The organism is Amycolatopsis sp. NBRC 101858, from assembly GCF_030269325.1.
GTDB lineage: Bacteria > Actinomycetota > Actinomycetes > Mycobacteriales > Pseudonocardiaceae > Amycolatopsis > Amycolatopsis ponsaeliensis.
On record NZ_BSTD01000003.1, the window covers coordinates 914,087 to 970,678 of the forward strand.

Annotated in this window: 54 protein-coding genes (2 of these 54 only partly in view); 25 read left to right on the top strand and 29 right to left on the bottom strand. The window is 71.3% G+C overall.

Features of this window, described 5'->3' with window-relative positions:
• The 5 genes from QSK39_RS27460 to QSK39_RS27480 form a co-directional block, all read right to left on the bottom strand.
• Window positions 1–1,288, bottom strand: partial view of a phosphodiester glycosidase family protein gene (locus QSK39_RS27460; protein ID WP_285480697.1) — the 5' portion only. The gene continues 2,012 nt to the left of window position 1, outside the view; 1,288 of the gene's 3,300 nt are visible here — the first part of the coding sequence; its start codon is at window positions 1,286–1,288; the stop codon falls past the left edge of the window.
• Window positions 1,289–1,401: 113 nt separating this feature from the next.
• On the bottom strand, window positions 1,402–2,121 hold the full coding sequence (locus tag QSK39_RS27465; RefSeq protein WP_285480698.1) for a maleylpyruvate isomerase family mycothiol-dependent enzyme: 720 nt from the start codon (window positions 2,119–2,121) through the stop codon (window positions 1,402–1,404).
• A gap of 52 nt (window positions 2,122–2,173) precedes the next feature.
• Entirely contained in the window at window positions 2,174–2,584 is a 411-nt protein-coding gene (gene ndk / locus QSK39_RS27470; protein ID WP_004561228.1) for a nucleoside-diphosphate kinase, read from the bottom strand.
• Window positions 2,585–2,676: 92 nt separating this feature from the next.
• A complete protein-coding gene (locus tag QSK39_RS27475; protein WP_285480699.1) occupies window positions 2,677–3,432 on the bottom strand; it encodes a hypothetical protein in 756 nt (251 codons plus the stop codon).
• Between the two features lie 108 nt (window positions 3,433–3,540).
• Window positions 3,541–5,088 carry an alkaline phosphatase D family protein gene (locus tag QSK39_RS27480; protein WP_285480700.1) on the bottom strand — a complete coding sequence of 516 codons (1,548 nt, stop codon included), beginning with the start codon at window positions 5,086–5,088 and terminating at the stop codon, window positions 3,541–3,543.
• Between the two features lie 123 nt (window positions 5,089–5,211).
• Between QSK39_RS27480 and QSK39_RS27485 the strand changes: the two genes are divergently transcribed.
• On the top strand, window positions 5,212–7,569 hold the full coding sequence (locus QSK39_RS27485) for a penicillin acylase family protein (RefSeq protein ID WP_285480701.1): 2,358 nt from the start codon (window positions 5,212–5,214) through the stop codon (window positions 7,567–7,569).
• Window positions 7,570–7,811: 242 nt separating this feature from the next.
• On the opposite strand, the gene QSK39_RS27490 is transcribed toward QSK39_RS27485, so the two are convergent.
• Entirely contained in the window at window positions 7,812–8,171 is a 360-nt protein-coding gene (locus tag QSK39_RS27490; RefSeq protein ID WP_285480919.1) for a DUF4233 domain-containing protein, read from the bottom strand.
• Window positions 8,172–8,203: 32 nt separating this feature from the next.
• On the bottom strand, window positions 8,204–9,859 hold the full coding sequence (folC, locus tag QSK39_RS27495; RefSeq protein WP_285480702.1) for a bifunctional tetrahydrofolate synthase/dihydrofolate synthase: 1,656 nt from the start codon (window positions 9,857–9,859) through the stop codon (window positions 8,204–8,206).
• Window positions 9,860–9,932: 73 nt separating this feature from the next.
• On the opposite strand from folC, the gene QSK39_RS27500 reads away from it, so the two are divergent.
• Both QSK39_RS27500 and QSK39_RS27505 read left to right on the top strand, forming a co-directional pair.
• Window positions 9,933–10,568, top strand: a complete 636-nt coding sequence (locus QSK39_RS27500; RefSeq protein ID WP_285480703.1) for a class I SAM-dependent methyltransferase — start codon at window positions 9,933–9,935, stop codon at window positions 10,566–10,568.
• Window positions 10,569–10,640: 72 nt separating this feature from the next.
• Window positions 10,641–11,501: an SGNH/GDSL hydrolase family protein gene (locus QSK39_RS27505; RefSeq protein ID WP_285480704.1), complete on the top strand. Its 861-nt coding sequence runs from the start codon at window positions 10,641–10,643 to the stop codon at window positions 11,499–11,501.
• Here QSK39_RS27505 and QSK39_RS27510 read toward each other — a convergent pair.
• Both QSK39_RS27510 and QSK39_RS27515 read right to left on the bottom strand, forming a co-directional pair.
• Window positions 11,485–12,261 carry an alpha/beta fold hydrolase gene (locus QSK39_RS27510; protein WP_285480705.1) on the bottom strand — a complete coding sequence of 259 codons (777 nt, stop codon included), beginning with the start codon at window positions 12,259–12,261 and terminating at the stop codon, window positions 11,485–11,487. The two genes, QSK39_RS27505 and QSK39_RS27510, sit on opposite strands and share 17 nt — an antisense overlap.
• A gap of 12 nt (window positions 12,262–12,273) precedes the next feature.
• Window positions 12,274–13,026, bottom strand: coding sequence for an alpha/beta fold hydrolase (locus QSK39_RS27515; protein ID WP_285480706.1), 753 nt, complete (start codon window positions 13,024–13,026; stop codon window positions 12,274–12,276).
• Window positions 13,027–13,120: 94 nt separating this feature from the next.
• Between QSK39_RS27515 and QSK39_RS27520 the strand changes: the two genes are divergently transcribed.
• Window positions 13,121–14,008, top strand: coding sequence for a LysR family transcriptional regulator (locus tag QSK39_RS27520; protein ID WP_285480707.1), 888 nt, complete (start codon window positions 13,121–13,123; stop codon window positions 14,006–14,008).
• Window positions 14,009–14,055: 47 nt separating this feature from the next.
• On the opposite strand, the gene QSK39_RS27525 is transcribed toward QSK39_RS27520, so the two are convergent.
• Window positions 14,056–16,677, bottom strand: a complete 2,622-nt coding sequence (locus tag QSK39_RS27525) for a valine--tRNA ligase (protein WP_285480708.1) — start codon at window positions 16,675–16,677, stop codon at window positions 14,056–14,058.
• A 57-nt stretch (window positions 16,678–16,734) separates the two neighbouring features.
• Here QSK39_RS27525 and QSK39_RS27530 point away from each other — a divergent pair, with 57 nt between their 5' ends.
• From QSK39_RS27530 to QSK39_RS27550, 5 genes are all read left to right on the top strand, one after another.
• Complete coding sequence (locus QSK39_RS27530) at window positions 16,735–17,034, top strand: hypothetical protein (RefSeq protein WP_285480709.1); 300 nt, start codon at window positions 16,735–16,737, stop codon at window positions 17,032–17,034.
• Window positions 17,035–17,086: 52 nt separating this feature from the next.
• Entirely contained in the window at window positions 17,087–18,091 is a 1,005-nt protein-coding gene (locus QSK39_RS27535) for a hypothetical protein (protein ID WP_285480710.1), read from the top strand.
• Window positions 18,092–18,164: 73 nt separating this feature from the next.
• Window positions 18,165–18,602: a MarR family winged helix-turn-helix transcriptional regulator gene (locus QSK39_RS27540; RefSeq protein WP_285480711.1), complete on the top strand. Its 438-nt coding sequence runs from the start codon at window positions 18,165–18,167 to the stop codon at window positions 18,600–18,602.
• Window positions 18,603–18,677: 75 nt separating this feature from the next.
• Window positions 18,678–19,979 carry an MFS transporter gene (locus QSK39_RS27545; protein ID WP_285480712.1) on the top strand — a complete coding sequence of 434 codons (1,302 nt, stop codon included), beginning with the start codon at window positions 18,678–18,680 and terminating at the stop codon, window positions 19,977–19,979.
• Between the two features lie 42 nt (window positions 19,980–20,021).
• Window positions 20,022–22,328 carry an FdhF/YdeP family oxidoreductase gene (locus QSK39_RS27550; protein ID WP_285480713.1) on the top strand — a complete coding sequence of 769 codons (2,307 nt, stop codon included), beginning with the start codon at window positions 20,022–20,024 and terminating at the stop codon, window positions 22,326–22,328.
• Window positions 22,329–22,333: 5 nt separating this feature from the next.
• Here QSK39_RS27550 and QSK39_RS27555 read toward each other — a convergent pair whose 3' ends face one another.
• From QSK39_RS27555 to QSK39_RS27570, 4 genes are all read right to left on the bottom strand, one after another.
• Window positions 22,334–22,909, bottom strand: coding sequence for a hypothetical protein (locus QSK39_RS27555; RefSeq protein ID WP_285480714.1), 576 nt, complete (start codon window positions 22,907–22,909; stop codon window positions 22,334–22,336).
• Between the two features lie 299 nt (window positions 22,910–23,208).
• Window positions 23,209–24,615 (bottom strand): LCP family protein, encoded by a 1,407-nt coding sequence (locus QSK39_RS27560; RefSeq protein WP_285480715.1) that lies wholly within the window; start codon window positions 24,613–24,615, stop codon window positions 23,209–23,211.
• Window positions 24,616–24,672: 57 nt separating this feature from the next.
• On the bottom strand, window positions 24,673–24,798 hold the full coding sequence (locus QSK39_RS27565; protein WP_285480716.1) for an MFS transporter small subunit: 126 nt from the start codon (window positions 24,796–24,798) through the stop codon (window positions 24,673–24,675).
• Complete coding sequence (locus tag QSK39_RS27570; RefSeq protein ID WP_285480717.1) at window positions 24,798–26,153, bottom strand: L-lactate MFS transporter; 1,356 nt, start codon at window positions 26,151–26,153, stop codon at window positions 24,798–24,800. Before QSK39_RS27570 ends, QSK39_RS27565 begins: the two co-directional genes overlap by 1 nt.
• A gap of 103 nt (window positions 26,154–26,256) precedes the next feature.
• On the opposite strand from QSK39_RS27570, the gene fdhD reads away from it, so the two are divergent.
• A complete protein-coding gene (fdhD, locus tag QSK39_RS27575) occupies window positions 26,257–27,081 on the top strand; it encodes a formate dehydrogenase accessory sulfurtransferase FdhD (RefSeq protein WP_285480718.1) in 825 nt (274 codons plus the stop codon).
• A gap of 176 nt (window positions 27,082–27,257) precedes the next feature.
• On the opposite strand, the gene QSK39_RS27580 is transcribed toward fdhD, so the two are convergent.
• On the bottom strand, window positions 27,258–28,697 hold the full coding sequence (locus tag QSK39_RS27580; RefSeq protein WP_285480719.1) for a carotenoid oxygenase family protein: 1,440 nt from the start codon (window positions 28,695–28,697) through the stop codon (window positions 27,258–27,260).
• A 73-nt stretch (window positions 28,698–28,770) separates the two neighbouring features.
• Here QSK39_RS27580 and QSK39_RS27585 point away from each other — a divergent pair, with 73 nt between their 5' ends.
• Both QSK39_RS27585 and QSK39_RS27590 read left to right on the top strand, forming a co-directional pair.
• Entirely contained in the window at window positions 28,771–29,478 is a 708-nt protein-coding gene (locus tag QSK39_RS27585; protein ID WP_285480720.1) for a TetR/AcrR family transcriptional regulator, read from the top strand.
• A 78-nt stretch (window positions 29,479–29,556) separates the two neighbouring features.
• Complete coding sequence (locus QSK39_RS27590; RefSeq protein WP_285480721.1) at window positions 29,557–30,522, top strand: alpha/beta hydrolase; 966 nt, start codon at window positions 29,557–29,559, stop codon at window positions 30,520–30,522.
• A gap of 127 nt (window positions 30,523–30,649) precedes the next feature.
• On the opposite strand, the gene QSK39_RS27595 is transcribed toward QSK39_RS27590, so the two are convergent.
• From QSK39_RS27595 to QSK39_RS27625, 7 genes are all read right to left on the bottom strand, one after another.
• Window positions 30,650–31,570, bottom strand: a complete 921-nt coding sequence (locus QSK39_RS27595) for an anti-sigma factor RsbA family regulatory protein (protein ID WP_285480722.1) — start codon at window positions 31,568–31,570, stop codon at window positions 30,650–30,652.
• Between the two features lie 53 nt (window positions 31,571–31,623).
• Window positions 31,624–32,031 carry a hypothetical protein gene (locus tag QSK39_RS27600; RefSeq protein WP_285480723.1) on the bottom strand — a complete coding sequence of 136 codons (408 nt, stop codon included), beginning with the start codon at window positions 32,029–32,031 and terminating at the stop codon, window positions 31,624–31,626.
• Between the two features lie 50 nt (window positions 32,032–32,081).
• Window positions 32,082–33,377 carry an ATP-dependent Clp protease ATP-binding subunit ClpX gene (gene clpX / locus QSK39_RS27605; RefSeq protein WP_155545639.1) on the bottom strand — a complete coding sequence of 432 codons (1,296 nt, stop codon included), beginning with the start codon at window positions 33,375–33,377 and terminating at the stop codon, window positions 32,082–32,084.
• Between the two features lie 230 nt (window positions 33,378–33,607).
• Window positions 33,608–34,261: an ATP-dependent Clp protease proteolytic subunit gene (locus QSK39_RS27610; protein WP_285480724.1), complete on the bottom strand. Its 654-nt coding sequence runs from the start codon at window positions 34,259–34,261 to the stop codon at window positions 33,608–33,610.
• Between the two features lie 23 nt (window positions 34,262–34,284).
• Complete coding sequence (locus QSK39_RS27615; RefSeq protein WP_284742091.1) at window positions 34,285–34,890, bottom strand: ClpP family protease; 606 nt, start codon at window positions 34,888–34,890, stop codon at window positions 34,285–34,287.
• 138 nt (window positions 34,891–35,028) lie between these two features.
• Window positions 35,029–36,420: a trigger factor gene (gene tig / locus QSK39_RS27620; protein WP_285480725.1), complete on the bottom strand. Its 1,392-nt coding sequence runs from the start codon at window positions 36,418–36,420 to the stop codon at window positions 35,029–35,031.
• 185 nt (window positions 36,421–36,605) lie between these two features.
• Window positions 36,606–37,196, bottom strand: coding sequence for a TetR/AcrR family transcriptional regulator (locus QSK39_RS27625; protein WP_285480726.1), 591 nt, complete (start codon window positions 37,194–37,196; stop codon window positions 36,606–36,608).
• 138 nt (window positions 37,197–37,334) lie between these two features.
• Here QSK39_RS27625 and QSK39_RS27630 point away from each other — a divergent pair, with 138 nt between their 5' ends.
• A complete protein-coding gene (locus QSK39_RS27630) occupies window positions 37,335–39,434 on the top strand; it encodes a fatty acid desaturase (RefSeq protein WP_285480727.1) in 2,100 nt (699 codons plus the stop codon).
• A gap of 19 nt (window positions 39,435–39,453) precedes the next feature.
• On the opposite strand, the gene QSK39_RS27635 is transcribed toward QSK39_RS27630, so the two are convergent.
• Complete coding sequence (locus tag QSK39_RS27635) at window positions 39,454–40,035, bottom strand: hypothetical protein (protein WP_285480728.1); 582 nt, start codon at window positions 40,033–40,035, stop codon at window positions 39,454–39,456.
• 188 nt (window positions 40,036–40,223) lie between these two features.
• Between QSK39_RS27635 and QSK39_RS27640 the strand changes: the two genes are divergently transcribed.
• The 3 genes from QSK39_RS27640 (at window position 40,224) to QSK39_RS27650 (ending at window position 44,362) form a co-directional block, all read left to right on the top strand.
• Window positions 40,224–41,762, top strand: a complete 1,539-nt coding sequence (locus QSK39_RS27640) for a sensor histidine kinase (protein WP_285480729.1) — start codon at window positions 40,224–40,226, stop codon at window positions 41,760–41,762.
• A 97-nt stretch (window positions 41,763–41,859) separates the two neighbouring features.
• Complete coding sequence (locus tag QSK39_RS27645; protein ID WP_285480920.1) at window positions 41,860–43,710, top strand: ArnT family glycosyltransferase; 1,851 nt, start codon at window positions 41,860–41,862, stop codon at window positions 43,708–43,710.
• 94 nt (window positions 43,711–43,804) lie between these two features.
• Window positions 43,805–44,362, top strand: coding sequence for a GNAT family N-acetyltransferase (locus QSK39_RS27650; protein WP_285480730.1), 558 nt, complete (start codon window positions 43,805–43,807; stop codon window positions 44,360–44,362).
• On the opposite strand, the gene QSK39_RS27655 is transcribed toward QSK39_RS27650, so the two are convergent.
• Window positions 44,348–45,466, bottom strand: a complete 1,119-nt coding sequence (locus QSK39_RS27655; protein WP_285480731.1) for a hypothetical protein — start codon at window positions 45,464–45,466, stop codon at window positions 44,348–44,350. The genes QSK39_RS27650 and QSK39_RS27655 overlap by 15 nt on opposite strands.
• A complete protein-coding gene (locus QSK39_RS27660; RefSeq protein WP_285480732.1) occupies window positions 45,463–46,452 on the bottom strand; it encodes an XRE family transcriptional regulator in 990 nt (329 codons plus the stop codon). The genes QSK39_RS27655 and QSK39_RS27660 overlap by 4 nt, the downstream gene beginning before the upstream one ends.
• Window positions 46,453–46,761: 309 nt before the next feature.
• Between QSK39_RS27660 and QSK39_RS27665 the strand changes: the two genes are divergently transcribed.
• From QSK39_RS27665 to QSK39_RS27690, 6 genes are all read left to right on the top strand, one after another.
• On the top strand, window positions 46,762–47,382 hold the full coding sequence (locus tag QSK39_RS27665) for a hypothetical protein (protein ID WP_285480733.1): 621 nt from the start codon (window positions 46,762–46,764) through the stop codon (window positions 47,380–47,382).
• A gap of 21 nt (window positions 47,383–47,403) precedes the next feature.
• Window positions 47,404–48,066, top strand: coding sequence for a Crp/Fnr family transcriptional regulator (locus tag QSK39_RS27670; RefSeq protein ID WP_285480734.1), 663 nt, complete (start codon window positions 47,404–47,406; stop codon window positions 48,064–48,066).
• Window positions 48,067–48,146: 80 nt separating this feature from the next.
• The gene (locus tag QSK39_RS27675) at window positions 48,147–48,419 is read left to right on the top strand and encodes a hypothetical protein (RefSeq protein ID WP_285480735.1); all 273 of its coding nucleotides are present in this window, start codon (window positions 48,147–48,149) and stop codon (window positions 48,417–48,419) included.
• Complete coding sequence (locus QSK39_RS27680; RefSeq protein ID WP_285480736.1) at window positions 48,416–49,033, top strand: hypothetical protein; 618 nt, start codon at window positions 48,416–48,418, stop codon at window positions 49,031–49,033. Before QSK39_RS27675 ends, QSK39_RS27680 begins: the two co-directional genes overlap by 4 nt.
• 103 nt (window positions 49,034–49,136) lie before the next feature.
• Complete coding sequence (locus tag QSK39_RS27685) at window positions 49,137–50,393, top strand: bifunctional glycosyltransferase family 2/GtrA family protein (protein ID WP_285480737.1); 1,257 nt, start codon at window positions 49,137–49,139, stop codon at window positions 50,391–50,393.
• The gene (locus QSK39_RS27690) at window positions 50,393–52,249 is read left to right on the top strand and encodes a glycosyltransferase family 39 protein (protein ID WP_285480738.1); all 1,857 of its coding nucleotides are present in this window, start codon (window positions 50,393–50,395) and stop codon (window positions 52,247–52,249) included. The genes QSK39_RS27685 and QSK39_RS27690 overlap by 1 nt, the downstream gene beginning before the upstream one ends.
• 39 nt (window positions 52,250–52,288) lie before the next feature.
• On the opposite strand, the gene QSK39_RS27695 is transcribed toward QSK39_RS27690, so the two are convergent.
• Together QSK39_RS27695 and QSK39_RS27700 are read right to left on the bottom strand one after the other, a co-directional pair.
• Window positions 52,289–52,852, bottom strand: a complete 564-nt coding sequence (locus QSK39_RS27695; protein ID WP_285480739.1) for a hypothetical protein — start codon at window positions 52,850–52,852, stop codon at window positions 52,289–52,291.
• A gap of 51 nt (window positions 52,853–52,903) precedes the next feature.
• Window positions 52,904–53,326, bottom strand: coding sequence for a nuclear transport factor 2 family protein (locus QSK39_RS27700; RefSeq protein WP_285480740.1), 423 nt, complete (start codon window positions 53,324–53,326; stop codon window positions 52,904–52,906).
• An 85-nt stretch (window positions 53,327–53,411) separates the two neighbouring features.
• Here QSK39_RS27700 and QSK39_RS27705 point away from each other — a divergent pair, with 85 nt between their 5' ends.
• Window positions 53,412–54,170, top strand: a complete 759-nt coding sequence (locus QSK39_RS27705) for a hypothetical protein (RefSeq protein ID WP_285480741.1) — start codon at window positions 53,412–53,414, stop codon at window positions 54,168–54,170.
• Here the strand turns inward: QSK39_RS27705 and QSK39_RS27710 are convergent.
• Window positions 54,149–54,877 (bottom strand): AfsR/SARP family transcriptional regulator, encoded by a 729-nt coding sequence (locus QSK39_RS27710; RefSeq protein WP_285480742.1) that lies wholly within the window; start codon window positions 54,875–54,877, stop codon window positions 54,149–54,151. The two genes, QSK39_RS27705 and QSK39_RS27710, sit on opposite strands and share 22 nt — an antisense overlap.
• A 112-nt stretch (window positions 54,878–54,989) precedes the next feature.
• Here QSK39_RS27710 and QSK39_RS27715 point away from each other — a divergent pair, with 112 nt between their 5' ends.
• On the top strand, window positions 54,990–55,700 hold the full coding sequence (locus QSK39_RS27715) for a PP2C family protein-serine/threonine phosphatase (RefSeq protein WP_285480743.1): 711 nt from the start codon (window positions 54,990–54,992) through the stop codon (window positions 55,698–55,700).
• A 96-nt stretch (window positions 55,701–55,796) separates the two neighbouring features.
• Window positions 55,797–56,216, top strand: coding sequence for a transposase family protein (locus tag QSK39_RS53320; RefSeq protein ID WP_502873311.1), 420 nt, complete (start codon window positions 55,797–55,799; stop codon window positions 56,214–56,216).
• A gap of 31 nt (window positions 56,217–56,247) precedes the next feature.
• Here the strand turns inward: QSK39_RS53320 and QSK39_RS27725 are convergent, their stop codons facing one another.
• Window positions 56,248–56,592, bottom strand: partial view of a DUF2127 domain-containing protein gene (locus tag QSK39_RS27725; RefSeq protein WP_285480744.1) — the 3' portion only. 132 nt of this gene lie beyond the right edge of the window; 345 of the gene's 477 nt are visible here — the last part of the coding sequence; its start codon lies off the right edge, out of view; its stop codon occupies window positions 56,248–56,250.

The window sequence follows — 56,592 nt, forward strand, 5'->3', positions numbered from 1 at the left end:
TCAGCACGCGGTTCGCGTCGCCGGTGGCCACGGCGGGCACCGGCGAGAACGCCCTGAGCTTGCCGCTGCCCGGCACGGTCGCGAAGCCGATCCCGTTGGGCACCAGGCGTTCCCCGCCGTCGGACGGCGCGTTCCGGACACTCGGCGCGGCTTCGCCTTCGTTGCGCGCCAGGAGCGTCGAGGAGCCGCCACCGTCGAGGTTGATCGCGTCGTCGGCGCCGAGGCTCTTCATGTGCCGCGCCAGTTCCAGCTCGGTCATGCCGCGGCTGTCGGCCTGTCGTCCGTCCACTGTGGCCAGCCACAGCCGCTTGCCGTCGGCGGAGAAGCCGACCGCCGTCCGCGGGTGCATGGCCACGTCGTCGACCGGCTGCACGACGCCGTCGCGGAGCAGGACTTCGTTGCCGCCCACGGCGACCGCGATCTTCCCGGCGTCCGAGCGCGGCACGTACGCGACGCCGACCGGGTCGCCCGGCTTGAGCGCCGCGAGGGCGTCCGCGCCGGCTTCGCGGGCCAGCAGCAGCGTGGTGCCGGCCGCGATGGGACCGGCCGCGGGCTGCTCGCGCACGGCGGTGACGACGCCGTCGCGGAGCTCGACCTCGCGCACCCTCGACGCCCCGGCCACCGAGGTCGCGCGGCCCGACGCGCCCCACAACGGCGTGTAGACGCCGATCGCGTCCCGGTCGAGGACCGGGCTGTTGAAGTTCGTGACCTTCGCCGTGCCGCCGGGCAGCGTCACGGTGGCTTCGAGGAAGACCGAAGCCAGCTGCGCCTTGCCTTCGTCGGTGATCGACGCGGTGAGGTTGTGGCCGGCGGCGGGCGCGGTCTGCAGCTGCCCGTGGTCGATGCCGACGCCGATCGGCGCGCCGGTGGCGGTGATGTCGAAGAAGTCGCCGTTCACGCCGGCGACCGCGCCGGTGCGCGCGACCTGCTGCGAAAGCGACGTGCGCGCGGACACCGTGCCGGGGCTCAGGTACGTCGGCTTCAGGACCTTGCTGCCCAGGTCGACGGCGAGGGTGTCGCCGCGGATCCAGCCCGCCGGGTCGAACCGGTCGAACTGGGTGAGGTTCAGGCCGGGCGCGACCTCGGTGGTCGCGCTGCCGGTGACGAGCCCGTCGTCGGGGTCCGCGGCGGCGAAGGCGGCCGGGCCCTGGTGGTCCGACGACGCGGCGGGCGCGGCCTCGACCGGCGGTGTGCCGAGCGGCGCCCGGAGCGGGTCCGCGTGGGCGGGAACGGCGAACGCCGTCGCGACCAGGGCGACGAACGGCAGCAGAATGCGTGACTTCTTCACCGGGTACCCCAGTATCGAGTGAGAGAGTGAGCCGGACCAGCACAGCGCAGTGGCACGGCCGGGGGAAGACTTCCCGGTGAACGCCGCCTGAATGGTCTAGAACAGCTACCGGGTCAGGCGGTGAAAGGAGCTTTGAGGAGCTGATCGGCGACCGCCGTGTCACCGCTGACACTCGGCGGGGTCGCCGTTCGCTTCCACAGGTGCAGCAGGAGGTCCCGGGCCGTCGCCTCGGCGGTCGCGGCGGGTTCGGTCGCCGGGCCGAGCGCGGGCGGTTGCCCCGGGTGCAGCGTCCAGGCGTCGCCGGTGTCGGTGGTGCGCAACGCGAGCGGCGCGGCCAGCGACGGCGCGGGGTGCCAGCGCGTGACGCGCGGGAGCCAAGCGGTGAGGACCTCGTCGACGCCGTCCGCGGCGACAGCCGGGTCGAGCACGTGCCCGCTCCCCGAGTCGGCGAGGTGGACGGCGGTTTCGTGCACCTGGCGGCGGAACCAGAACGCCTTGGTCTTCTCGGTACCGCCGAAGTGCCAGCACCGGTCTTCGGGGGTGGCCCGCTCGAGGGCGTCGAGGAGCAGTCCGGCGCTTTCGGCGTACCAGGACGCGAGGTCGGTGCCGGGACCCGCTTCGAAGTCCTGGGACTGCGGTTCCCCGGTGGTGACGACGGTGGCCGCCCAGCGGTGCACGTTCCCGAGGTGCGTGCCGAGGTCGGCCAGCGTCCAGCCGGCGCAGTCCGGCACCGGCGCGGCCGGGTCACCGGTGCGCAGGGCGTCGGCGAACTCGCCGGTCAGCTCCCGCAGCACGGGGAGGTAGTCGCGGGCCGGGAACGGCATCGTCGTCACGGGTGCTCCTGGGGAGAACCGGGGCCACGCGCGGGCGTGGCCCCGGTGCCGATCACAGGTCGGGGAACCAGAGCTTCAGCTCGCGCTCGGCCGACTCCGGCGAGTCCGAGCCGTGGACCAGGTTGTACTGGGTCTCCAGCGCGAAGTCGCCGCGGATGGTGCCCGGGGTGGCCTTCTCGACCGGGTCGGTGCCGCCGGCCAGCTGGCGGAACGCAGCGATGGCGCGCGGGCCTTCGACGGCGAGCGCGACCAGCGGGCCCGAGGTGATGAACTCCAGCAGGTCGCCGAAGAACGCACGCTCCTTGTGCTCGGCGTAGTGCTCCTCGGCCAGTGCCTGCGGAACGGTCCGCAGCTCAAGGGCGGCGAGCTTCAGGCCCTTGCGCTCGATCCGCGAGACGACCTCGCCGACGAGGCCGCGCGCGACGCCATCGGGCTTGACGAGGACCAGCGTGCGTTCAGTCACGACGGTGTTTCTCCTTGGTACGGGTGCGTGTCGGTGCGCGTGAGCGTAGCCGACCCCACCGGACGTCCCCCGAGCCGACCGGGCGGAACGGGCTACGCGGCCCGCTTCCACACCTCGACGTCGAGGACGACGTAGTCCTTCGCGACGACGCCCTCGAACGACCGGTCGTTGATGCGCATCCAGCCGGTGTCACCGCCCGAAGTGGCGAAGCAGTACTGAGCACCATCGGAGACGTAGAACAGCGACGGTTTCTCCTGCTCCTTCAGCGCGTGGGCGCAGCGCGCCTGGGCATCCTTGGCCGGGCCGTCGTCGGCGTACAGGTCACCGCCGTTCGCGAGCACGGTCGGCGACGCGACCGGGTCGTATTTCTTCAGGAACAGGTCCACGTCCCCGTTGGGACCGGTGACCTCCGTGCCTTCGGCCTGGTTCCGGTCCAGGTCGACGCCCGTGCCGTAGGTCAGCCGCACCTGACCGGTGAACGAGGCCGCCGCAGGGGTGTCGGCCGCGGTCGGGCGCCCGGTCGCCGAGGTGCCGGAGGACGGCGTTCCGCCGATGGGGGTGACCGGGCTTCCCGCCGAGGCCGGAGCTTCGGTCTCCGTGCCGAGGCGGTACCCGAACACGCCCGCGCCGATCAGGGCGACCGCGAGCCCGACGGCCGCGGCGCGGCCGAGCGGCTTGCCCCACGACATGAGGACGAGGGACGAGCCGGCCAGCGCGCCGAGCAGCCCGGCCGTCAGCACGATTCCCTTGCCGCCACCGAGCAGGAGCCCCGCCACCCCCGCGACGTCGGCCACGACCCCGAAGCCCTGGGGCAGGAGGCTCGCCTTGGACTTCTCGGCGGTCGTCAAGGAAAGCTCCGATCCCGGTGCGTGCGCGGTCCGTCGTGACACCGCGGAAAGACGCCACCCGGCCGCCGCGCGTTACGAGCGGGGGCCGGGTGGATCGGCGAGCGGACGTCAGCGGCCCTGCGGGTGGAGCTTCTTCGACCAGAGCGACGCCCCGGTGGCATCCCGCAGATCCACCGTGAGGGTACCGCTCCCGCCGTCGATGTTCAGCTCGCCGAAGTGCTGGAAGCCGTCGATCGGGGCCGTGTTCGCGACCGGCGGGGCGTGCACGAACACCGCCTCCGGGCCGAACGTCGGGTCCAGCGCGTTCGGGCCGAACGCGCCCGCGTTCAGCGGCCCGGACACGAACTCCCAGAACGGGTCGAAGTCCTGGAAGGCCGCGCGGTCCGGCGAATAGTGGTGCGCCGCCGTGTAGTGGACGTCCGCGGTCAGCCAGACCACGTTGCGGACGCGGCGGCGCTGGATCTCCCGCAGCACCCACGCCAGCTCCGTCTCGCGCCCGCCCGGCGCGCCCGGCCGGTTGTTCGCCACCGCTTCGATGTCCGTGCCGTCCGGGACGACCAGGCCCAGCGGCATGTCCGCCTGGACGATCTTCCACGTCGCCGTGCTGCGGCCGAGCGCGTCGGCCAGCCAGCGGGCCTGCCGGTCGCCGAGGATGTAGCCCGGCTTCGTCTGGTCGGCCGTGTTCGCGTTGCGGTAGGTCCGCATGTCCAGCACGAAGATCTCGGCGCGCGAGCCGTATTCGAAGCTGCGGTAGACGCGGCCGTCGACGGCCTGGCGCGAGTCGATCGGGTGCCACTCGTGGAACGCCTGGTACGCCCGCGGCGCGAGCACGTCGACGCGCTTCTCCGTGTAGGCCGGGAGGTCGAGGATCTCGCCCGGGTACCAGTTGTTCAGGACCTCGTGGTCGTCCCACTGGGCGTAGACAGGCACCTGCGCGGCGAAGTGCTTGAAATGGGTGTCGAGGCGGTTGTACGCGTGCTGGCCGCGGTACTCGTCGAGGGTCTCGGCGACCTTCGACTTCTCCGCCGTGACGACGTTGCGCCACGTGCGGCCGCCGGGCAGCGAGACCGTCTCCGTCAGCGGGCCGTCGGCGTACACCGTGTCGCCGCTGTGCAGGAAGAGGTCGGGCCGGCGGGCCGCCATCGCCGAGAAGATCGTCATGCCGCCCAGGTCCGGGTTGATCCCCCAGTTCTGCCCGACGACGTCGCCCGACCACAGGATCCGGGTGTCGCGGCGGCCCACCGGCGCGGTGGCGAACCGGCCGGTCAGCGGCTCGCTCTTCGCGCGCCCGTCGAGGGACTCCGCCGTGACGCGGTAGTGGTATTCGGTGCCCGGCGCGAGACCGGCGACGCGGACCTGCCCGGTCCCGCCGGTCGCGGGGCCGGCGAGCGGGCCGGGCACCCGTCGGGCGTGCCGGAACGAGGGATCGCGCGCGATCTCCACGACCAGCCGCGACGGCCGATCGGCGCGCGACCAGACGATCGCCGAGCCGGGCGTGACGTCGCCGGACTCGACGCCGTGGGTGAGCACCGGCCGATCACCGCGCAGCAGCGGGGTCGCGGCGAAGGCCGTCGAAGGCAGGACGAGCGTGGCGGCGGCGCCGGTGAGACCGGCCTTGAGCAGCGTGCGGCGGGAGTGGTGGGTCGGTTCGGTCATGCGCGGTTTCTATCCCGCCGCGGCCAACGCCGGATTGCGCGCGGGTGAACGAATCCCCGGGTTTTCCCCCATGTCCGCGCGTCGTCCCCGTCGGTAGCGTGGCGATCACGACAAGGGGGTCAGATGAGACCATTCAGGAAAAGCCTGGCGGTTCTGACAGCTGCACTCACCATCACCACGCTGGGGGCCGGCCTCGCTTCGGCCGGCGAAGAGGGCCACGCGAAAGCCGTCCTCCGCTACACCGAACACGGCATCCCGCACATCGTCGCGAAGGACTACGCCGGACTCGGGTACGGGTACGGCTTCGCGGCGGCGACCGACAACGTCTGCGAGCTCGCGAACATCTACCTCACGGTGAGCGGGCAGCGGTCGAAGTACTTCGGCCCGGAGGGCGGCGGCTACCCGTCGCTGTCCGAGGCGGAGAGCAACCTGCACAGCGACCTGTTCTTCCAGCAGGTCAACGACTCCGGGATCGTCGACCGGCTGGTCGCGCAACCCGCGCCGCTGGGGCCGCGCCGCGAAGTCCGCGAGGTCGTCTCCGGCTACGTCCAGGGGTTCAACGCCTACCTCGCGCGCACCGGCCGCGCCGGCATCACCGACCCGGCCTGCCGCGGCGCCGGCTGGGTCCGGCCGATCACCGAGCAGGACTTCTACCGGCACTACTACGCGATCGCGATCACCGGCGGCCAGGGCGTCGTCACCGAAGGCCTGTTCACGGCGCCGCCGTCCGGCGCGACGCCCGCCCCGGGCACCGGCGGGCAGCTGTCGGCGAAGGTGGCGCAGGCGCTGAACGGCAGCGGGCTCGGCAGCAACGGCCTCGCCGTCGGCGCGGACTCCACCGCGGCCGGCCAGGGCAGCGTGCTGCTCGGCAACCCGCACTACCCGTGGCAGGCCGGGCGCCGGTTCTGGCAGAGCCAGCTGACCATCCCCGGCCGGCTCGACGTCGCCGGCGCGAGCCTGCTCGGCATGCCGTTCGTCCAGATCGGGCACACCGCGGACGCGGCCTGGACGCACACGGTGTCGACGCCGGTCACGTTCGGCCTCTTCGAGGTGCCGCTGAAGGCGGGCGACCCGACGACCTACCTCGTCGACGGCAAGCCGGAGAAGATGACCTCCCGCGACGTCACCGTCCAGGTGCGCCAGGCCGACGGCTCGCTGAAGCCGGTCCGCCAGACCTTCTGGGCGACGCGGTACGGGCCGGTGCTGAGCGACTTCCAGGGCATTCCGCTGCCGTGGACCACGAAGTCGGCGTACGCGGTGCGGGACGCCAACGGGACGAACCTGCGCGGGCTCAACACGTGGTTCGAGCTCGACCAGGCCCGCAGCACCGCCGACATCGTCGGCACGCTGAGCCGCACGCAGGGCGTCCCGTGGGTCAACACCATCGCCACCGACCGGGCGGGCAACGCGCTCTACGCCGACATCCAGGTCGTCCCGCACGTCACCGACGAGCAGGCCGAGGTGTGCAGCACTCCCCTGGGACGGCAGACGTTCCCCGAAGTCGGACTGGCCATTTTGGACGGATCGAAGTCGTCGTGCCGGTGGGGTTCCGACCCCGGCGCGCTCGAGCCGGGCATCTTCGCGCCGTCGCGGCTGCCGCGGCAGCAAAGCCGGGACTACGAGCTGAACGCGAACGACAGCGCCTGGCTGGCCAACGCGAAGGCGCCGATCACGGGCTACCCGCACATCGTCGGGGACATCGGCACCGAGCGCTCGCCGCGGACGCGGGAGGCGTTGCTCACCGCCGAAAAAGGCGGGTTCACGACGGACTCGATGAAGAAGATGCTCTTCGCCGACCACAGCCTGTTCGCCGACCTGACGGCGGCGGACCTGGCGAAGCTGTGCGCGTCGTTCCCGGGCGGGCAGGCGCCGTCGTCGTCCGGCCCGGTGCCGGTCGGGCCGGCGTGCTCGGCGATCGCGAAGTGGGACCACACCTACACGCTCGACACGCGGGGTTCGCTGCTGTTCCAGCGGTTCGCCGCGCGGCTCGGCAACGTCGACCGCTTCTCGGTGCCCTTCGACCCGAAGGCGCCGCTGACCACGCCGAACACGCTGAACGTCGGCAACCCGGCCGTGCAGAAGGCGTTCGGCGACGCACTGGTGGAGCTGCGCACGGCCGGGCTGGCCCCGGACGCGAAGCTGCGCGACGGCCAGGCGGTCACGCGCAACGGCGAGCGCATCCCGATCCACGGCGGCCAGGGCTTCCTGGGCGTGCTGAACGTGATGACACCGGTGTGGGACCCGGCGCGCGGCAACGTGGAGGTCCAGCACGGGTCGAGCTACGTCCAGGTGGTCGGCTTCCGCGGGCGCGCGTGCCCGGACTCCTCGACGGTGCTGACGTACTCCCAGTCGGCGAACCCGAATTCGCCGTACTTCAGCGACCAGACGAAGCTCTACAGCCGGGGTGAATGGGTGAAGGAACGCTTCTGCGAAGCCGACATCCTGCGCTCGCCCGCGCTGCGGGTCGTTGTGCTGCGGTAGGTCAGGGCTGGGGCTGGGCGGTGCTGATCCGGCACGGCCCAGCCCACCTCAGGTGACTGCCGAAGGGGAACTGCGAGCCCCGCGGATGGCCGGCCGTGGGGCGGTTCGCGGGGTTCGCCGCCGGTTCCGATCCGGCGTGGCGGTGGCAGCCGGTGCGGGCCACCAGCACGCCGAGCGCGCGGCAGCTCCGCCACGGTCGGCCAGTCGCGGGCGGGCTGTCGCGGTCGCCGCTTCCGTGCGGGTCAGGGCTGGGGCTGCTGCTGGCTCGCGAGGGTGCCGGCCGCCATCCGGCGGGCGACGTCCTTGCGCAGCCACAGCAGCCACAGCCAGATCGCCAGGAACACCACGCCCAGCACGGCGATCGCCGGCAGCCAGAACACCAGCGCGATCAGCACCACCTGCAGGCCGAGGACGACCGGCACCGCCCACGGCTTCTTCACGAACCCGCACAGCACGACCAGCACCAGCGCGACCGCCAGCACCGTCCAGCCCGTGCCCGTGCTGATCCCGCCACCGAGCTTGTTCACCACCGGCAGCGCGAGCGCGACCGTGATCGCCTCCATGATCAGCGTTCCCGACATCACGCCGCGGAAGCCCTTCATGGGGTCCTTCGGCTTGGGGGTCTCCGGAGTGCTCACGCCGGCTCCTTCCCGAACAGCGTGCGCGTCTCGCCCGCGGTGACCACCGAGCCGGTGACGAGCACGCCGCCGCCCGCGAGGGGCTCTTCGGGGTCGTCACTGGTCTCCACCAGCGCGATCGCCGTCTCGATCGCCGTCTCCAGGTCGGTCTCGGCCACCACCCGGTCCTCGCCGAACACCGAGATGGCCAGCTGGTTCAGCTCTTCCAGCGGCATCGAGCGCGGCGAGGAGTTGCGCGTCACGACGATGTCGGACACCACCGGCTCCAGCGCGTCGAGGATGCCGTGGGCGTCCTTCTCGGCCATCACGCCGACCACCGCGACCAGGCGGCGGAAGGCGAACTCCTCGGCCACGGTCGCCGCGAGCGCGCGGGCGCCGTGCGGGTTGTGGGCCGCGTCGATCATCACCGCGGGGGCCGCGCGGACCCGCTCCAGCCGGCCCGGCGTCTCGACCTCGGCGAACGCCTCGCGCACGGCCTCGACCACCAGCTGCTTGTCCTTGCCCGCGCCGAAGAACGCCTCGACCGCGGCCAGCGCGAGCGCGGCGTTCGCGGCCTGGTGGGCGCCGTGCAGCGGCAGGAAGATCTGCTCGTACACCCCGCCGAGCCCCTGCAGCTTCAGCATCTGGCCGCCGACGGCGATCTCGCGCTCCAGCACGCCGAACTCGCTGCCCGCGCGGGCGACCGCCGCGTCGACCTCGACGGCGCGCTCCAGCAGCACCTTCTGCACTTCGGGGTCCTGCTCGGCGATCACCGCGACCGAGCCGGGCTTGATGATGCCCGCCTTTTCGCGTGCCGCGCCGAGGATGTCCGGGCCGAGGTACTCGACGTGGTCGATGCCGATCGGCGTGATGACCGCGACGTCGGCGTCCGCGACGTTCGTGGCGTCCCAGGCGCCGCCCAGGCCGGCTTCGATGACCGCGGCCTCCACGGGCGCGTCGGCGAAGGCGGCGAACGCCATCCCGGTGAGGATCTCGAACTTGCTCATCGCGACGCCGTCCGCGGCGGCACCGTCCACCATGGCCACGTACGGCGCGATGTCGTGCCACAGCTCGGCGTAGCGCGCGGCGGAGATCGGCCGGCCGTCGAGCGCGATCCGCTCGGTGACCAGCTGCAGGTGCGGGCTGGTGTAGCGGCCGACGCGCAGGCCCATCCGGGTCAGCAGCGAGTCGATCATCCGGGCCGTCGAGCCCTTGCCGTTCGTGCCGGCGACGTGCAGCACGGGGTAGCCGTGGTTCGGCTCGCCCAGCAGCTGCGTCAGCGCCGAGATGCGGGTGAGCGACGGCTCGATCTTCGTCTCCGGCCAGCGCTGGTTCAGCTCGGCCTCGACGGCCATCAGCTCACGGCGGGCCTCCGGGCCGTCCGGGCTGCCGTACGCCTCGGGTTCGCCCTGGTCGTCGAGCTCGTGCAGCTCGGTGTCCTCGGGCACGCTCAGGTCGGGCACCGGGCCGGTGGCGAGGTTGTCGCCGAGCTGGCCGACGCCGCCGATCCCGCCGCGCGAACCGCCGCCCACGTCGAACGCGGTGTCCCGCGCGTCCAGCTCCGGGTCGTGGTCGTCCGAGTCCTCGTACCCCTCGGCACCGAGCTCGTCGACGCCCGCGAAGCTGTCCAGATCCGACAGGTCCGGCCTGCGACCTGTCTCATCCTGCGGCACTGAATCTCCTCCGGCCTGGGGTTTTCGCACTTGCTTGCGAGTCTACGTGCGTGGCAGGTGGCACTCTCGACCCATGCCGTTCAACCACAACGACCACTACCACCCGCTGCTGCTGGACCAGCTGCCGCCCGGGCCGGGGATCGCGCTGGACGTCGGCTGCGGCACCGGCCGGTTCGCGCGCCGGCTGGCCGCGACCGGCATGGCGGTGGAGGCGGTCGACGTCTCGGCCGCGATGGTCGAGGCGGCGGCGGGCCTCGGTTCGCCGGGCCCGGGCAAGATCGTCTACCGGCAGGCCGACGTCACCACCGATCCCCTGCCCGAAGAGCACTACGACTTCATCTCGTGCCTCGCTTCCCTGCACCACATGCCGTTCGAAACGGTCGCCAAGCTGCGCCGCGCCCTGGTGCCGGGCGGCGTGCTCGTGGTGCTGGGCCTGGCGAGACCGAGCACGCCCGCGGACTGGGCGCGGGCGATCGCGGCGGTGCCGGTGAACGCGCTCGCGAAGCTGCTCGTCTACGCCGGTGACCGGCTGAACGGCGGCGGGGAGGACGGTCCGAAGGCCCCGGTCGTCGACGACTACCCGACCCTGGCCGAGGTGCGCCGGGAGGCGGCCCGGCTGCTGCCCGGGAGCACCGTCCGGCCGCTGCTGTTCTGGCGCACGCTGATCACTTACCGTGAGCACGGCGAAGGTGACCCGACTGGCGGGTGAAGTCCCCACCCCCGCCGCCCGGCGCTCGCTAGATGTGGAAGGAGCGTTTCCGCCAGCGAGAACGGGGTCTTCATGCGCATCACCCGGCTGCTCACCGCCGTCGTCTCGGCAGCCATCCTGCTGCCGGCGTCGGCCACCGCCGCGTCCGCGGCGAGCATCGGCAGCTACGTCGCCCTCGGCGACTCGTACACCTCCGGGCCGTTCATCCCGGTCCAGCGGCTCGACCCGCTGGGGTGCGGACGGTCCACCGCGAACTACCCGTCGGTGCTGGCCGCGGCACTGCACGCCGGGCGGTTCACCGACGTCAGCTGCGCCGGCGCGGACACCACGAACATGACCCGGCCCCAGAGCGTGCCCTTCAACGGCACCAACCTGCCGCAGCTGGGCGCGCTGCGGATCGACACCGACCTGGTCACGCTCGGCATCGGCGGCAACGACTACGGCGTGTTCAGCAGCCTGACCTCGACGTGCCCGGGCCTGCGGGCCGGCGACCCGACCGGCAACCCCTGCGAGGAGCACTTCGCCGGCTCCGTCACCTCGGCGATCGACAACATCGGGCCGCGCGTCGAGGCGGTGCTCGCCGCGATCCACGAGCGGTCGCCGCGGGCGCGGGTCCTGGTGGTCGGCTACCCGCGGATCGCACCGGACCGCGGCTACTGCCCGGACCTGCTGCCGTTCGCCGACGGCGACTACGCGTGGCTGAACACCGTCGAGGAAGCGCTGAACCGGACGCTGGCCGACGCCGTGGACGGGGACGGGAAGGCGCAGTTCGTCGACACCTTCGGCCCGTCCCGCGGCCACGACGCCTGCGCCCGCGGCGGTTCGGCGTGGATCAACGGCAAGGACCAGAACGTCTTCGAGGCCGCCGCCTACCACCCGCTCAAGGCCGGGATGGTGGGGATGGCGGCGGTGGTCCTCAAGTCCCTGCGCTGAGGAACTCCAGCACGATCCGGGCGAACTCGTCCGGCAGTTCGGCCGGGGCACCGTGCCCGGCGTCGATCTCGGCGGCGCGCGCGTCCGGGATCGCGGCGACCAGCTCCCGCTGCTGCTCCGCCGTGATCAGCCGGTCGTGCGCGCTGCCGAGCACGAGGACGGGCGCGGTGATCGTCGGGAGCACGGCCCGCAGGTCGACGGCCCGGTCGGCCTCGACCTGCCGGTCGGTTCCCGCCTCGATCATCGTCTCGAGGGTCTTGACCAGCTGTTCGTTGCTCTCGGCGGTGGCCTGCGCCCAGTAGCGGGGGCCGAACGCCATCAGCGGGAGCATCCGGGCGAAGGTCCCGGTTTCGAGCAGGTCGAGCCAGTAGCGGAACTCGGCGTCCTGTCTCGTGTCGGTGACGGGCCACGCGGCGTGCAGGACCGCTTTCCGGACGCGATCCGGGCGGGTGCCGGCCAGGTGAGCCGCCACGGCGGCGCCGAGCGAATGGCCGACGACGTGGGCGGCGTCGACCCCCGCGTGGTCCAGGACGGCGGCGGCCTGGGCGGCGAGGGCCTCGACGGTGATCGGGCCGTCGTCGTCGGTCGTCAAGCCGGAGCCGGGGAAGTCCGGGGCCAGGACGGTGTAGCCCTGCGCTTTCGCCGTCAACGGTGCCCACTGCTCGCGGGAGGCGGCGGTGCCGTGCAGCAGGAGCAGCGCGGGGCCGTCGCCGGTCCGGTCGTAGTGGACGACGGTGTCTTCGAGCTTCACTTTCGGCATCGCTCGTCTCCCTCAGGCGATCGCGCGGAGGGCGGCGGTGAACGCGCGCGGGTCCTCCTGGTGCGGGAGGTGGCCGCAGCCGGCGAGGACGTGCACCCGGGCGCCCGGCGTCGCGGCGGCGCAGGTCCGCGGGACCTCCAGGGGGATCTCGGTGTCGAGCTCGCCGTGCAGGTAGGTGATCGGGACCGTCAGGTTCCCGAGGCGGGGCCGCGGGTCGTACGTCGTCACCTCGGTGAACAGCGCGTCGATGTAGGGGCTCGAGTCCACGAGCTGCCGCACGGTCCAGTCGACCAGCGCGGGCGCGGCACCCGGCGCGAACCAGTTCGGCACCCACCCCGCGAGCGTGCCGAAGCGGTCGCCGGCCATCTGTTCGCGCAGGTCGAGGACCTTTTCCCGCATCTCGGCGGCGGGCCAGTACCCCGGCCCGTCGACGGCCACCACACCGGCGACGAGCTCGGGCCGGGCCAGGGCCAGTTCGGTGGCGAAGACCGCGCCGAACGACGAGCCGACGAGCACCGGCTTGATCCCCAGCTCCTCGATCACCGCGGCGATGTCGGCGGTGTTGCCGGCGATCGTGTTGCCGGTCACCGGGTGGTCCGAGCGGCCGCACCCGCGCCAGTCGAGCGTGACCACGCGGTGGTCGCGGACGAGATCGGGCAGGCAGGCCTGCCAGACGTGGCCGGTGGTCCCCCAGCCGTGCAGGAACAGCAGGGCGGGGCCTTCGCCGGCGTCTTCGTAGTGGAGGCGGGTGTCGTTGATGTCCATGAATGGCATACCTCGAGCGTCGCCTCCGGGCCCTCGCGTTTCGAGGGGCACTCGGCTCGTACACTCATCACGAACTCTTATGAATGGGGTTTCGGTGGAACTACGGCAGCTTCGCTACTTCCTCGCCGTCGCCGAGGAGCTGCACTTCGGGCGGGCGGCGGAGCGGCTGCACATCGTCCAGCCGGCGGTGAGCCAGCAGATCCGGCGGCTGGAACGGTCGCTGGGCGTGACGCTGTTCGCGCGGTCGACGCGAAGCGTGTCGTTGACGGAGGCCGGCCAGCGGTTCCTGCCGCACGCGCTCGCGGTACTGGCGGCGGCGGACCGGGCTTCGGATTCGGTTTCGGAGTTTCGCCCGTCCGGAGCTTTGGTCCGGCTGGGAACGAGCGAAGGTCTGGGTGACCGGCTGGACGTGTTGCTGGGTGCGTTCGCCCGGCTGGCGCCTTCGGCGTCGTTGGAGCTGGTCCACGCACCGACGGTCCAGCGCCTCCAGCGAGTCCGGGACGGTTCGCTTTCCGCGACCATCGTGCGTGGTTCGTGGCCTTCGTCCGGCCTCGACTTCACTCCTTTGTGGATGGACGACGTGCTGGCGGCCTTGCCCGCGTCCCATCCGTTGGCTGATTCTTCGGAAGTTCCGTTCGCTTCGCTCGCTTCCTTGCCGGTGCGACTCAGTCCGCCTTCGCGGAATCAGCCGTTGTACGACCTGGTGGTGTCGTGCTGCCGGGAAGCGGGGTTCGAGCCGGTGCTGGGCAAGGAGTTCACCACGGCGCAGGACACGTTGGGGACGCTGGGTTTCGGCCGTCCACACTGGACGGTGTTCTACCGGGCGCACGCCAACCTGCTGCCGATCCCGGGTGTGGTCTTCCGGCCGCTGGTGGAGCCGTCCCCGCGGATGCAGACGTACTTGGCGACCCCGGCGGACCGGCGGTTGACTCCGGAACTGGTATCCCTGATCGAAGCAGCGCGAACCATCGAGGAAACATGACGAAGCCCGGCACTCCGTGAAGGAGCACCGGGCCTCAGTCAACAACCTCAGGAAGCCGGAAGAGCCGCCAACCGCGTCGTGATGCGGTCGATGTCCGCCGCCGCTGTCTCCTTGCGCACCTTGATCTTGTCGACCACGTGCTCCGGGGCCTTCGCGATGAACGCCTCGTTGCCCAGCTTCGCCTCCGTCTGGGTCAGTTCCTTCCGGGCCGCCGCCAGGTCCTTCTCCAGCCGCTTGCGCTCCGCTGCCACGTCGACCGTGCCCGACAGGTCCAGCTCCACCGTCACCACGCCGGCCGCCAGGGCCACCTCGAGGGACGCGCTCGCCGCGAAGTCCTCGGCAGGCGGGGTCAAGCGCACCAGTGACCGGACCGCCTCTTCGTGGCCGCCCGCGTAACCCGCCAGGCGGGCCGCCACCTTCTGGCCCGGCTTCAGGCCCTGGTCGGCGCGGAAGCGGCGGATCTCCGTCACCAGCTTCTGGACGTCCGCGATCCGGGCGTCCGCCGTCGGGTCCGCGTAGCCCTCGAACGGAACCGGCCACGCGGCGACGACCAGCGACTCGCCGCCCGTCAGCGCCGTCCAGAGCTTCTCCGTGATGAACGGGATGAACGGGTGCAGCAGCCGCAGCACCGTGTCCAGCACGTGGCCCAGCACGGCCCGCGTCGACGCGACCCGAGCGGCATCCCCCTGGTACAGCTGGACCTTCGCCAGCTCCAGGTACCAGTCGCACAGCTCGTTCCAGGTGAACTGGTAGAGCGCGCCCGCCACCTTCGCGAACTGGAAGTCCTCGAACAGGCCGTCCACTTCGGACACCAGCGCGGCGAGCCGGCCGAGGATCCAGCGGTCGGACTCCGTCAAGCCGGAAGAAGCGGGCAACGGCGCAGCGACCGAAGCCCCGTTCATCATCGCGAACTTCGTCGCGTTCCACAGCTTCGTGCAGAAGTTGCGGGAGCCCGCCGCCCACTCGTCGGCCAGGGCCATGTCCGCGCCCGGGTTCGCGCCGCGGGCCAGGGTGAACCGGGTGGCGTCCGCGCCGTACGCGTCCATCCACTCCAGCGGGTCGATCACGTTGCCGCGCGACTTCGACATCTTCTTGCCGTTCGCGTCGCGGATCAGGCCGTGCAGGTACACGTGGTCGAACGGCTGCTTGCCGTCCATCTGGTGCACCCCGAACATCATCATCCGGACGACCCAGAAGAACAGGATGTCGTAGCCGGTGGACAGCACGCTGGTCGGGTAGAACTTGGCCAGGTCGTCCGAAGACGCGGGCCAGCCCAGCGTCGACATCGGCCACAGGCCCGAAGAGAACCACGTGTCCAGCACGTCCGGGTCCTGCGTCCAGCCCTCGCCCGACGGCGGCTGCTCGTCCGGGCCGACGCAGACGACTTCACCGTCGGGGCCGTAGTACACCGGGATCCGGTGGCCCCACCACAGCTGGCGCGAGATCGTCCAGTCGTGCATGTTGTCGACCCAGTCGAAGTACCGCTTGCCCAGCTCCGGCGGGTGGATCTTCGTGCGGCCGTCGCGGACCGCGTCGCCGGCCAGGCGCGCCAGCTCCTCGACCTTGACCCACCACTGCAGCGACAACCGCGGCTCGACGACCGTGTCGCAGCGCGAGCAGTGGCCGACCGCGTGCACGTACGGGCGCTTCTCGGCCACGATCCGGCCGGCCTCCCGCAGCGCGGCGACGACCGCCGGGCGCGCCTCGAACCGGTCGAGCCCCTCGAACGGCCCCGGCGCGGTGATCTCGGCGCGCTCGTTCATGATCGTCAGCATCGGCAGGTCGTGCCGGCGGCCGATCTCGAAGTCGTTCGGGTCGTGCGCCGGGGTCACCTTGACCGCGCCGGTGCCGAACTCGGGGTCGACGTGCTTGTCGGCCACTATCGGGATGCGGCGGCCGGTCAGCGGCAGCTCGACCTCGGTGCCGACCAGGTGCGCGTACCGCTCGTCGTCGGGGTGGACGGCGACCGCGGTGTCACCCAGCATCGTCTCGGCGCGGGTCGTGGCCACGACGATCGCGGTGTCGCCGTCGCCGTAGCGGATCGAGACGAGCTCGCCGTCGTCGTCGTTGTGGTCGACCTCGATGTCCGAGAGCGCGGTCTGGCAGCGCGGGCACCAGTTGATGATCCGCTCGGCGCGGTAGATCAGGCCCTCGTCGAAGAAGTTCTTGAACACCGTCTGGACGGCCTTCGACAGGTTCTCGTCCATGGTGAAGCGCTCGCGCGACCAGTCGACGCCGTCGCCGAGGCGCTTCATCTGGCCGAGGATCCGGCCGCCGTACTCGGCCTTCCACTCCCAGACGCGCTCGACGAACTTCTCGCGGCCCAGGTCGTGGCGCGAAAGGCCCTCGCCGGCGAGCTGGCGCTCGACGACGTTCTGCGTCGCGATGCCCGCGTGGTCCATGCCCGGCAGCCACAGCACCTCGTAGCCCTGCATGCGACGGCGGCGGCTCATCGCGTCCATCAGGGTGTGGTTGAGCGCGTGGCCCATGTGCAGGGAACCGGTTACGTTCGGCGGCGGCAGTACGATCGAGAACGGCGGCTTCTCCGACGCGGCGTCGGCCGTGAAGTACCCGGCCGCTACCCAGCGGTCGTACATCGGTGCTTCTTCGGCGGCCGGGTCCCAGGCACCCGGAAGGTCGGTGGTCTGCTGCGGAGCGTTCTCGGTCACAATGGACAAGTCTACGAACCCGTCACGGCGGGTCACCCAGGGGGAAGGCACTCTCCGATGGCACAGCCTCAGCAGCCACAGGATCCGGACGATCGGCGCCTGGAGACGCACCCCGACCTGATGAACCCGGACTGGCAGAAGTTCGCCGAGCGGGACGCCTGGCTGGGTGCGAAGAAGGAGCTCAAGAAGCGCCGCAAGCGCGAGGGCCGCAGCGGCGGTCACCAGCCGGGACACAGCCGCTGGCCCGGCGTGCTCGCGCTGCTGCTGGTCGTCGTCCTGGTCGCCGCGGCGATCGTCGTGCACCAGATCCAGGGCATCGGCGTCAACGAGGATCCGTTCCTGTTCTTCGGCTCGTAACGCCCGGCCCCCGCCGTCGATGTTCAGGCATCGACTTCTGGGGGAAAATCACGTGGACGACGACAACCTGCTCGAATCGCACCCGGACCTGATGGACCCGGAGTGGCGCAAGCACGCGCAGACCGACGCCTGGCTGGGCGCCAAGCAAGATCGCAAGCAGTCCCGCAAGCAGCGGAAACGCACTTCCCGGGGGCCGCACCGCCGCTGGTGGGTCCTCGGCGTGCTGGTGGCGATCCTCGCCGTGACCACCGCGGCCATCGTGGTGGTGGCCGGCCGCCGGCCCCCGGCGCGTGCGGCCATCCCCGAGACGCCGAACCCGACGCAGGTGGCGCAGTACGCCCACGTCGACCTGGCCCGGCCGTACGCGAACACCCCCGCCCAGGACTGGACCAAGGGCATCGGCGGCATCACCTCGCCCGCCGCGGCCGCGATCGGCCCGTTCAAGGCCGAAGCGGTCGCCGACGCCTACGCGCAGGCCCGGCGGGCCATCACCGCCGCCCACCTCGAGCCCGCGGTGCTGTTCTCGCACGATCCGAAGGCCTACCTCGCGCTCTTCGCCCCGGACCAGCGCGAGCAGATGACGCCCTGGCTGGCCGAGAAACCGGCGAAGGACAAGGCCGGCTTCGACTCCTACCTGACCGAGATCGCCGACGGCTACCACCTGCTCGACGCGGGGCCCCGCACGTTCGGCACGCTCACCGCGCACGCCGGCGAGAAGCCGGGCGAGCTGGCCGTGGACGCGAAGTACGTCGTCGCCTTCGCCTTCGACAACGTCCACCCCGAGTCTCTGACCAGCCCGAACGAGATCGTCAGCTTCCTGCGCGTGGACGAGAAGTTCGTGGTGGTCACCGGCTCGAGCGTCGCGAAGTCCAGCCGGGGGCTGTGGCTCGACGGCGGCCAGAGCGCGACTTGGTCGGTCGGCTGCGCCGCCGCCCGGGAAGGTTTCCTGGCGCCGGACTACGCCAACCCGCCGGGTCCGCCGACCGGTGGCGACCAGGACGCGCCCGGCTACTACGACCCGAAGTACCCGGTGCCGACCATCGACGGCTGCCACTGACCCACGCGCACTCCCGAGCGGGAGTGCGTCACATCCAGATGCACAGTCTGGACTGTACAGTTAACCTGTGTGCATGGGCGAAGTACCCGCACACGTGGCCGAGAGCGCCGGCTGGATCCGCGCGGTCGTCGGGCAGCTGCACCGCCGGCTGCGCCAGGTCGACAACGCCGGGATCCTGACGCCGTCGCAGTCCGCCGTGCTCAACCGGCTCCACCGCGACGGCCCCGCCACCCAGGGCGAGCTCGCCGCCGCCGAACACGTCCGGCAGCAGTCGATGGCCGCCACCCTCGGCGTCCTCGACGAGCTCGGCTACCTCGCCCGCACCCCCGACCCGGCCGACCGGCGCCGCGTGGTGATCAGCCTGTCCGAGGCCGGCTCCGACACCGTGCGCGGCATCCTGCAGCACCGCGACGAATGGCTGGCCCAGGCGCTGCTGGACGCCCTGTCCCCCGCCGAGCTCGACGCCGTCACCCGCGCGCTGCCGCTGCTGCAGCGCGTCGCCCAGCACTGAACACACCGAAGGAGCCCCCTCACGAGCACCGTCACCGCCCCCGCGAAGTTCGGCACCCGCCTGGTCACCCCGCTGGTGGCCGGCGCGGTGCTCAACCCGATCAACTCCACCCTCATCGCCGTCGCGCTCGTGCCGATCGGGCAGAGCTTCGGCGCCGGTCCGGGCCAGACGGCCTGGCTGATCTCGGCGCTCTACCTGGCCACCGCGGTCGGGCAGCCGGTGGTCGGGCTGCTGGTCGATCGCTACGGCGCCCGCCGCGTCCTGCTCGCCGGGGCGGTGCTGGTGATCATCGCGGGCATCGCGGGCATGGTCCCGCTCTCGGTCGGCTGGCTGACCGGCGTGCGGGTCGTCCTGGGGCTCGGCACGTGCGCCGGCTTCCCGGCCGCGATGGCCGTGCTGCGCCACCACGCGGAAGCGAACGGCCAGGGCGTGCCCGCGCGCGTGCTGTCCGTGCTGTCGATGTCCGCGCAGACGGTGATGGTGATCGGCCCGACGCTCGGCGGGCTCCTGATCGGCCTCTTCGGCTGGCCGGCGATCTTCGCCGTCAACATCCCGCTCGCCGGGCTGTCGCTGGTGCTGGCGCTGCTGTGGGTGCCGAAGGACGACCGCGGCGAACGCACCGCGAAGCCGATCGACGTCCTGGGCATCGCGCTCTTCTCGGCGACCCTGCTCGCGCTCCTGTTCTTCCTGATGGACCCGGGCACGGAGACCTGGCTGCTCGCCGTCGTCGTGGCGTTCGGCGTCGCGTTCGCGCTGGTCGAACTGCATCGCGACGACCCGTTCCTCGACCTGCGGATGCTCGCGGCCAACGGCGCGATCCTGCGGACGTACCTGAGGCAGGCCCTGAGCTTCATGGCCATCTACGCGATCATGTTCGGCTACGTCCAGTGGCTGGAGACCACGCGGCAGCTGTCCGAGGAGGCGGCCGGGCTGATGCTGCTGCCGATGTCGGGCACGGCGGTCTGCGCGGCGGCGTTCTCGGGACGCGGCTCCGGGATCCGGGCGCGGCTGGTCACGGTCGCGGTCGCGCTGGTCGGCGGGTCGGCCCTGCTGCTGCTCGTCCACGACGGCACGTGGGTGGGCGCGCTGCTGGCCCTGGCGGCATTGTTCGGCCTGGCCCAGGGCCTGACGAGCGTCGCGAACCAGACGACGCTGTACCGCGAGGCACCCGCCGAGCAGATGGGCACGGCGAGCGGGCTGTTCCGCACGGCCCAGTACCTCGGCGCGATCGTGGCCTCGACGCTCATCGCGCTGTGCTACGGATCGCACGCCGACTCGGCCGGGCTGCACCGGCTGGCCGTCGCCCTGATCGTCGTCAGTGTGATCCTGCTCGCGGTCACCGTCACCGACCGGGGCTTGCGCGCCGCCAAAGCGTGACCCCTGTCTGCGCTCACGATCATCGAGGCGCACGATGGACACATGACCCGTGAAGCGCCGGCGCAGGACGTGGACGAAGCCCGCCTCGAGGTGGGCAAGCCGAAGGGCTGGGCGGCCGGGATACCCGGTGTCGCCGTGTCGCTCGCGCGCAGCGTCGAGCAGATGGGCGCAGGCCGGACCGTCAAGACGCTGCGGCTGCTGAACCAGCGCGAAGGGTTCGACTGCCCGGGCTGCGCGTGGCCGGAGCCCCGCGAGGTCGACGGCGAGAAGCGCAAGCTGGCCGAGTTCTGCGAGAACGGCGCCAAGGCGGTCGCCGAGGAAGCCACGAAACGGCGCGTGGACCGCGAGTTCTTCGCGAAGCACCCGATCGAAGACCTCCGGGGCAAGACGGACTACTGGCTCGGCCAGCAGGGCCGCGTCACCGAGCCGTTCGTGCTGCGCGAAGGCGCGACGCACTACGAGCCGATCTCCTGGGAGGACGCGTTCGAGCTGGTCGCGGGCGAGCTGAAGGCGCTGACCGACCCGAACGAGGCCTTCTTCTACACCTCGGGCCGGACCAGCAACGAGGCCGCGTTCCTCTACCAGCTGATGGTGCGCTCCTTCGGCACCAACAACCTGCCGGACTGCTCCAACATGTGCCACGAGTCCTCGGGCGCCGCGCTGCAGGAGACCACCGGCGTCGGCAAGGGCTCGGTGACCCTGGCCGACATCCACCAGGCCGACCTGATCGTGGTCGTCGGGCAGAACCCCGGCACCAACCACCCGCGGATGCTCTCCGCGCTGGAAGAGGCCAAGAGCAAGGGCGCGCAGATCATCGCGGTCAACCCGCTGCCCGAGGCCGGGTTGATGCGGTTCAAGAACCCGCAGAACGTCCGCGGCGTCGTCGGCAAGGGCACCCCGCTGGCCGACGAGTTCGCCCAGATCCGCCTCGGCGGCGACCTCGCGCTGTTCCAGGCCGTCGGGCACCTGCTGCTGAAGTGGGACGAGGAGGCGCCGGGCGCGATCGTCGACCGCGACTTCGTCGACCGGGTCACCGAAGGCTTCGACGACTACGCGAAGCACCTGCGCGAGATCGACTGGCCCGAGGTCGAGCGCGCCACCGGCCTGGCGCGCGAGCAGATCGAGCGCGTCGCGCGGATGATCGCGTCTTCGGAACGCACGATCTACTGCTGGGCGATGGGCCTGACCCAGCACAAGCACGCCGTGCCGACGATCTCCGAGATCGCCAACCTGGCCCTGATGCGCGGGATGATCGGCAAGCCGGGCGCGGGCCTGTGCCCGGTGCGCGGGCACTCGAACGTCCAGGGCGACCGGACGATGGGCATCTGGGAGAAGATGCCGCAGTCCTTCATGGACGCGCTGGCCGGCGAGTTCGGCATCGAGGTCCCGCGCGAGCACGGCCTCGACACCGTCGACTCGATCCGCGCGATGCGCGACGGCGCCGGCAAGGTCTTCTTCGCCGTCGGCGGCAACTTCGCCTCGGCGACGCCGGACACGGAGACGACCGAGAAGGCGCTCCGGTCCTGTTCGCTCACCGTGCACGTCTCGACGAAGCTGAACCGCTCGCACGTCGTCCACGGCCGCACCGCGCTGGTCCTGCCGACGCTCGGCCGCACCGAGCGCGACGTCCAGGCGAGCGGCGAGCAGTTCGTCACGGTCGAGGACTCGATGTCGCAGGTGCACGCTTCCCGCGGGCGGCTGAAGCCGGCGAGCGAGCACCTGCTGTCCGAGGTCGCGATCATCTGCCGGCTGGCCGAGACGCTCTTCGGCGCCGGGCACGCGGTGCCGTGGCGGACCTTCGAAGGCGACTACGACCTGATCCGCGACCGCATCGCGCGGGTCGTCACGGGCTGCGAGGACTACAACCGCCGCGTCCGCGAGCCGGACGGGTTCGTGCTGCCGAACGCGCCGCGCGACTCCCGCGAGTTCACCGGCACCGCCAACGGCAAGGGCAACTTCACGGTGTCCGAACTGGAGTACCCGCAGGTGCCCGAGGGCCGGCTGCTGCTGCAGACGATGCGCAGCCACGACCAGTACAACACCACGATCTACGGGCTGTCCGACCGCTACCGCGGCATCGAGAACGCCCGCCGGGTCGTCCTGGTGAACCCGGACGACATCGCGGCGCTCGGCCTGGCCGACGGCGCGATGATCGACCTGGTCTCGGAGTGGCGCGACGGCGACCGGCGCGCGCCGTCCTTCCGCGTGGTGGCCTACCCGACGGCCCGCGGGTGCGCGGCGGCGTACTTCCCGGAGGCCAACGCCCTCGTGCCGCTGGACTCGGTGGCGGAGAAGTCGAACACGCCGGTGTCGAAGGCGATCGTGGTGCGGCTCGAGCCCCGGCCCTGACGGGATCAGCCCTGGTAGTCGCGCTGCAGCGTCTTGGTCATGTCGGTGACCTCGGCCTGCACGTTGTCGAGGGTCGCCGGCGGGATCAGCGCGGCCTCCGTGCCGCCGTCGGCGATGGCCATGCCCATCACGACGTTCCCGGAGCGCACGGCGGCCCACTGCTCGGAGAACCCGGACTCGTCGCCCACGCCGGTCGCGAGCCGGACGCCCGAGTGGTCGGAGAGCGCGTCGGTCATCAGCTGGGTGGCCTTGGCGGCGGCGTCATCGGCGTCGGAGTCGGTGAACCGCACGACGGCGACCGTGACGAGCCGGTAGTCCTGCAGGTTGGGCTTCCCGCCGCCGAGATCGCGGGCGAACAGGCGCTTGCAGGTGGTGACCTCGTCGTCCCCGGAGGAGCGGTCCTGGGGGACGACCTTGGCGTCGGCGGTCTTCACCGAATCGGCCGGTATCTCGACAGTGCCCGGTGCGAGCCGGTCGCGCGCGCTCGCGGCGGGCAGCTTGCAGGCGTCGATCTTGTCGGGGTAGTGCGCCGAAGCGGACGCCGACTGGCACGCCGCGCAAAGAACGGCGGAAGCGAGCACCGGAAGGAGCCACCCTCCGCGGGCAACGCTGCTGCGCATAGGTTCCGGACTTTCCGTATTTCCTGAAATTGACTTTCCGGATCGCCACCGGTCCGGTGATCTTTTCCGGCCCGTCGCGCGGCGTCGCCGTCGACGGTCATCGCACACTGCCTCACCAGGGACGCAGCGTCAAGACCAATCACCCTCGTGGTCCGCCGTGGTCCGGTCGGCGGAAAACGACGTCGCGGCGTTTCGCGGAAATTATTCGCACAATTTCGGGTATCTCGATGAAAAGCCGGGCATTCCATTGCCCCGCGCGATCAATTCACGCAGACGACCCCGTCCGAGGTGATCGGCTCGTCACCGGCGGCCGGGGCGCCCCCGCCACCGGTCGTCCCCGGGCCGGAGTACACCGACCCGAGCACGACCTCGATGCGGCCCGCCGGCACGGCCGCGGACTCCTGCGTCGCCAGCCCGCCCAGCAGCTTCGCGACCTCCGCGCCCCGCTGCGCGAGATCGGCGCCGAAGCGGACCACGGACGTCCGCCGCGAAGCGGTGTTGCCGGTGTCGCCCTTGGCGAACCCGTGCTCCCCCAGGAACCCGGCCACGCGGGCGGCGAGGCCCTCCTTCGGGCCGGCGTTGTGGACGTCGACGGTGACCGGGGCGGCAGCGGGCGTCTTCGGCGCCGCGGACCCGATCAGGGCCGCGGCGAAGGCCTTCACCTCGGCCGGGTCGACCTGCACGGCCGTGGCCCGCGGGTTCTGCGGGTCGTAGCGGTAGTCGCGGTTGCCGACGGGGATCGTTTCGAACCGGATCCCGCCGCTGTTGATCCCGCGCATCTGCGCGACGAAGTCGAGCAGGTTCCACGACTCGTCGAGCACCACCGAGCGCTTGACGGCGTCGATGAGGTCGGACAGCTTCCCCGGGTCGCCCAGCGTCCCCGCCGACAGCACCTGCCGGGCCAGCCCGGCGAGGAACACCTGCTGGCGCCGGACGCGGTCGAAGTCGGTGTTCTTGAGGCCGTCGCGCTGCCGGACGAAGGCGAGCGCGTCCGCACCCGAGATCCGCTGCCGCCCGGCGGGGAAGTCCGCGCCGGAGTTCTTGTCCTTGGTGGCCTCGTTGAGGCAGACGTCGACGCCGCCGACGGCCTTGCTGATCTCGTAGAAGCTCAGCAGGTTGACCTCGGCGAAGTGGTCGATCTTGACGCCGGTGAGGTCTTCGACGGCCTGCCGCGTCCCGCGCCGCCCGGCGGTGAGGGCCGCCTGGTCGATCTTCGCCTTGTCGGTCTCCCCGGAGTCGCGCTGCCGCTTCGCTTCGGCGGCCTTCGCGCGCCCGAACGCGGCGTTGATCTTGCCCTTCCCGCCGGGCATCGACACGTAGCTGTCGCGCGGGATGGAGAACGCTTTCACGTCCTTCGTGCCGTTCGGGATCCGCAGGACGATGAGGGTGTCGGTGAGGTCGTCGCCGTTGGCCCCGACCCGCAGCTCGCGCAGGATGTCCGGGGAAAGCGGTTTCCCCTGCTGGTCGGTCCGCGAGTCCCGCCCGACGAACAGGATGTCGAGCGAGCCGTCGGCGGGCTGCTCGCCCGGCGCGGTGCCGCCGTCGGCGTCGATGACGCTGTCGCGCGTGACGTCGTCGAGGGCGTGGAGGTTCTCGTAGCCGTACGCGGTCCCGCACAGGACCACGGCGGAGAGCCCGGCGACGGCGATCTTCCCCAGTAGGTGCACTTCCTACCGACGCCGCCGGGCCTCCTCCTGCTGCACGGGTGACTCAGCTCACAGGGGCTAGCCGAAGAGCTGGACCAGCTTCAGGAACAGCTGGTACACGCCGTAGGCGAAGGGCAGCACGACCCACGCCCAGGCCAGCACGATCAGCGGGACGCGGTTGGGTTTCGTCGCCGGCTCGCTCATCAGGCCTCACTCCTCACGGCCGCGCCCGCGGTGACGGGCTCGTGGAACTTCTCCTTCACCGGCCGCACCAGCTCGTTGGCCACGAACCCGACCACCAGCAGGCCGATCATGATGTAGAACGACAGGTGGTAGAGCGCCGGGCCGGACTTGCCCGCCGCCTTCTCGCTGTCGGCGATCCGGTTGACGATCAGCGGGCCGAGCACGCCGGCGACCGACCACGCCGTCAGCAGCCGGCCGTGGATCGCGCCGACCTGGTAGGTGCCGAAGAGGTCCTTCAGGTACGCCGGGACCGTCGCGAACCCGCCGCCGTAGAAGGACAGGATCACCATCGCGCACAGGATGAACACGAGCTTCGACGAGTTCTCCGTCAGCGCGATCACCAGGTACAGCACCGCGCCGACGCCGAGGTAGGTGCGGTAGATGTTCTTGCGCCCGATGACGTCCGATGTGGACGACCAGACGAACCGCCCGAGCATGTTGCACAGCGACAGCAGCGCGACGAACCCGGCCGCCGCGGCCGCGCCGACCGGGGTCGAGGTGCTCTTGAAGAAGTCCACGATCATCGGGGACGCCTTCTCCAGGATCCCGATGCCCGCGGTCACGTTGAAGCACAGGACCACCCACAGCAGCCAGAACTGCGGCGTCTTGATGGCGTTGGCCGCCGAGACGTTGGCGGTGGAGATCATGGCCGTGCCGTGGTCGGTCTTCGGCTCCCAGCCCGCCGGCTTCCAGTCGTCGGCCGGGACCCGCACGATCAGCCAGCCGAGCGACATGAACACCGCGTAGACGACGCCGTGCACCAGGAACGCCGTCGCGATGCTGCCGGTGGTCGGCGTGGTGCCGATCATCGACGACGACCACGGCGACGCGATCAGCGCGCCGCCGCCGAAGCCCATGATCGCGATGCCGGTGGCCATGCCCGGCCGGTCCGGGAACCACTTGATCAGCGTCGAAACCGGGGAAATGTAGCCGATTCCGAGGCCGACGCCGCCGATCGCGCCGTATCCGACCACGACGAGCCAGAACTGCCCGGTCGCGACGCCGAGCGCCGAGACGAGGAACCCGGTGGCGAAGCAGCACATCGAGACGAACATGGCCCAGCGCGGGCCGTTCTTCTCGACGAGCGTGCCGCCGAACGCCGCGGACAGGCCCAGCATGACGATGCCGAGCTGGAACGGCAGCGAACTCTGCGTGCCGGTCAGGTGCATCGTCTTTTCGAGCGGGGTCTTGAACACGCTCCACGCGTAGGCCTGCCCGATCGACAGGTGTACCGAGAGGGCCGCCGGGGGCACCAGCCAGCGTGTCCAGCCTGGGGGTGCGACGATCCGGGAACGGTCCAGGAAGCCGAGAGCCATCGGATCCCTCCGTAGAGTGGGGATGATGGAGGGAATGTATTACTAAATACCCGGTGTTGCACCATGCGAGTGTCAAACTTTCCGGCGGAGAAGGGTGTGGGTCATGGGCAGGGTGACCGTGCGCAGGCCGGTGCGGAAGATCTCCGCGACCGGCGACCGCCGCCGCCCCGACGCGCTGGCCGCCGAAGAACCCCTGGAACTGCGGGTCGGCGGCAAGGCGCTGGCGGTGACGATGCGCACGCCGGGCAACGACGTCGAGCTGGCCCACGGCTTCCTGCTGTCCGAAGGCGTGATCGGCGGCCGCGAGGACATCGCGGTGGCCCGCTACTGCGACGGCGTCGACGACCAGGGCCGCAACACCTACAACGTGCTGGACATCGCGCTGGCGCCCGGGGTGCCGCCGCCGGACACCGGGGTCGAGCGCAACTTCTACACGACGTCTTCGTGCGGCGTGTGCGGCAAGGCGGCGCTCGACGCGGTCAAGCTGAAGACCCGCTACTCCCCCGCGTCGGCCGACTTCGCGGTGAAGAGCCGGACGCTGGCCGCCCTGCCGGACGCGTTGCGCGACCGCCAGAAGGTGTTCGCCAGCACAGGCGGCCTGCACGCGGCGGGCCTGTTCACCCCGGACGGCGAGCTCGCGGTCGTCCGCGAAGACGTCGGCCGGCACAACGCGGTGGACAAGGTGCTCGGCTGGGCGGTGCTGGAGAACCGCATCCCGGCACCGGGCTACGGCCTGCTGGTGTCCGGGCGCGCGTCGTTCGAGCTGGTGCAGAAGGCGGCGATGGCCGGGATCGGGCTGCTGGCCGCGGTGTCGGCACCCTCGTCACTGGCGGCCGAGCTGGCGGAGGAGAACGGCATGACCCTGATCGGCTTCCTCCGCGGCGACTCGATGAACCTCTACACCGGCGACCACCGCGTGCTCACTTAAGCCGTCTCGACCCAGGACACCGTGTCGTCCCCGCAATCACGCGAGTCGGCGCTCCGATCACGCGAGCCGGCCCTTCGATCACGGGACGCCCGCAGGCCCACGGGTCAACGCCGTGTCCAAACGGTCGACACGCGTGACTGCGGAGACGACACGCGTGTCCGGAGGGTCGACACGACTCAAGCCGTCTCGACCCAGTTGCCGTGGAAGCCGTTCGGCACGCGGTCCGGCAGGTGGATCGCCGCGACCGTCTCCAGCGTGCCCGCGTCGAGCAGGGTCAGGTCACTGCGCTGCGTGGCCGGGTCGAACACGAAGCCCATCAGGACGCCGTCGTCCTCCGGCGCGTTCTCGTGGGACGGGACGAACACGAACTCGCCGGGCTGGCGGCCCCCGCCGAACGCGCGCTCCTGGCGTGCGCCCGTCGAGAAGTCGTGCTTGAACAGCGAGCCGCCCGGGTTCGCGCCGCCGTCGGCCGACATCGCGTAGCCGTAGCGGTGGCGGCGGCCGACCAGGCGCTCGTCCACCCGCGGGAACTCCTGGCCGCGGTCGTCGAGCCGCTCCTCCAGGACCTTGCCCGCGGTGAGGTCGACCGTCCAGCGGTCCAGCGTCGGGCCGCCCTCGTCCGGTCCGTGCAGCTCGGAGTCGAACATCTTCGGGTGGCGCACGACGTCCAGCACGATGCTGTCGCCGTCGTCGTAGGCGTTGAGCGGGTGGAAGACGTAGCACGGCTCGACCTCGAACCACCGGACGTCGCCGTTGCCGCCCTCCCGCGGCATGACGCCGATCCGCGCCGGGTACTTCGGGTCCCAGCGGTACGGCAGGCCGCCGTTCGCGCCGATCTTGCGCGCCATCATCGCCGTCACCGGGTCCGGGACGCGGACCTTGCCGACCATGGCCGAGAGCACGAGCTTCGCCGGCGTCCGGAGCGCGCCCGGAACGTTCGCCGCGACCGCCATCTCCGCGTTGAACGTCACCGGCAGGTCGTAGAACACGACGTGCTTTTCGGTCAGCGAGAAGTCGTGCATCATCGGCGACCCGGTGACCTCGACGTCGACCGTGCGGCGCGCGCGGCCGGCCGCGTCGATCACCGAGTACTGGACCTTGTTGCCCATGCCGAAGAAGTACGACACGGCGTGCAGCTCGCCGGTGCGCGGGTCGCGCTTGGGGTGGGCGGTGTAGCCGCCGGGGAGCGTGCCGTCGAAGTCGCAGCTGCCGACCGTGTCGAGCTCGTCGGTCAGCTCGTAGACCGGCGCACCCGCCTCGATCAGCGCGAGGGTCTTGCCGGCGTGGCCGATCACGTTGGTGTTGGCGCCGAGCGCGTCCAGCCCGCAGAAACGGCTCGCGTCCTCGCCGTTCAGCGTCGCCGCCACGGCCGGGTTGCGCACCCACCGGTTGCGGTACCACTCGGCCTTGCCGTCGCGCAGGCGGACGCCGTGGACCATGCCGTCGCCCATGAACCAGTGGTAGGCCGCCGGGTCCACCTCCGACAGCGGGTTGGGCCCGTTGCGCAGGTAGCGGCCGTCGAGGAACTCCGGGATGCGCCCGGTGACGGCCAGTTCGGTGATCGTGTGCTCCCGGCTCACCGGGGCGAAGTTGCCTTCGAGGAACTTGTTGCCCATGACTGACCCCTCCGAAGCTGCCATAACTCGGTTATAGCTCAATTTATAACAGGGTTATGAGATACTGGCAAGCATGAGCCCGAAACCGCGCGCGAACGACGTCAAGGAGCGGCTCGTCGAGGCCGCCATCCGGCTGCTCGCCGAGGGCGGCCCCGAAGCCCTGCAGGCCCGCAAGCTGGCGGCGGAGGTCGGTGTCTCGACGATGGCCGTCTACACGCACTTCGGTGGCATGGCCGCGCTGGTCGACGACGTCGCGCGCACGGGGTTCCTGAAGCTCAGCGCGTGGCTCGCCGGGGTCGGCGAGACCGACGACCCGGTGGCGGACATCTTCAGCCTCGCCCGGACCTACCGGCAGGCGGTCGCCGAGCAGCCGCAGCTGTTCGCGGTGACGTTCGGCCAGTCCGCGCCCGGCGGCAAGCGGGCGACCCTGTCCGACCTGACCACCGAGGAAGGCCGCGAAGCCGCTCAGGAGGGCCTGGAGGCGTTCGAGCACATCGTCCGGGCGACCGAGCGGGCCATCGAGGCCGGCCGGTTCCGGCCCGCCGACAAGTACCAGGCGGCCGCCCAGCTGTGGAGCGCGCTGCACGGCTTCGTCACACTTGAGGCATCCGGGCACTTCGGCGCCGGTGAGCAGGGAATAGAGCACATTTTGATACCCCTGGGGATCACCATGGCGGTGGGTCTCGGGGACACTGTGGAGCGGGCGGAACACTCGACCGAGGCCGCGAGGGCGACTTGGCGAGCGAGAACCCGAAACGCCGGGCAGGGTGAGAACGACTAACCCGGCGGACAGGGACGTGAGGGGAACGCGGAGCGGGTGCGCGGCGTCCTAGGAGCAGCAGGCGGGGGACGGAGACAGGTGAACGAGGAAAACGGGGATCGCGGCGAGGCCGAGCCGCAGCTCCCGGTGGGAGCGGCGGCGGTCCGCGACGCGCGGCGGTGGCTCAGCCGCCGCTCGGTGCTGATCGCGGGCGCGTCCGGGCTGGCCGTGGGCGGCCTGGCCCTCGGCACCGCGACCGGCAAGCTGCCGTTCAGCCAGGCCCTGCAGCGGACGCTGGGCGTGACGTCGTCGAACCCGACGACCCAGCTGGGCAGCACCCGTGTCGAACGCGTCTACTCCCAGGCCCGCGGCCGGATGGTCGACCTGGTGTTCATCCTGCCGTCGAAGACCCCGCCGAAGGGGCTGCCGATGTCGCTGATGCTGCACGGCCTGCACGGCAACGCCCGCAGCGCGGCCCCGACCGGCACGCTCAAGCAGCTCTCCAGCGACGTCGCGCGCAAGGCGGTCCCGGCGTTCGGCTTCGTCGCCGTCGACGGCGGCGACAACTACTGGCACGAGGTCCACCCGGGCGACGACCCGATGGCGATGCTGCTGGAGGAGGTCCCGCAGTGGCTGCGGGCCCGCGGGTTCGCCGGCGAGACCGGGCAGCCGTTCGCCTGCACGGGCGTCTCGATGGGCGGGTTCGGCGCGCTGGTGTACACGCGCCGCCGGGTGGAGCGGCGCCAGCCGCCGGCCGCGGTCGCGACGCTGGCCCCGGCGCTGATCCTGTCCTGGCAGGAGATGGCCAAGCGGCACATCTTCACGGGCCTGAACGACTGGACCGCGCTGGACCCGCTGAAGCACATCGACGAGACGAAGAGCGTGGCCAACGGCATCTGGTGCGGCACGGAGGACTCGTTCATCACGGGCGTCCGCCGCTACATCGAGGCGGCCCACCCGGCGGTCGCCCACACGGCCCACGGCAAGCACGGCGACCCGTTCAACCGGACGGTGGTGCCGAGCGTGATCAGCTTCCTCGGCAAGCACGTCCCCCGCAAGGACTGACCCAGAGGGTCGGCTCGCGTACCCGGAGAGTCGGCTCGCGTACCCAGAGGGTCGGTTCGTGAGCCGACCGTCCAGGTACGCCAACCGACCGTCCAGGTACGCGAGCCGACCGTCCGGGTACGCGGGATCAGCAGGTGAAGTGGACCCGGGTCGTCGTGCGGCCTGGGATCCAGTACGTGCGGACCAGGTCCGCCAGGCGGTTCACCAGCAGCAGGCCGCGGCCGCCCAGGGCCGCCGCGGCCGGGGGGATCCGGCCGGCCAGGGGCTCGGTGATCGTGCCCGAGTCGGTGACCTCGCCGACCACCTGACGCTCGTCCGCCCACAACCGCAGCACGCCCGCGCCGCCGCCGTAGAGGACGCTGTTGGTCGTCAGCTCCGCGATCGCCAGGGTGAAGTCGTCGCGTCTCGGGCGGCGCAGGCCGTGGCGTGCGGCCCAGATCTCCGCGAACCCGCGCAACGAGCCCAGCTGCCCCAGGTCGAACTTCCGCTCGACCGCGGCCGCCGGCTGGTCCAGCGGCCGCATGAAGTCCGCGTGCGCGCCGGCCGGGTCGAACCGGGCGCTGACGAACGGCCCGGCCGGACCCCACACCTCCGGGTGGGTGCGCTCGGCGTCGGCCAGCGCCTCCGGCGGCAGCGCCGCGGTGTCGTACGGGCAGAGCACCGCCAGGTCCCGCCCGGCGAGCGCCTGGTTGATGAGCGCCTCGTGCAGCACGCACGCGGGGTACTCGGCGCCGGTGCGGTCACCCCACATCTGCTCCGCCACGATCCGCACCGGGCCCACGTGCTCGCCGGCGAACGCGAGCAGCACCGTCGGCAGGATCGCACCGGGGTTGCGGCCGACCCGGCACATGTCGGTCAGCCGCACTTCACGCGCCCGCTCTTCCAGGGCCTTCTCGATGAGCCGGAGGTTCCGCGCGGGAACGGCGACGGCGACGGGTTCACCCCGGTCGAGACCTTCGAGCAGGAACGGAACGACGCCGGCCAGATACTCACTGTCACCGCGGTAGAACAGTGCCGGATGCCGAAACGGTCTCAGGGCACCTACCACGGGACCTTGCTACCCGGAGACGGCCGCGCGCAAACCCCTCGGACGGCGGAAGTTCACTCCACCCATCGGCCGACGACGGAGATCAGCCAGAAACCGACCAGGGTCGCGACGCCGAACAACAGCACCCAGTTGACCAGCGGACGCCGCTCGGTGACCCCACGGGCACGCCAGAGCGCGTACCCCGCGAGGACGAAGAGCGGCACCGGGATCAGCGGCAACGGCGACAGCCGGGCCACCACGGCCACGACGCACGTGCCGGCGCACACGGCCAGCACGCCCATCAGCACCCGGTTCAGCCACGGGTACCGGTCGAACACGGACGCGATGACGCGTTCGCTCAGCTCGCGGAACCCGAGGACCGGGCCGCCGGGCACCGGCGCCGGTTCGGGTGGCGGCGGTGCCTGCACGCCACCGGCGGGAGCGGTGCCCCCGCCGGTGACCGGCATAGAGTCAGCAGTCATTCAGCTTTCCTGTCGGGTCTCCGGGCCGGGTGGCCCGGAGACGCCCGGCCTCAGGCCGACTTCTCGCCGCGCTCGCTGCGCGTGCGCCGTGTCGGCTGCCGGGCGACGATCGTCGGGTTCACGTTCTCCCGGACGGTCTGCTCGGTGATCACGACCTTCGCCACGTCGTCGCGGCTCGGGATGTCGTACATGACCGGCTGCAGCACCTCTTCCATGATGGCGCGCAGCCCGCGGGCACCGGTCCCGCGCAGGACCGCCTGGTCGGCGATGGCCTCGAGCGCGGTCTTGGTGAACTCGAGCTCGACGTTGTCCATCTCGAAGAGCTTCTTGTACTGCTTCACCAGGGCGTTGCGCGGCTGGGTGAGGATGCTGACCAGCGATTCCTTGTCCAGGTGGTTGACCGTCGCCACGACCGGGAGCCGGCCGATGAACTCCGGGATCAGCCCGAACTTGATCAGGTCCTCGGGCATGGTGTCCGAGAAGACGTCACTCTCCTCGATCTCGGACTTGGTGCGGATCTCCGCGCCGAAGCCGAGGCCACGCTTGCCGACCCGCTCGTTGATGATCTTCTCCAGCCCGGCGAACGCGCCGGCCACGATGAACAGCACGTTCGTCGTGTCGATCTGGATGAACTCCTGGTGCGGGTGCTTGCGGCCGCCCTGCGGCGGCACCGAGGCGGTGGTGCCCTCGAGGATCTTCAGCAGCGCCTGCTGGACACCCTCGCCCGAGACATCCCGGGTGATCGACGGGTTCTCGCTCTTGCGGGCGATCTTGTCGACCTCGTCGATGTAGATGATCCCGGTCTCGGCCCGCTTGACGTCGTAGTCCGCCGCCTGGATGAGCTTGAGCAGGATGTTCTCGACGTCCTCGCCGACGTACCCGGCCTCGGTCAGCGCCGTGGCGTCCGCGATCGCGAACGGGACGTTCAGGAGCTTCGCCAGCGTCTGCGCCAGGTAGGTCTTGCCGCACCCGGTGGGGCCGAGCATCAGGATGTTCGACTTGGCCAGCTCGACCGACTCCTCCTTGGAGTCCTTCGGCCCGGCCTTGTCGTCCGCCTGGATCCGCTTGTAGTGGTTGTAGACCGCTACCGCGAGGGTCCGCTTGGCATCGTTCTGCCCGATGATGTACTGCTCGAGGAACTCGTGGATGTCGGCGGGCTTGGGCAGCTCGTCGAGCTTGACGTCGCCGGCCTCGGCCAGCTCCTCCTCGATGATCTCGTTGCAGAGGTCGATGCACTCATCGCAGATGTAGACCCCGGGGCCGGCAATGAGCTTCTTCACCTGCTTCTGGCTCTTCCCACAGAAAGAACACTTCAGCAGGTCTCCGCCGTCACCGATCCGTGCCATGGCCGTTGACCTCGTCCCCTCCGGCGCGGGTTTCCGCGCCTGACGTGTGTTGCGACGGTGCGACCCCCGGTCTCGAAACGACCGAGCGGAGCCTCACGCATTGCCACTGACGGTACCCGTCCGATGCCGTGGGCGGGAACACCCACAGGCGCCGGGAGCACGTCAGAGGACGACCTTAAACCAGAGTGCCGGTGTATGTCGTCTCCTCGACACACACCGGCCTGGCGGATCTACAGAGCCGACGCCTTCCGGTACGGCAGCACCTCGTCGATGATGCCGTACGCCTTGGCCTCGTCGGCCGTCAGGATCTTGTCGCGCTCGATGTCCTTGCGGATCTGGTCCGCGTCCTTGCCGGTGTGCTTGGCCAGGATGACCTCCATCTGGCGCCGCACCCGCTGGATCTCGTTCGCCTGGATCTCCAGGTCGGAGACCTGGCCGTAGGTGCCCTCGGTGGCGGGCTGGTGGATCAGCACCCGCGAGTTGGGCAGCGCGTAGCGCTTGCCCGGGGTACCGGCCCCCAGCAGCACCGCGGCCGCGGAGGCGGCCTGGCCGAGGCAGTACGTCTGGATGTCCGGGCGGACGAACTGCATGGTGTCGTAGATCGCCATCAGCGAGGTGAACGAGCCACCCGGCGAGTTGATGTAGATCAGGATGTCGCGGTCCGGGTCCTCGTGCTCGAGGTGCAGCAGCTGGGCCATCACGTCGTTGGCCGACGCGTCGTCCACCTGCACGCCGAGGAAGATGACGCGCTCCTCGTACAGCTTGTTGTACGGGTTCGACTCCTTGACGCCGTAGCTGGTGCGCTCGACGTACGACGGGAGGATGTACCGCGACTGGGGGACGGAAGGTGCCCGGAAGTCACCCGGGAGCCTGAAGTTGCTCATGGAAGTCTCCTTGGTGCTTCGGCTCAGTTCGAGGCCGGACGGGCGATGTCGCGGGTGAGGACGTGGTCGACGAACCCGTAGTCCTTCGCCTCCTGGGCGGTGAACCAGCGGTCGCGGTCGCCGTCCGCGATGATCTGCTCGACCGTCTGCCCGGTCTGGTCCGCGGTGATCTGGGCCAGCTCGCGCTTCCACTTGTTGAACAGGTCCGCCTGGATCGCGATGTCCGACGCGGTACCGCCGACACCCGCCGACGGCTGGTGCATCAGGATCCGCGCGTGCGGCAGCGAGTAGCGCTTGCCGGGCGTGCCCGAGGAGAGCAGGAACTGCCCCATCGAGGCCGCCATGCCCATCGCGTAGGTCGCGACGTCCGGGCGGATCAGCTGCATGGTGTCGTAGATGGCGAACCCGGCCGTGACCGAGCCACCCGGCGAGTTGATGTAGAAGCGGATGTCCGACTCGGCGTCGTCGGCGTCGAGCAGCAACAGCTGCGCGGTGATCCGGTTGGCGATCTCGTCGTTCACCTCGGAACCGAGGACGACGATGCGCTCCTGGAGCAACCGCTCGAACACCGAGTCGGTGAGGGTGAGCCCTGCGGTGCCGGTCCGCGCCTCGGGCATGTGCTGCGTCACGTCTGCCTGCCTTTTCGCCGGCAGCGGCCCGGTGCTGACGGCCGCCGCTGTCGTTTCAGATGCTTGAGATCTTGTATCCGACCCTAACGAACTTGGGCGGTGCAGAATGCCTGACACCGCCCAAGTTCGCTCACAGCTTCACTCCGCCGGAGTCTTCGCCGCCTCGTCGGTGACCTGCGTCTCCTGGGGTGCCTCGTCGGCGGCCGGCTCGTCGGAGCCGAACAGCTCCGAGAGGTCCACCGTGGCGCCCGAGCCGTCGGTGACGGTCGCCTTCCGGACCACGGAGGCGAGCGCCTTGCCGCGGCGGACGTCGGCGTAGATCGCGGTCAGCTGGCCGGACTGCTGGGCGCGCTGGACGTACTCGTCCGGGCTGATCCCGAAGCGCTGGGCCTGGTAGATGATCCGCTCGGTCAGCTCGCCGTCGTTGACCGAGACCTCTTCCTTGTCGGCGATGGTGTCCAGCAGCAGCTGCGTGCGGACGGCCTTCTCCGACTCGGTGCGGGTCTCCGCGTCGAACTCCTCCAGCGTGCGGCCTTCGGCCTCGAGCGCCTGCGCGAACTGGGCCTCGTCGTGGTCGAACGGGTGGATCGCGTCGTGCTTGCGGTTCTCGATCTCGGAGTCGAGGACCTTCTCCGGGATCGGCACCTCGGTGCGCTCCAGGAGCTCGTCGAGCACCTTGTCGCGGGCCTGGACGCCCTGCTGCATCTTCTTGACGCGGCCGAGGCGATCGCGCAGGTCGCCCTTGAGCTCCTCGATCGTGTCGAACTCGCTCGCCATCTGGGCGAACTCGTCGTCGGCCTCGGGCAGCTCGCGCTGCTTGACCGACTGGACGGTCACGGTCACCTCGGCGTCGTTGCCGGCGTGCTCGCCGGCGACCAGCTGGGTGGTGAACGTCTTGGTCTCGCCGGCGTTCGCGCCGACGATGGCCTCGTCGATGCCGTCCACGAGCTGGCCGGAGCCGATCTCGTAGGACAGCCCGGTGGTGGCGGCCTCCTCGACGGCCTCGCCGTCGACGGTCGCGGCCAGGTCGATCGAGACGAAGTCGCCGGTCTCGGCCGGGCGCTCGACGCCGGTCAGCGTGCCGAAGCGGGCGCGCAGCTCGTCGAGCTGCTCGTCGACCTCCGCGTCGGTCAGCTCGACGTCGTCGACGGTGACCGCGAAGCCTTCGAGGTCGGGCAGCTCGATCTCCGGGCGCACGTCGACCTCGGCGGTGAACTCCAGGACGTCGCGGTCTTCGAGCTTGGTCACGTCGAACTCGGGGTTCCCGAGGGTGCGGACCTCGTTCTCGCGAACGGCCTCGATGTACTTGGCCGGGATGGCCTCGTTGACGACCTCGTCGAGCACCGGGCCGCGCCCGATCCGGCTTTCCAGGACGCGAGCGGGCGCCTTGCCGGGCCGGAAGCCCGGGATGCGCACCTGCTGGGCGATCTTGCGATAGGCGCGGTCGAAGTTCGGCTTCAACTCGTCGAACGGCACCTCGACATTGATCTTTACTCGCGTCGGGCTCAGCTGCTCGACGGTGCTCTTCAAGGTCTTCTCCTCGAGCGGTAACGATTGTGGTGGACAATCCAGCGGAAATGGCCCCGGTCACCTGCAGACCGGGACGTCCGAGTCTAGGCCAGGGGCCTGCGCCGCCGGGGCGGGGGCCACCTGCGGCGGCACGACCGATCCGCGGACCGGCGTCACCGGGGCGCGCCCGTCTCCCCGGACCGGCGTCACGACCCGAGCATCCGGCCGATCACCCAGCGCATCTGGCCGCTCGCGTGCTCGGCCGAGCCGCTGGGCTGCACCAGGTGGGAAAGCAGCAGCCGCATGAACGCCTCGACCGCGACCGCCCACTCCGACGGCGTCAGCCGGACCCCGGGGTAGGCCCGCGCGAAGACGGCCGCGACGGCGTCGACGGCCCGCCCGAGCACCGCCTCGGGCTGCGAGGTGAGCAGCGGGAGGAAGTCGTCGCGGCCACCCTGCGCGCCGCCGAGCGCGATTTCGAGGAGCGGGTTGGCGCGGGCGGCCTCGAGCGTATGCCGGAACGCGGCGGTGACGCCGTCGACCGGGTGGTCCGGGTGCGCGGCGACGTCCGCGTCCACCCGCTCGACGAAGCGGTCGGTCTCGCGCAGCATCAGGGCCTTGGCGAGCTCGGCCTTGGAGCCCAGTTCGTTGTAGACGGTCTGCCTGCTGACGCCGACCTGCGCGGCCAGCTTGCCCATCGTCACGGCGGCCCAGCCGTCGGCGTGGATGACGTCGGCCGCCGCGGCCAGCAGCTTCTCCCGGGTACGCGCCGGGACCGGGTGGGTGACCGCCTTCACACGGCGAGCTTACCCACCGGTTCCGTTCCGCTGGCCGACACCTTTTTTCGAAGCCTGCTACAACGTTTACAAACCTGGCGGAGTTGTCTACGGTGACTCCCGCCTGACCAGGAGCTTCTCGACCGAGGAGACCGCTCGATGTCCGTCGCCGTCACCGAGCCGCACGGTTCCGTCACAGTGGCGGCGCCCGCGACCGGGCCGGCCACCGCCCGCACGGTGCCTGCGCCCCGGATCGCGCTGCCCGCCGTCTCGGTGCCGGCCCTGCTGCTGTTCGCCGGCGGCGCCGCGCTGTGGGGCACCGCGACCTGGCTGCTGCTCGCCGGGCTCGTGCCGCCGGTGGTGACCGTCGTGCTGAACACCCTCGTCACGTTCGTGATATACACGGTGGTGCACGAGTCGGCGCACCACGCGGCCGGGAAGCTGACGTGGGTCAACGAAGTGCTCGGCCGGCTGGCCGTCCCGTTCGTCGCGGCGTACGCGTCGTTCCCCTCGCTGCGGTACGTCCACGGTGAACACCACCGCCACACCAACGCGCCGGTCCACGCCGACCCGGACGCCTGGACCACCCGCGGCCCGCGCTGGCAGCTCCCGCTGCGCTGGCTCACCCTCGACTTCTCCTACGCGCGCTGCTACTTCGCCCGGCTGCGGTCGCGGCCCCCGCACGAGCTCGCCGAGACGCTGGTGGTGCTGGCCGCGGCCCTGTCGGCGGCGGTGGCGCTGGTCTCGGCCGGCCACGGCCTCGAGCTGCTGTTCGTGTACCTGCTGCCGCAGCGGCTGGGGCTGGGCCTGCTCGCCTGGTCGTTCGGCTGGCTGCCGCACCACGGCCTGCCCGCCGAGGGGCCGCGCGGGCGGTTCGGCACCACCCGCGTGCGCGTCGGCCTCGAGCGGCTGCTCACCCCGGTGCTGCTGGCGCAGAACCTGCACCTGGTGCACCACCTGCACCCGGCCGTGCCGTTCCACCGGTACCGGCGGGTCTGGCTGGAGAACCGCGAGGCCTACCTGGCCCACGACGTCCCGATCGGCACCGCCTGGGGCCGGGACCTGACCGCGGAGGAGTACCGGGTGACTGCGGGCCTGGACACCGAACCCGACGTCGCCGTGCCCGCGCCGGCCTCGCCCCCGCTCGGGCCGAGCCGGTTCCACCGGCTGCGGGTGCGCGAGATCAGCCCGCTGACCGCGGACGCCGTCGCGATCACCTTCTACGTCCCGCCGCAGCTCGCGAGCGAGTTCCGGTTCCTCCCGGGTCAGCACGTGGCCGTCCGCACGGTGCTCGACGGGCAGCCGGTGCGCCGGACGTACTCGATCTGCGCGCCCGCGTCGTCCGGTGAGCTGCGGATCGCGGTGAAGCGGCGGCCGGGCGGCGCGTTCTCCGGGTTCGCGACCACGACGCTGGCCGTGGGCGACTTCCTCGACGTGCTGCCGCCGTCGGGAGGGTTCACGCTCACACCCGATCCGTCGCGGACCGCGCACTACGTCGCGCTGGCCGCGGGCAGCGGCATCACGCCGGTGCTGTCCATCGTGGTCAGCGCGCTGACCGCCGAGCCGCACAGCCGCGCGACGCTGTTGTACGTCAACACTTCGGGCGCGACGACGCTCTTCGCCCGCGAGCTGAGCTCCCTCGCCGACGGCTTCGGCGGACGGCTGCACGTCGTCCACTACCGGACCGACGAGCGCGACCCGGACCTGCACGCGCACCGGCCCCGGCAGTTCGACACGGTCGGCGAGGCACTGGCGATTTCCCACGAGCGGTACCAGCGCGGCCGGCTCGACGGGACGCGGCTGCGCGCGCTGCTGCAGAACCGCCTGCACCCGGCGAAGGTCGACGAGTGGTTCCTGTGCGGGCCGCGCGGCCTGACGGACCTGGCCCGCCGGACGCTGGCCGACGCGGACGTCCCGGACGAGAACGTCCACTTCGAACTCTTCCGCGGCGCGGCACCCCTGCGCGACCCGGCGGGCAGGCCGGCCCAGGTGGCGGTGACGCTGGGCGGGACGACGACGTGCGTCCCGGCCGAAGCCGGCGAGACGGTGCTGGACGCGGCGCTGCGGGCCGGGTTCGAGGTGCCGTACTCGTGCACGGGCGGAGCGTGCGGCACGTGCCTGGCGACGCTGCGCCAGGGCCAGGTCGACATGGACGTCCGCTACGCGCTGACCGTGGACGACGTGGCGGCGGGCCGGATCCTGACGTGCCGCGCCCACGCGACGACCCCGGAGGTCGCGGTCGACTACGACCGCCGCTGACCCCGGGGCCGCCCCCGGGTCAGCCGGTCTGCGTCGGCGCTCCCGAAGGCGGGGTTCCCTGGCCGCCACCCGGCATCTGCCCCTGGCCTTGGCCGCCGGCCGCGCCGTCGGTCACCGACGTCGCCGTCGCCGTGGAACCCGACTCCGTCGCCACCACCGTCACCGTGTCTCCCGTCGCCAGGCCCGTCGCCTGCGCCGAGGTGATCGTGTACGTCTTCGAGAACCCGTCGTCGCTCTTCGCCGTCAGCGACGTCGCGCTCAGCTCCGTCACTTCGCCGGTCTGCATGATTTTCGTGACGTAGCCGCCGTTTCCGTCCGACGACACGTACTCGCCGTGCAGCGCCGAACCCAATGCGCCCGCGCCGCCCTGCATCCCGCCCGGGCCGCCCTGCATGCCGCCCGGCCCGGCCTGCGTGTCCGTCGACGCCGAGGACGACGAGGCGGCCCAGATCGCCGCTCCCCCGCCGGCCACGATCGCCACCGCGACGGCGCCCGCCGCGATCTTCTTGCCCGGCGTCCGGCCCGGCCGCGGCGGCGTTCCCGGTGCGGGCGCCGCGCCCCACGTCTGGTCCGGAGTGGACGGTGCCTGCGGTGTGGTCATGGTGTGCTCCTTGACGAGAATCCTTCGGTGCGATCCACGGTGGAGCGGCCGGCTGTGCGCGGACTGTGCCTGCCGTCAGCCGTTCCTGTGACCGGAGGAACCGGACAACCGCGACCGGCCGGTCACCGCACAGCCGCCTCACAGGCAGCACACAACCCGCACACACGGCGCGGACGGACGCTCTACCCATGGCCGCGCGAACCGTTGCACCGCACCCCCGCCGGGGGCGCCTTTCGCTGCGCGCGAAGCTGACCGGCTCGATGGTCGTGCTGCTCACCGTGGTGTGCCTGATCGTCGGCGTCGTCAGCGAGTTCGCGCTCGACCTGTTCCTCACCCGCCAGATCGACCAGCAGCTGTCCGCCGCGGCGACGCGCTCGCTCGCCTTCGCGAGCAACACCCACCCCGAGGGCGGCGGTCCGCAGCCGGACGGCCAGGTGGGCGAACACCCGCTGGGGCAGAACGTCGGCACGGTGAGCGGCACCTTCGACGGGCGGCAGCTCGTCCACGACGACAGCATCTCCGAGCACGGCTCGCGGCTGAAGCTCACCACCGCCCAGCAGGCCGTCATGCTCTCGGTGCCGACCGACGGCCGGCCGCACACCCTGTCGTTCGACGACCTCGGTGAGTACCGCCTGATGGCGCTGCCCGTCACCGGGACGTCCGCAGTCGTGGTCACCGGCCTGCCGATGAAGCCGGTCACCGACACGCTGGTCACCGTCGGGCTGATCCTCTTCGGCGTCGCCGCCGCGGGCGTGCTCGGCGCGGCCTTCCTCGGCGCGTTCGCGGTCCGCCGGACGCTGCGGCCGCTCGAGCGCGTCGCGGCCACCGCCGGGCGCGTCTCCGAGCTGCCGCTCGACCGCGGCCAGGTGGCGCTGTCCATCCGCGTGCCGGAGCCCGACACCGACCCGCGCACCGAGGTCGGCCAGGTGGGCTCGGCGCTGAACCTGATGCTCGGCCACGTCGCGCAGGCGCTGGAAGCCCGCCACGGCAGCGAACTGCGTGCCCGCCAGTTCGTCGCGGACGCCAGCCACGAGCTGCGGACGCCGCTGGCCGCCATCCGCGGGTACGCCGAGCTGGCCGCCCGCGGCAGCGCGCTGGTGCCGCCGGACGTCGCGCACTCGATGGACCGGATCCAGTCCGAGGCCGTCCGGATGAGCGCGCTCGTCGAGGACCTCCTGCTGCTGGCGCGGCTCGACTCCGGCCGCCCGCTGGACGTGCGCGACCTCGACCTCACCCGGCTGGTCGCCGACGCCGTCGGCGACGCCCGGGTCGCCGGGCGCGAGCACCGGTGGCTGCTCGAGCTGCCACCGGACCCGGTGCTCGTGTTCGGCGACGTCCAGCGGCTGCACCAGGTGCTGGCGAACCTGCTGGCCAACGCCCGCACGCACACCCCGCCGGGTACCACGGTGACGACCTCGCTCGGCCGTTCGGCCGACGGCAGCGCCGTGCTCACGGTGACCGACGACGGGCCCGGCATCGCGCCGGACCTGCTCCCGGACGTCTTCGACCGGTTCGCCCGCGGCGACTCGTCCCGCTCCCGCATCGCCGGCAGCACCGGGCTCGGGCTGGCGATCGCGTGCGCCGTCGTCGTCGCCCACCACGGCACGATCGAGGTGCACAGCCGCCCCGGCCGGACGGAGTTCGCGGTGCGCCTGCCGGTGGCCGTGCCCGCACAGCGCGTGCACAGCATCGGCACAACGCTGCCCCAGCTGGAAACCGGAAGCTGATCTCATGACCGCTGTGACATCCGGGGCTTCGCCCCGGGCCGGGGGCTCCGCCACCCGGAACCCCCGAAAAGCCGCACTCGCGTCACGCGAAACCGTCGTGACTCCCTCGCCGCCCGCTCCTCGGACTTGGCACCGTCCGGCACTGGCCGTCCTGCTGCTCGGGACGGCCGTGCTCTACCTGTGGGACCTCGGCGCTTCCGGCTGGGCCAACGCGTTCTACTCCGCGGCCGCCCAGGCCGGTTCGGAGAGCTGGAAGGCGCTGTTCTTCGGCTCCAGCGACGCGGCGAACGCGATCACCGTGGACAAGACCCCGGCCGCGCTCTGGGTGATGAGCCTGTCGGCGCGGGTGTTCGGCGTCAACGCCTGGAGCATCCTCGTGCCGCAGGCGCTGATGGGCGTCGGCTCGGTCTGGCTGCTGCACGCGACGGTCAAGCGCACCTCCGGCCCGGCCGCCGGGCTCGTCGCGGGCCTGGTGCTCGCCCTGACCCCGGCCGCCGCGCTGATGTTCCGCTTCGACAACCCGGACGCGCTGCTCGTGCTGCTGCTGGTCGCGGGTGCCTACTGCGTGGTCCGCGCGCTCGAGAAGGCGAGCCCGCGCTGGCTCGCGCTGGCCGGCGTCGCGGTCGGGTTCGGCTTCCTGGCCAAGATGCTGCAGGCGTTCCTGGTGCTGCCCGCATTCGCGGTGGCGTACCTCGTCGCGGCGCCGGTGTCGCTCGGCAAGCGGCTGCTGCACCTGCTGGGCGCGCTCGCCGCCACGGTGGCCGCGGCGGGCTGGTACCTCGTGGTCGTCGCGCTCTGGCCGGCGGCCGACCGGCCCTTCATCGGCGGGTCGCAGACGAACTCGTTGTGGGAGCTCGTGTTCGGCTACAACGGCTTCGGCCGGATCACCGGTGACGAGGTGGGCAGCGTCGGCGGCGGAGGCGGGCGCGGCTGGGGTTCGACCGGCCTGACCCGGCTGTTCGGCAGCGAGATGGCGGGCGGGATCGCGTGGCTGATCCCGGCGGCGCTGCTCGCGCTGGGCGCCGGCCTGTGGTTCACCCGCCGCGCCCCGCGCACCGACCGGTCGCGGGCGGCGTTGCTGCTGTGGGGCGGCTGGCTGCTGGTGACGGCGCTGGTCTTCAGCTACATGGGCGGGATCATCCACCCGTACTACACGGTCGCGCTGGCCCCGGCGATCGCGGCGCTGGTCGGCACGGCGGCGGTCCAGCTGTGGCGGCTGCGGGCGCGCCCGTCGGCGTCCGGCCTGCTCAGCGGCGGCGTGGCGTTGACCGCGCTCACCGCGTACCTGCTGTTGTCGGGATCGTCGTGGCAGCCGTGGCTGGCCCCGGCGGTGCTGGTCGGCGGGCTGCTGGCGGCGGTGGGGCTGTTCTTCGCCGCCCACCTGACCCGCTGGGCGGCTTCGGCGGTCGCGGTCCTGGGGCTGGTCGTGCTGCTGTCCGGCACGGGCGCGTACACGCTGGCGACCGCGGCGACGACGCACTCGGGCGCGATCCCGTCCGCGGGCCCGTCGTCGGGCTTCGGCGGCTTCCGCGGCGGCGCCGGTGGGCCCGGCGGCTTCGGCGGCGGTCGCGGCGGTGGCCCGGGCTCCCTGCTTTCGACGACACTGCCCGGCGCGTCCCTCACGGCGTTGCTGCAGCAGGACGCGTCCCGCTACACCTGGACAGCGGCGACGGTCCTGTCGAACGCGGCCGCCGGGTACCAGCTGGCGAGCGGTGCACCGGTGATGGCGGTCGGCGGGTTCAACGGCACGGACCCGTATCCGACGCTGGAGCAGTTCCAGCAGTACGTGGCCGCCGGCCGGATCCACTACTTCCTCGGCGACGGCATGACGATGCAGGGCAGCACCGGCTCGGACGCGGCCCAGCAGATCGCGGAGTGGGTGGCGTCGACCTACCAGTCGACGACGGTGGACGGCGTGACCGTCTACGACCTCACCGCGGCCGCCTGAGCACCGACGAAAGCAGGGTCAGGGCCGGATGACCTGGTCAACTCCGTGCCGCCTCCGGCACTATGGAAGTACCCGGAGAACGGAGTCGCTGCAGATGACCGAGCCCCACGTATGGCGGGCCCGATCCGCAGACCTGATCCCGTTCGCCACTGCCCTCGGTGACGCCGGATTCTTCCGTGACCGCCTGACCCGCCAGCGAAACGACCAGGGCGTGCTCTTCCTCGCGTGGGTCCGCGCCCGCCCCGCCGGCGCCGTGTACCTGTGGCTGGAGGAGGCCGAGGAGCCCCCGATCCGCCGGCACCTCCCGGGGGTCGCCCTGCTCACCCACCTGCAGGTTCTCCCCGAGCTGCGCAACCGCGGCGTCGGGGCGGCCCTGGTGGGCGCGGTGGAGGCGCACCTGCTCGAGCTGGGCCACGAGCGGGTCGCCCTGGCGGTCCGCACGGACAACCCGGCCGCGGCCCGGCTGTACCGGCGGCTGGGCTACCGGGACTGGGGCCACGGCACGGTCATCTGCTACGCGCAGCTGGCCCTGCCGAACGGCGGCGTCCTCGAGGTGCCGGAACGCTGTCACGTGCTGGTCAAGGACCTGGCCGTGGTCACGCCGGAACCGCGGGGCGAGCCACGGGCGATCGGCGCCTCAAGCCGGTACTGAACGGCGGGTGGTGGCCGATTCGAGGGTCGCCAGCGCGCCGTCGATCCCCAGGCCGCCGCGGTGGTCGCGGCGGAGTTCGCGGATGTGCTCGCGCCAGCGCACGCAGTCGTCCTGCCAGGCCCGCAGGTAGCGGACGCACATCTCCGGCGTGATCAGGTGGCTGCGCCCGATCGACGCCTTGAGCGCCGCGACCATCCTGGCCTGCTGGCCCGGTTCGATGTCCGAGGCGAGCACCTGCTCGATCGTCGTGCTGATGATCCCGCGCCGCGCGGGCAGGAATTCACCCCAGTACCGCTCGTCGGCGTGCGCCAGGCCCAGCCCGTTGTCGAGCAGGCCGAACACGCCCTCCGCGAGGGTGTCGCCCAGTTCCTCGCCGCGAGCCCGCCGGGGATCGTTGTAGGGGTCGTAGTCGTACTGCCACGCCGTCCCGACGACGGCCGAGGGCCGCAGCCGCAGCCCGTCCAGGAGGAAGAACCAGTCCTCGTTGTAGATGTTCGGGAAGAACGACGAGAACGCCGCTTCGCCGACGACGAGCGCGCCCCCGCCGATGAACACGTCCTGGGGCGCGCCGACCTCACGCAGCGCGTGGCAGACCACCGAGTTGTCCGGCATCCCGGCGTTCGCGAGCCCGACGACGGCGTGGTTCGTGAGCAGGCCCGCCGCCGCCGCGAGATCGCCCGGCTGGGGCAGGAGGATGTCGTCGTCGAGGAAGACGATCCGCTCCCACCCCGTCAGGATCGCGACGAGCAGGCCGAGGTTCCGCTTCAGGCTCGTGTCGACCTTCCGGTGGAACTTCCCGAACTTGAGCAGCTTGTCGGTGGAGAACTCGGGGACGACCCCGCTGGGCAGGAGGTCGACATCGATGGCCGTCACCCGGACGCCCGCCCGCTTCGCCGCCAGCTCCGCGTTCGAGGCGTTGGCCCGCATGCTGCACAGGAGCACCAGGTGGGCATCGAGGAGCTTGGCCGCGTTGATGGCCTGCTTCAGGTAGGGCGCCGGACGTCCGTTGGGCACGATGATCGCGTCGACGGTCGCGCGAGGGGTGCCGTCGGTGTCGAAGTGATCCAGCAGATCCTGGTGCGACTCATGTTGCTGAGGTTTCACTTCGCGACCTCGGGCCACTCGTGCAGGCGGTTCTCCTCGAGCGTCCAATCGGGAGTCAGGCCCTGCCCGCCGATGACGGGCACCCGGCTGATGATGCTGAAGGACTCTTCGCCGGCGAACCGGTCCCGTACGTAGGCGGTGTTCCGGTCCAGGAACCGGTTGTCCGTCAACGCTCTCACTGCGCCCAGCGTTCCTCGACCGTACATACCATTGCATACGGTCACAGTGCGCTTTCGGTTGAACGGAGATACTCCGCGATAGAAGTGCGCCACGTCTTCCACCAGGTGCCCCTGGGCGTCGAGCCGCGGCTCGATGAGCCGCGGCTGGCCGTTCTCCTGGACCCGGAACCCGCCGTGCTCGGCGTCGACCGCCCGGCCGACCTGCTCCAGGGGGAGGTCCGCTCGATTGATCACGACCTTCGTCACGGTGTTCCAGTCGACGCCTCCCAGGAGGACGAGGTGGCCGGTGTAGTCGTCTGCCGTGAGCTCGTTGCTGGTGCGGAACGTGACCGGGTTGTCGGGGTTGCGCGCCCGGATGTGCCCGAACAGCTCGATCAGCGCGTCGGGGTCCGCGTACGTGTACAGCGACACGAAGTCCGCGCTCTCGGGATCGGCGTAGACGAGGTTCCGGCGGTACTCCTCCGGCAACGGCGCGCAGACGATGGTGATCCGCTGGTCGACTTCTTCGAAGGTCCAGAGGTCGACCACTTCCGGCTCCGCCGGCTCCGGTTCATTGCCTTCGCGCAACCACAGAAGCTCGTCCAGCAGTTCTTTGCGCTGGTCACGCTCGTCGTCCGTCAGTTCTTCGAGTGTGAGGACTCGCAGGGACCCACCGGTCCACGAACGTCGCGTCGCGAACAACGTCGCATAGGCCTCGAGCCGTTTGACGGGCGGGCTGACCGGCTTCTCCGTGTTCTCCCACGACGAGATGAGCGAGGTGCTGACCCCGCCGAACGCCTTGGCGAGCTGCCCCTGCCTGATTCCCACGTCAGGCCAGTACCGCTCCCTCAGCGCTTTGAGGCGGCGGGCGAGCGCAGGCTGCGGCTCGACTGGGGACACGATTCTCCGCCACCCTTCAGTAAATTTCAGTAGTGCCGAGAGTGGTGCGATAATACTCCCTGTAGCTAAAGGCGCTGTCGTCGACCCGCCACAGCTGGGACTGAAACGTTACGTCGAACCGAACTCCCTCGCACCAAACGGGTAACGCCGATTCAACTCTGTTGTTCCAGGGTACTTCAACCCCTACAGTGAACTTGACTGAACTTCAGCTTCACACCTGAAGGCAGGGAGCGGGCCATGGACACTTCATCAGCTGACATACCCCGGCACCGGGCCATCGTGGCGGTCGACATCGAGAAGTCGACCGCGCGGACGAACTCGGTGCGGACCCAGCTCCGTAATGTCCTCTTCCAGCTCCTCGACGAGGCCCTTGCGGCCGGCGGGATCGGCAGGAAGCACCGCGACGCGTTCGGCGACCGCGGCGATGGGGCCCTGTGCCTGATCAAGCCCTTCGACCAGCTGCCGAAGACGCTCCTGCTCACCACCGTCGTCCCCGCGCTGGGCGACCTGCTGGAGAAGCACGCCGAAAGTCACCCCGAGCTCGCCTTCCGGCTGCGTGTCGCGGTGCACGCCGGGGAGGTGCACCGCGACTCGCGAGCCTCCTACGGCGAGGACGTCGACATCGCGTGCCGGCTGGTCGACGCTCCCGAGCTCAAGCGGCGGCTGAGTGAAACGACCGCGCCGCTCGCGCTCGCCGTGTCGCAGGAGATCCACCGCGCCGTGGTGCGGCACGGCTACCCCGGCATCGACCGGGCCGCCTTCACCCAGGCGGTCCACATCAAGCTCGGCGAAGAACGGCTTCGCGGCTGGCTCTACACGCCCGAAGTCGCCGAGCCCGAGGAGGGACTGACCGCGTAGGACCGGAAGCGAGGTGGGGACGTGGAACCGACGGGATTCTGGGCCGACCTGGCCCCGGCCGATCGCCGGGTGCTGGCGGAGTCCGCCACGCGGCGCAGCTATCCGCGCGGCGGGACCCTCTGCCGGGAAGGCGACCGCTCCAGCGTCGTGCTGGTGCTGCTCGCCGGGCACGTGCGGATCGTGCACGGGACGCCGGACGGGCGCGAGGTCGTCGTGGGGGTGCGCAGCCGGGGCGACGTCATCGGTGAGCTGGCCGCGATCGACGCGCAGCCGCGGTCGGCGACCGTCGAGGCGCTCGACGACGTGGAGGTCCTGGAGGTCCCCGGCGACCGCTTCGCCGCGCTGTGCCGGACGCGCTCCCGGATCTCCTGGGCGCTGCTGCTCGTGCTGTCGACCCGGCTGCGCTCGGTCGGCCGTCAGTGGCTGGAGCTCGGGGGCGGCGCCGCGGCGAGGCGGGTGGCCGCGCAGCTGATGCAGCTGGCCGTGCAGCACGGGGTCCCCCACGGTCCGGACATCCGGATCTCCGTCCCGGCCACGCAGGCGGAGCTGGCGATGACCGCGGCGATCTCGCGCGAGTCCTGGGCACGCGCGACCCGCGATCTGCGGCGCCAAGGCGTCATCAGCACCGGCAGAAGACAAGTGACCATCCACCGCTTGGCCGAACTTCGACGACTGGCGAGCTGAATCCCGCCTTCTGTGTCAGCTGACACAGACCGCGCGGCGAGCCGGAGGTTTCCTGGATCCACGGGCAGAGGAGGGCATTCATGGACCCCTACACCACCGCACCGAGCCAGAGCCGCTGGCGCCGGGGCGTCTACGCGGCCGGGTTGGTCATCCCGTTCACCGCCACGCAGATCTGGGCACTGCTGGTGCTGCTGCGGCTGGCACCCCTCGACGGTCTGGTCGGCCAGGCCTTCGTGCTGGTCCTGCTGGGCTCGGTCGTCGCGATCTGGGCGGGGTGGCGCTGGACCTGGCAGCTCGGCCGGGACCGCGACCGCCGGCCCGAGCCCGCCCCGAAGACCCGGATCCCGACATGACGTCCGGGCTGGTGATCGTCGCGGCCCTCGTGCTCGGCATCGCCACCGGACGACTCTCACGCCACCTCGGCGGCCTCCTGCGCCGCCGGCTGACCGGAAGGAACACGGAAATGACCAGCAGGCAAGCGTCGTTCCCCGCGCGGCTCTACCACTGGCGGTGGGAGATCCTGGCGGTGACGCTGCTCCCCTACGTCCTGGTGACGTTCGCGATGTGGGCCGGCGCGGTGTGGGCATCGGCGGTCTTCGCCACGGCGCTGGGGTGGGCCCTGCTGCGCCGCCGCCAGGTGCGCACCCGCATCCAGGCGGTCCGGCTGCAGCACCGCCTGCGCGCGGCATTCCCCTTGCTGCGCCTCCCGGGCGGCCGCCTCCCGGCGATCCTCTGGTCCCGCCCCCGAGGCGGCGACATCGTGGTATCGCTGTTCGGCCGCGAGGCATTCGAGCACTTGCACCGCAACCGTTCCGCACTGGCGGCGGCGTGCGCGGTCCCGGAGGTGTACGTGGACCGCCACCCGCGGTACGCGAGCCTGGTGACGTTGACGATCAGCCCGACCGAGGCTCCGCGTGAGCGCGCGGTGCTGCCGAGCAACGTGGTACCCCTGCGGGCACACAGCTGAGCCCCGGGTCCGGCGTCCACCTGGTGGGCGCCGGGTCCGGCGCACAGCAACCGCACAGGGCGATCACACCGTCGCCAAAGCGGGGCCCGCGACCGTATGAGGCATGACAGCCACCGCCTCCGCATCGCGGCCCGGGACCGTCCCGGTCGATCTGGCCGGTCCGCAGCCCGTCCTCGACGTCGTCATTCCGGTCTTCAACGAAGAGGCCGACCTCGAACCGTGCATCCGACGGCTGCACGCGCACCTGGCCGAACACGTCTCCTACCCCTACCGGATCACGATCGCCGACAACGCCAGCACCGATGCGACGCTGCGGGTGGCCGAACGACTCGCCCGGGAGTTCCCCGAGGTCACCGTCCACCACCTCGACGAGAAAGGCCGCGGCCGCGCGCTCAACGCCGTCTGGCGGGCCTCCGACGCCGCCGTCCTCGCCTACATGGACGTCGATCTCTCCACCGATCTCGCCGCGCTCGGGCCGCTCGTCGCTCCCCTTCTCTCCGGGCACTCCGATCTCGCCATCGGCAGCAGGCTCGCCCGGGGCGCGCGAGTCGTGCGGGGGCCGAAGCGGGAGTTCATCTCGCGTGCCTACAACCTGATCCTGCGCTCGACGCTCGCCGCGAAGTTCAGCGACGCGCAGTGCGGCTTCAAGGCCATTCGCGCCGACGTCGCGCGTGAGCTGCTCCCCCACGTCGAGGACACCGGCTGGTTCTTCGACACCGAGCTGCTCGTCCTCGCGCAGCGCGCCGGGCTGCGGATCCACGAGGTGCCCGTCGACTGGGTCGACGACCCGAACTCTTCGGTCAACATCGTCAAGACCGCGACCGCGGACCTCAAGGGCATCGCCCGCGTCACGAAGGCCACCTTCACCGGCGAAATCCCGATCAGCAGGCTGCGCGAACAGCTCGGCCGGCAGCCGATCGGCGTCGAGGCGCCCGGGGTGCCGCCGCGGCTGGTGACGCAGCTCGTGCGGTTCGCCGCCATCGGGGTCAGCAGCACCCTCGCCTACCTCGTGCTGTTCCTGCTGCTGCGCACCGTCGTCGGCGCGCAGCCGGCGAACTTCGCCGCGCTGCTGGTGACGGCGGTCGGGAACACCGCGCTGAACCGGCGGCTCACGTTCGGCATCCGCGGGCGCACCGGCGCCGGGCGCCACCAGTTCGAAGGGCTGATCGTGTTCGGCCTCGGCCTGGCCCTGACGAGCGGATCGCTGGCCCTGCTCAACGGATCCACCACCCCCGGCCTGGTCCTGGAGATCACCGTGCTCGTGCTGGCGAACCTCGCCGCGACGGTGCTCCGGTTCCTGCTCCTGCGCGGCTGGGTGTTCAACCCGCGCCGCCAGGCCGCTACCCAGAAGGAGTACTGATGACCGCCGTCCTGTCCGATGCCGTGACGCAGGAACCGCGTCACCGCAAGGAGTCCGTGGCGCACGCGCCCCCGCGCTGGGTTCGCCCGAGCGTGTTCGGGCTGCTGGCCGCGACCGCCGTGCTGTACTTCTGGAACCTCACCGCGTCCGGCTACGGCAACTCGTTCTACGCCGCCGCCGTGCAGTCCGGGACGCAGGACTGGAAGGCCTGGCTGTTCGGGTCGCTCGACTCGGGCAACGTGCTCACCGTCGACAAGCCACCCGCCGCCCTGTGGGTCGGCACGCTCTTCGCGCGGATCTTCGGGTTCTCCAGCTTCACCGTGCTGGCCCCGCAGGCGCTGATGGGTGTCGCCTCCGTCGGCATCCTCTACCTGACGGTGAAACGGACTTCGGGCCCGATCGCCGGGCTGATGGCCGGTGCGGTGCTGGCGCTCACCCCGGTCGCGGCGCTGATGTTCCGGTTCAACAACCCGGACGCGCTGCTCGTGCTGCTCATGGTCGCGGGCGCCTACTTCGTCGTGCGCGCAACGGAAAAAGCGTCGCCGAAGTGGCTCGCGCTGGCCGGCGTCGCGATCGGTTTCGGCTTCCTGACGAAGATGATGCAGGCGTTCCTGGTGCTGCCGGCGTTCGGGCTGGTCTACCTGATCGCGGCGCCGACGTCGCTGGGCAAGCGCTTGCTGCACCTCGGCGGCGCGGTCGCGGCGCTGGTCGTCTCGGCGGGCTGGTACATCGCGCTGGTCGACCTCTGGCCGACGGCGTCGCGCCCCTACATCGGCGGGTCCGAAGGGGACAGTCTGCTCGAACTCGCGTTGGGCTACAACGGGTTGTCGCGGATCTTCGGCGGCGGTGACGGCGGTGGACCCGGTGGCGGCGGAGGCGGCGGGAACACCGGCTTCGGCGGCGCGTCCGGGCTCTTCCGGATGTTCGGGTCGAGCTTCGGCACGGAGATCTCGTGGCTGCTGCCCGCCGCGCTGATCGGGCTGGTCGCCGGGCTGTGGTTCACCCGCCACGCACCGCGCACCGACCGGACGCGCCTGGCGCTGGTCCTGTGGGGCGGCTGGCTGGTCGTGACGGCGCTGGTGTTCAGCTACATGAGCGGCATCGTGCACCCGTACTACTCGGTCGCGCTCGCCCCGGCGATCGCCGCGCTGGTCGCGATCTCGGGCCGCGCCCTCTGGCAGGGCCGGGACAACCTCGGCCCGCGGGCGACGCTGGCCGGAATGGTCGTGGTGACGGCGGTGTGGTCGTTCATCCTGCTCGACCGCACCCCGGACTGGTTCCCGGCGCTGCGCTGGATCGTGGCGGTGCTCGGCGTCCTCGCCGGGACGGTGCTGGTGATGGGCGTGCCCACCTTCCGCAAGGCGGCCACGATCGTGGCGGCGGCGGTGGTCCTGACCCTGGGCGTCTCCACCGCGGCCTACGGCGTCGAGACGGCGTCGGTGGCCCACAGCGGCTCGATCCCGACCTCGGGACCGACGTCGAGCGCGATGGGCGGCTTCGGTGGCGGCGGCCCGGGCGGCTCCGGCGACGAATCGTCGTCCAGCGCGGTCGGCGAACTGCTGGCGAAGACGACGACGAAGTGGGCCGCGGCGACGACGGGCTCGCAGAACGCGGCGTCCCTCGAGCTGGCCAGCGGCAAGGCGGTGATCGGCATCGGCGGCTGGAGCGGCTCCGACCCGGCACCGACGCTGGACGAGTTCAAGGCATACGTCGCGGCCGGCGAGATCAAGTACTACATCGACGGCGGCCGCGGCGGCGGCCCGGGCGGCGGCTCTTCGGAGATCACCGCGTGGGTGACGGCGAACTTCACCGCCACCACGGTCGACGGCCAGACGGTCTACGACCTGCAGAGCTGAACCGGGAGGGCCCGGGCTTCTTCGGAGGCCCGGGCCCTTTCACGCGATCCGGCGGGCATCGCGGACCAGCGTGTCGCGGTGGGCCCGGCGGAAGACCGTCGTCTCGACGAGCGCCTCGAAGTGCCGGTACCCGCCCAGGGCTTCCGCCTCGTCGAACGCCGCGGCGGCGGCCGCGGTGCCGTGACCCCCGCACCCCGCGACGATGACGACCTCCGCGGTCGCCGGGGCGAAGGGGTTGGCCGCGCGGATGACCAGGCCGTAGTCGACGCGCGGAGCACCGGCGTCGTCGTAGCGGGGCGAGGCCGCGAAGCCGGACTTGCGGTCGTAGACCGAAGAACCGTGCTCGGCGAACCCGAGCGAAAGCACCCCGTCCAAGCGCGCGAGGACGTCTCCGGTCAGGGAATTGCCGTCCGGGCCGCCGATCAGGATGAGGTCTTCGCGGATCTCGTCCTCGGTGACCTCGCCGGCTTCGACGAGCCGCACGGCCGACCCGAGCTGGGCCTGCAGTTCGACGGCGGCCAGCAGGTCGCCCCGGTCCACCATCCCGGGGTGGCGCAGGCCGAACACCATGAGCGGCCGGGAGTCGTGCGGCGTCGCGGCCATGGCCGGCTCCTTCGGATCGTTTCTCCGAAGTCGTCGCAGGTCAGCGAGGTGTTACGAGCGCGGCCGCAGGTGGTGGCCGACGTCGCCGACGAGGTCGACCGTGGCCCGGCGTTCGGTGAATCGCCACCCGTGCGCGGTGCGCGTGAACCGGTCGGCGTAGCGGCCCGCCGCGATCGTCTGCAACGGCAGTCCCGGTGCGGCCTGCAGCACGGTGAAGTACGCCCGCCCGGACGCCGTGTCGCCGTCCAGTTCGAGGGCGACGTTGGTCGTGACGTGCTTGGTCCGCGGGGTGCCGTCCTCGTAGACGATCACGGAGTCGCGCAGCATCCGGGCGACTTCGGCACCGCGGAAGGTCCCGCCGCTGCCCACGAACGCCCCTTCGGCGAACAGTGCGCCGACGCCCTCGAAGTCCCCCGCGTCCACCAGCGCCGCGTAGGAGAAGAGCAGGTTCTCGAGCGCCTGGTAGTCGTCCACGGGAAACGATCGTACAGAGAAAGTATGGAAACCTTCCGTACCGTGGCGGCGACGGCGGCAGGGGGCCGCCGACGGGGGTGAATCCATGACGCTCGATCGCCGGAACCTGCTCAAAATCGGTGCCGGAGCGGCTGTCGCGGTCGCGGGCAGCACGCTTCTCGGCGGCACCGCGGAAGCCGCGACGACCTTGCCGCCCGTGCCGGGCATGCTGGGCGACCGGAGGGCCAACGAACTCTGGTACCAGCTCGACGAAATCGCGCTGTACCACCCGGCCCAGGAGGTTCAGGACGCCTACGCGGTGCTCTTCCCGTTCCTCCGGCAGAACGCGCCGGACGGCCTGCCCGCGAAGTGGCGGGCGCTGAGCCTCGAACCGGGCTACCCGCACAACTACGCCGAGTTCGTCAAGCCGCTCGAGGCGCCGTTGAGGACGCTTTCGACCTTGCAGCTGGGGAACTTCGACCGCTTCTACCGCGGCGACGAGGATGGCCTCACGAAAGCCTTCGCGGCTTTTGGGCAAGGGATCCTGTTCGACCCGCGGCGGGCCGACGTCGAGTCCGAAGTGCACACGATGGACGGCGATCCGCCGACGGGCTACCACTTCTGGCACGCCATCCAGCGCGCGCAGATGGTGCTGGACATCGACCGCCGCCGCTGGGCGCGGATCACGCCGATGCTCGGCTTCGCCTGGGCGCTGCAGTCGATCGCGCGTCCCGATCACCGGCACGTGAACCCGGGTCTGCCGCGCGAGCAGGTCCGGGCACAGGCGCGGTACTGGCTGCCGCGCTCGACGGCCGAGCTCGACCGCGACTTCCGTTCGTCGCCCTACCCGGACAGCACCCGCTGATACGCCGCCTGCAGCACCGGGCCCGGCGCGATCCCGAGCCGTTCGTCGAGGATCCGCCGGCCCCGGTGGTAGACCGCCACCGCGTCCGCCGGCCGCCCGCTCGCGCAGAGCGCGGCCATGAGCAGGGCCCGCGCGCGTTCCCGCAGCGGGTGTTCGAGCACGAGCCCGGTGGCCTCCGGCACCGCGCGCAGGTGGTCGCCGGTCGCCACGTCCGCTTCGATCCGGCTCTCCAGGACGGCCAGCCGGAGCTCCTCGAACCGCGCCGACTCCCCCGCGCGAAGCGGTTCGGCGATGCCGGCGAGCACGGGACCACGCCACAGGTCGAGCGCGGCGCCGAACAACCCCGCCGCGCGCCCGGCGGCACCCGCGCGCAGTTCGTCGTGCCCCGCGGAAGCCAGCCGTTCGAACTCCTCGGCGTCGATCGTGCCGCCGTCGGGCGCCAGCAGGTACCCGCCACCCGACCGGACGAGCCGCGCGGGCCGCCCGAGTCCCTTGCGCAGCCGGGAAACGTACGTGCACAGCTGAGCGTCGACGGTCGAGGGCCGGACACCTTCCCACAGCAGCGAAACGAGCCGCTCATCGGGCACCACCCGCCCGCGCGCGAGCAGCAGCGCGGCCAGCAGCGTCCGCGGTTTCCGCCCGCCGAGCACGGCCGGGTGACCGTCGGCGCGGATCACCGCCAGCGGCCCGAGAATCCGGAACTCCATGCCCCACCCCGTTCCCAAGGTACCCGGACCGACACCGCAGGCACAGGAAAGTCTCAGACGGCCCACAGGTTGGGCGCGGATCATGGAGGACGTAGGGGACGAGGAGGCCGCGATGATCACGACACGACCGGGTTACCCGCGCTGGCACACCGCGAGCGCTCAGGGGCCGCGCTCGCTCAATGCCGATGCCGTCGGTGCCTATGCCGCCGCCGGTGGGCCCGGGATCGTGTTCGCCCTCGCCGATGGTGTCGGGGATGATCCCGCTGCCGCGCGGGCCGCTCGCATCGCGTCCGCGGCCGCCGCTCGCACGCCGGTCCACAAAGGACCCGTCGAGGCCGTTCTCGCCGCGCAGCGCGCCGTTCGCGAGCAGACGCTCGGGGATGCCGTGCTCGTCGTCGCCATGCCGGCCGAGCACGGCGGGTACCGCATCGCCTGGGTCGGCGACGCCCGCGCCTACGCCTGGGACGGCACCACGCTCGGCCGCCTGACCACCGACCACACGCTCGCCGAATACTTCCGCGCCCGCCACCAGCCCGTGACCCCGCGGATGGAGCACGTGGTCACCACCAGCGTCCGCACGGCCAAGCCGGAGGAGATCGGCACGGCCGAGACGTCGGGCACGGGGCTGCTGCTGACCAGCGACGGCGTCCACAAGCCGTTGACCGGCAGCGGGATCCGCGCGGTCCTGGCCCGCCCCTGCACGGGCGCGGCCGAGCTCGTCGAAGCCGCGCTCGCCCGCGGCGGCTCGGACAACGCGACCGCCGTCTACGTCGAACCCCTGGAGGCCGACAGCACGACGGTGCGATTTCCGGTCGCCGCGTGACGCCGGCTAGGGCGGGTCTGGCAAAAGTTTCAGCTGGTTGCCGGGAAGCTGCCGGTTGTATCGGAGTTTCGGTTGCTTTCGGATGCTCAGTGGGCGTTGATCGAGGACCTGCTGCCGGTCCGCACCGGTAAGCGCGGACGCCCGTTTCGACGCACGTTCGGTCCGTGGCAGACGACCTGGACCTGGCACCGCCGGATGGCCGGCGACGGCACCTGGGACACCGTCCTGCACCGCCTGCTCGCCGAAGCCGACGCGGCCGGGTTGGTGAACTGGTCGGTGTCGGTCGATTCCACGACGGATCCGTCGGGTCGGGCGTGGTCGGGCTCGCACCGGCCCGCCCGGGTCCGTGGTGACAAGGCCTATTCATCGAGGACGATCCGCGGAAATCTGCGTGACCGCGGCATCACGGCGGTGATCCCGAGCCGGCTGATCAGGTCGGGCAATGGCGTGGTCTGGCCACTCGCTACGACAAACTCGCCGTCGTCCATCGATCAGCGGTCGTCCTCCATGCCGTGATCACCTGGGCCAAGACATTGTCAGACACGGGCTAGCCCCGCTTGAGCTGCCGGTACTCGCGCAGCACCAGCACGATGATCACGACGTCGAGCGCGGCGAAGAACGGCAGCGCGATCGAGTGGGTGTGGATCGCCCGGATGACCTCGTAGACGACGAACGCGGCGAGGATCACCGCCGCGACCGGGTACGCGCGGACGATCTTGCGGGCCAGCGCCCAGACCAGGCCGAGCTTGATCAGGCCGTGGGCGAGCAGGTACGCGACGGCGAACGTCTTCGTGTCGCCGTGGAGGAAGTTCTCCGTCGCCGACTCCAGGTGGCGGGCGAGGGTGCCGGACGGGTCGCCCAGCAGGTCGCGCGTGATGACCGCGTGGGTGAA

Coding starts and splice junctions, on each gene's coding strand:
- QSK39_RS27680 (WP_285480736.1), top strand. CDS start 48,416: ATGACGTCCGGGCTGGTGATCGTCGCGGCCCTCGTGCTCGGCATCGCC.
- QSK39_RS27515 (WP_285480706.1), bottom strand. CDS start 13,026: ATGGACATCAACGACACCCGCCTCCACTACGAAGACGCCGGCGAAGGC.
- QSK39_RS27500 (WP_285480703.1), top strand. CDS start 9,933: ATGCCGTTCAACCACAACGACCACTACCACCCGCTGCTGCTGGACCAG.
- QSK39_RS27710 (WP_285480742.1), bottom strand. CDS start 54,877: ATGGAGTTCCGGATTCTCGGGCCGCTGGCGGTGATCCGCGCCGACGGT.
- fdhD (WP_285480718.1), top strand. CDS start 26,257: ATGGGCAGGGTGACCGTGCGCAGGCCGGTGCGGAAGATCTCCGCGACC.
- QSK39_RS27490 (WP_285480919.1), bottom strand. CDS start 8,171: ATGAAGGGCTTCCGCGGCGTGATGTCGGGAACGCTGATCATGGAGGCG.
- QSK39_RS27715 (WP_285480743.1), top strand. CDS start 54,990: ATGATCACGACACGACCGGGTTACCCGCGCTGGCACACCGCGAGCGCT.
- QSK39_RS27630 (WP_285480727.1), top strand. CDS start 37,335: ATGTCCGTCGCCGTCACCGAGCCGCACGGTTCCGTCACAGTGGCGGCG.
- QSK39_RS27665 (WP_285480733.1), top strand. CDS start 46,762: ATGGACACTTCATCAGCTGACATACCCCGGCACCGGGCCATCGTGGCG.
- QSK39_RS27540 (WP_285480711.1), top strand. CDS start 18,165: ATGGGCGAAGTACCCGCACACGTGGCCGAGAGCGCCGGCTGGATCCGC.
- QSK39_RS27695 (WP_285480739.1), bottom strand. CDS start 52,852: ATGGCCGCGACGCCGCACGACTCCCGGCCGCTCATGGTGTTCGGCCTG.
- QSK39_RS27600 (WP_285480723.1), bottom strand. CDS start 32,031: ATGACTGCTGACTCTATGCCGGTCACCGGCGGGGGCACCGCTCCCGCC.
- QSK39_RS27510 (WP_285480705.1), bottom strand. CDS start 12,261: ATGCCGAAAGTGAAGCTCGAAGACACCGTCGTCCACTACGACCGGACC.
- QSK39_RS27650 (WP_285480730.1), top strand. CDS start 43,805: ATGACCGAGCCCCACGTATGGCGGGCCCGATCCGCAGACCTGATCCCG.
- QSK39_RS27585 (WP_285480720.1), top strand. CDS start 28,771: ATGAGCCCGAAACCGCGCGCGAACGACGTCAAGGAGCGGCTCGTCGAG.
- clpX (WP_155545639.1), bottom strand. CDS start 33,377: ATGGCACGGATCGGTGACGGCGGAGACCTGCTGAAGTGTTCTTTCTGT.
- QSK39_RS27565 (WP_285480716.1), bottom strand. CDS start 24,798: ATGAGCGAGCCGGCGACGAAACCCAACCGCGTCCCGCTGATCGTGCTG.
- QSK39_RS27480 (WP_285480700.1), bottom strand. CDS start 5,088: ATGACCGAACCGACCCACCACTCCCGCCGCACGCTGCTCAAGGCCGGT.
- QSK39_RS27550 (WP_285480713.1), top strand. CDS start 20,022: ATGACCCGTGAAGCGCCGGCGCAGGACGTGGACGAAGCCCGCCTCGAG.
- QSK39_RS27505 (WP_285480704.1), top strand. CDS start 10,641: ATGCGCATCACCCGGCTGCTCACCGCCGTCGTCTCGGCAGCCATCCTG.
- QSK39_RS27530 (WP_285480709.1), top strand. CDS start 16,735: ATGGCACAGCCTCAGCAGCCACAGGATCCGGACGATCGGCGCCTGGAG.
- QSK39_RS27635 (WP_285480728.1), bottom strand. CDS start 40,035: ATGACCACACCGCAGGCACCGTCCACTCCGGACCAGACGTGGGGCGCG.
- QSK39_RS27640 (WP_285480729.1), top strand. CDS start 40,224: ATGGCCGCGCGAACCGTTGCACCGCACCCCCGCCGGGGGCGCCTTTCG.
- QSK39_RS27485 (WP_285480701.1), top strand. CDS start 5,212: ATGAGACCATTCAGGAAAAGCCTGGCGGTTCTGACAGCTGCACTCACC.
- QSK39_RS27685 (WP_285480737.1), top strand. CDS start 49,137: ATGACAGCCACCGCCTCCGCATCGCGGCCCGGGACCGTCCCGGTCGAT.
- QSK39_RS27610 (WP_285480724.1), bottom strand. CDS start 34,261: ATGAGCAACTTCAGGCTCCCGGGTGACTTCCGGGCACCTTCCGTCCCC.
- QSK39_RS27690 (WP_285480738.1), top strand. CDS start 50,393: ATGACCGCCGTCCTGTCCGATGCCGTGACGCAGGAACCGCGTCACCGC.
- QSK39_RS27705 (WP_285480741.1), top strand. CDS start 53,412: ATGACGCTCGATCGCCGGAACCTGCTCAAAATCGGTGCCGGAGCGGCT.
- QSK39_RS27675 (WP_285480735.1), top strand. CDS start 48,147: ATGGACCCCTACACCACCGCACCGAGCCAGAGCCGCTGGCGCCGGGGC.
- QSK39_RS27580 (WP_285480719.1), bottom strand. CDS start 28,697: ATGGGCAACAAGTTCCTCGAAGGCAACTTCGCCCCGGTGAGCCGGGAG.
- QSK39_RS27570 (WP_285480717.1), bottom strand. CDS start 26,153: ATGGCTCTCGGCTTCCTGGACCGTTCCCGGATCGTCGCACCCCCAGGC.